Below are 55921 nucleotides of genomic sequence, written 5' to 3'. Positions count from 1 at the left end.
TGACCGCGCATTCGGACCTGGACAGCGCTGTCGCCTCCTACCAGGGCGGGGCCTTCGAGTACCTGCCCAAGCCATTCGATGTGGATGAGGCGGTGTCCCTGGTCAAGCGCGCCAACCAGCATGCCCAGGAGCAGCAGGGCCTGGAAGTGGCCCCGACCCTGGCCCGCACCCCGGAGATCATCGGCGAAGCGCCGGCGATGCAGGAGGTGTTCCGCGCCATCGGGCGCCTGAGTCACTCCAACATCACGGTGTTGATCAACGGCGAGTCCGGCACCGGCAAGGAACTGGTGGCCCACGCCCTGCATCGTCACAGCCCGCGGGCGGCTTCGCCGTTCATCGCCCTGAACATGGCGGCTATCCCTAAGGACCTGATGGAGTCCGAGCTGTTCGGCCATGAAAAAGGCGCCTTCACCGGCGCTGCCAACCTGCGCCGTGGACGTTTCGAGCAAGCCGATGGCGGCACCCTGTTCCTCGACGAAATCGGCGACATGCCGGCCGATACCCAGACTCGTCTGCTGCGGGTTCTGGCCGATGGCGAGTTCTACCGGGTCGGTGGACATACTCCAGTCAAGGTCGATGTACGGATCATCGCCGCCACCCACCAGAACCTGGAAACCCTGGTGCACGCCGGCAAGTTTCGTGAGGACCTGTTCCACCGCCTCAACGTGATCCGCATCCATATCCCGCGCCTGTCGGACCGTCGCGAAGACATCCCGACCCTGGCCAAGCACTTCCTCAGCCGCGCCGCCCAGGAACTGGCGGTGGAACCCAAGCTGCTGAAGAACGAAACCGAGGAATACCTGAAGAACCTGCTCTGGCCGGGCAACGTGCGTCAGCTGGAGAACACCTGCCGCTGGATCACCGTCATGGCGTCGGGGCGCGAGGTGCACATCAGCGACCTGCCGCCGGAGCTGCTGAGCCTGCCCCAGGATTCGGCGCCGGTAACCAACTGGGAACAGGCCCTGCGCCAGTGGGCCGACCAGGCCCTAGCCCGCGGCCAGTCGAGCCTTTTGGACAGCGCGGTGCCGAGTTTCGAGCGGATCATGATCGAAACCGCCCTCAAGCACACCGCCGGCCGCCGCCGCGACGCCGCAGTGCTGTTGGGCTGGGGCCGCAACACCCTGACCCGCAAGATCAAGGAGTTGGGGATGAAGGTGGACGGAGCCGACGAGGACGAAAGCGAAGAAGGCTGAGCCTTCCCCCAACAACGAGGATGTGCGTGCACCAGGATGGGGTGCATGCACTGCCCGAAGGCGCGATGAACCGCAATCGAGCACAGCGCCATCATTCAAGGCCTGGCCTTCAAATCTGAAAATTATCCCTTCGAAAACGCAAAAGCCCCGGATTCCGGGGCTTTCGGCTTTTTGTCCAGGCAATTCATGCAGCACTAGCCAGAGTTGGCACGCCCCCTGCAATAACCCTATCACTACCCAGTTTAGGGGACCTTGGTACAGGCAGGCCGGGGATTCCCCTCTTTAATACCCGGCCCATCACGCTCACAGTGACGGGCCACGTTTTCGGGAACCTCGGTACAGGCAGGCCGGGAATTCCCTCTTTAGCACCGGGCTCATCACGCGCATCGCGACGAGCCCAAGGTTTCGGGAACCTCGGTACAGGCAGGCTGGGGCTTCCCTCTTTAACACCGGGCTCATCACGCTTTGAGCGACGCGCCCACAACCCTTTCGGGGACCCTGGTACAGGCAGGCCGGGAATCCCCTTCTTTACACCGGGACTCATCGCCCCCAAGGCGATCAGCCCCTCCCGCTTTTGGGGGCCTTGGTACAGGCAGGCCGGGGTTTCCCTCTTTTATTCCTCCCGCAGGTGGATCGCCAGGCGCCAGCGCCCCTCCACCTCGCTACCCGCCCAATCGCCCCGCAGCGGCCGGGCGGCCACCAGATTCAGCAGCAAGCCCCGGTCCGCCAGGCGCACCCGCCAGTTCACATTCTTCTGATTGACCTGTAGCTGACCGTTCTGCCCGCGCCCCTGGGCGTCGAACAGCAACGCCACGGCGCCGTCGATATGTTCGCCGTGAACCTTGGGCTCATGGTTGAACCACAGCACCAGGCCATCAGCGGCCACCTCGACCTGCTGCAACTCCACAGGATCGGGTTGGGTCAGGCGGCCAATCATCAGCCCCACCATCACCCCGACAATCGCCAGGGAGCCGAATACCTTCGGCATTAGCTTCGGTCGCGGGTCTTCTTCAGGCGTAGAATGCAGCCTGTCTTTCTCTTCGGAGCCGTGCATGTTTCACGTCATCCTCTTTCAACCAGAAATACCGCCGAATACCGGCAACGTTATCAGGCTATGCGCCAACAGCGGCTGCCACCTGCATTTGATCGAGCCGCTGGGTTTCGAAATGGACGACAAGCGCCTGCGCCGTGCCGGCCTCGACTATCACGAATACGCCACCTTGCAACGCCACGCCGACCTGGCCAGTTGCCTGGAAAGCCTCGGCCATCCGCGCCTGTTCGCCTTCACCACCAAGGGCTCGCGGCCCTTCCATGACGCCAGCTTCAAGGAAGGCGACGCCTTCCTGTTCGGCCCGGAAAGCCGTGGCCTGCCGGCGGACGTACTGGACGCCCTGCCCGGCGAACAACGCCTGCGCTTGCCCATGCGCGAAGGCTGCCGCAGCCTGAACCTGTCCAACACCGTAGCCGTGGCCGTCTATGAAGGCTGGCGGCAACTGGGCTTCAAGTAACCATTCTCTGTAGCCGCTGCCGCAGGCTGCGACAAGGCCCGAAGGGCCTTCTTGCAGGCGCGATCACGGCGCCCACTTCGTGGTCGATCGCAGCCTGCGGCAGCGGTTACAGGGTTTGGACAGCTGACGCCCGAGCATGAAAAAAGCGCCGTTACAGGCGCTTTTTTCGTACCGCAACCCGTACTTACTGAACGGTGTTTTCGCCGGCGGACTGCAGGCGTTGCAGTTCCTGGGCGTACAGCGCGTCGAAGTTCACCGGAGCCAGCATCAGCGCCGGGAACGAACCACGGGTCACCAGGCTGTCCAGCGCTTCGCGAGCGTAAGGGAACAGGATGTTCGGGCAGAAGGCACCCAGGGTGTGGCTCATGGAAGCCTCGTCCAGGTTCTTGATCAGGAAGATGCCGGCTTGTTGCACTTCAGCGATGAAGGCCACTTCGTCGCCGTTCTTCACGGTCACGGACAGGGTCAGCACCACTTCGTGGAAGTCGGCTTCCAGAGCTTTCTGACGGGTGTTCAGGTCCAGGCCGACGCTTGGCTCCCACTGCTGGCGGAAGATGGCCGGGCTTTTCGGCGCTTCGAAGGACAGGTCACGCACATAGATGCGCTGCAGGGAGAATTGCGGTGCGCTTTCGTCTTCGGCAGCAGCCGTGTTCTGTTGGTCAGTCATCTCAGATCCTTCTTGATCTTGGGGTCTATAGGGTTAGGAATTTCAGGCCGCCAGCAGCGCGTCGAGCTTGCCGGCGCGCTCCAGGGCAAACAAATCATCACAACCACCTACATGGGTGGCACCGATCCAGATCTGCGGTACGGACGTGCGTCCGGCCTTCTGAGCCATATCGGCGCGCACCTGCGGCTTGCCATCGACCTTGATCTCTTCGAAGGCTACGCCTTTGCTCCCGAGCAGATGCTTGGCCCGCGAGCAATAAGGGCAGTAATCACTGGAGTAGACGATGACCTGGGGCATTACTTCACCAATGGCAGGTTGTCGGCTTTCCAGCTGGACACACCGCCAGACAGTTTGGCCGCGGTGAAACCGGACTTCAGCAGCTCACGGGCGTGGGTGCCGGCGTGCTGGCCTTGGGCGTCCACCAGGATGATGGTCTTGGCCTTGTGCTTCTCCAGCTCGCCGACGCGGGCGGCCAGCTTGTCCTGAGGAATGTTCAGCGCGCCGACGATGTGGCCAGCGGCGAAGTCCTTGGACGGACGGATATCGATCACTACGCCCTGCTCGCTGTTGACCAGCGCAGTCAGTTCACGGGTGCTGAGGCTGCGGCCACCGCGGCTCAATTCATGAGCGATCAACAGAGCCAGCAGGATGGCGAAGGCGCCGACGAGCAAGTAGTGTTCAGTGGCGAATTGAATCAGGTGAGCAACCATCTAAGGAGGTTCCAGGGCGTTAAAATGTCGGCCAGTATACACAGCCCTCAAGGTCGGCCAAACCCCGCCCGGCGGTGACGCCATTGGAACTTCGCTTTAAACTGCCACTCCGTTTTTCCACACCTCCTTTCTCAACACTTCCCTATCCAGCCACGAGTGGACGCCATGACTACCACGCCTAAACCTTTGGTCCTGATGATTCTGGATGGCTTCGGTCACAGCGAGAGCCACGAATCCAATGCCGTCTATGCGGCCAAGAAGCCAGTCCTGGACCGCTTGTGCGCCAGCATGCCCAACGGCCTGATCTCCGGTTCGGGCATGGACGTCGGCCTGCCGGACGGACAGATGGGCAACTCCGAAGTCGGCCACATGAACCTGGGCGCCGGTCGCGTGGTGTATCAGGACTTCACCCGGGTGACCAAGGCCATCCGTGACGGTGAGTTCTTCGAGAATCCGACCATTTGCGCGGCCGTGGACAAGGCCGTGGCCGCCGACAAGGCCGTACACATCCTCGGCCTGCTGTCGGACGGCGGCGTGCACAGCCATCAGGACCACCTGATCGCCATGGCCGAACTGGCCTTCAAGCGCGGCGCCGAGAAGATCTACCTGCACGCCTTCCTCGACGGTCGCGACACCCCGCCAAAAAGCGCCCAGTCGTCCATCGAACTGCTGGACGAGACCTTCAAGACCCTGGGCAAGGGCCGCATCGCCAGCCTGATCGGCCGTTACTTCGCCATGGACCGCGACAATCGCTGGGACCGCGTGGCCCAGGCCTACAACCTGATCGTCGACGGCCAGGGCCAGTTCAACGCCGCCACCGCCCAGCAAGGCCTGCAAGCGGCCTACGCCCGTGAAGAGAGCGACGAGTTCGTCAAGGCCACCACCATCGGCGAGCCGGTCAAGGTCGAAGACGGCGATGCCGTGGTGTTCATGAACTTCCGCGCCGACCGCGCCCGCGAGCTGACCCGGGTCTTCGTCGAGGACGACTTCAAGGACTTCGAGCGCGCGCGCCAGCCCAAGCTGGCCGGCTTCGTCATGCTCACCCAGTACGCCGCCAGCATCCCCGCGCCGGCGGCCTTCGCTCCGGGCAGCCTGGAAAACGTACTGGGCGACTATCTGGCGAAAAACGGCAAGACCCAACTGCGCATCGCCGAAACCGAAAAATACGCCCATGTGACCTTCTTTTTCTCCGGCGGCCGTGAAGAGCCGTTCCCGGGTGAAGAACGCATCCTGATCCCGTCGCCGAAAGTCGCCACCTACGACCTGCAGCCAGAGATGAGCGCTCCTGAAGTCACCGACAAGATCGTCGATGCCATCGAGCACCAGCGCTACGACGTGATCATCGTCAACTACGCCAACGGCGACATGGTCGGCCACAGCGGTGTGTTCGCCGCTGCGGTGAAAGCCGTGGAATGCCTGGACCTGTGTGTCGGGCGCATCGTCGATGCCCTGGAAAAGGTCGGCGGCGAAGCCTTGATCACCGCCGACCACGGCAACGTCGAGCAAATGTCCGACGAGTCCACCGGCCAGGCCCACACCGCTCACACCACCGAGCCGGTGCCTTTCATCTATGTGGGCAAGCGTGCGCTGAAAGTCCGTGAAGGCGGGGTCCTGGCGGACGTGGCGCCCACCATGCTCAAACTGCTGGGCCTGGCGCAGCCTGAAGAGATGACCGGCAAGTCGATACTGCTGGACGCCTGAAACTGAAGCTGGCTGTTTCCTGCACAAACGCCCGATACGCCGTATCGGGCGTTTGCGTATCAGCAGCAGCCTTTGCCTCGCAGCCTCTCCAGCTGATGAGCGCACCCAGGCAGCACCACCCGCAGCACTGCCGCACAAACAGTAATAATTATCAGTTACGATTGTGCGGCATCTGGAGAAAGCGAATGAACAAGACCACTGTATTTTTTTTAGCCTCCGTTCTTGCAGGTTGCGCCAGCCCCGCTCCTGTTGAACACAAACACACAGCTGAAATGGCTGCGTTCGAAGATCAGCGCCCCTCGGTAGAAATGGACAGCTACACCGCCGAGAAACTGAACGCCCTGCTCAAGGTTCGCCAACAGGCCGGGGCGCAAAGCACGGGCCAGCTGAGCGAGCAGATTTCACGGGCGTTCATGCACACGCCTTACGCAGCGAACATGTTGCAGGGCTCGGCGACCCTGGCAGAGAAGCTGGTCGTCGACTTCAGGGGCCTGGATTGCTTCACCTACCTGGATTACGTCGAGGCCCTGCGAAAATCCACCGATCAGGACAGCTTCATCAAGAACCTCATCCAGACCCGCTATACCGGCGACGGCGTGCACTATGCAGACCGCCGGCACTTCTTCACGGACTGGGCGCATGCCGGGCAACCGCTGACCGAAGACCTGACTGCGCAGTTGAGCGCGGATGCGGTGACCGTGACTAAACACCTCAACCAAAAGGCCAACGGGGACCTGTACCTGCCAGGCCTGCCCCTGGTCGACCGCGACATTACCTACATACCCAGCACGTCGATTGACGAGCAGGTGCTCAGCCGCCTGCAGACTGGCGACTACATTGGCATCTACACCCATCTTGCGGGCCTGGACGTCACCCATACCGGGCTCTTCATCAACACCGCCAACGGCCCCGTGCTGCGCAATGCATCGTCCAAGAAGAGGCAACGCGAGGTCATGGATTCACCCTTCATGGAATACGTGCAGAACATCCCGGGCATCGTGGTGTTGCGAACCCGACAAGACGGCCAGGCTTTCACACCGCAATCGGCGCCGGAAATCGACGCGCAATCAGCACGGCAACCCAGCCAGGCGCTCACCCACGGCTGATTGCCAACGGCGATCAGCCGCCAGCCACGCCAGCGAACGGGCCTTGCTTGATCGGGGTTTGCGGCAATAACCACCTGCACCCTGATAGCAAATGGCCCAATAACCGCCCGGAAACGGCTTTTTATGACGAACGCCGCAAAGCAGTTGGCTTTGAGGCGTTTTTTTTGCAGCGATGGGCGGGCATACTAGACCGTCCCTTTCCCTGGTGTCGCCCGCCTCTATGCTTCGCGCCCTGATTGCCCTTGCTCTGATCTGCCTGCTCCAACCGGCTTTTGCCGATGAGCGCGCGCAAACCCAACAACAGTTGGACGCCACGCGTCAGGACATTGCCGAGCTGAAAAAGCTGCTGGGCAAGCTGCAGGAAGAAAAGTCCGGGGTGCAGAAAGAACTGCGCGGCACCGAGACCGAGATGGGCAAGCTGGAGAAGCAGGTCGAAGCCCTGCAGAAAGAGCTGAAGAAAAGCGAATCCGAGCTGCAGCGACTCGATGAGGAGAAAAAAAAACTCCAGAGCGCGCGCACTGAACAGCAACGACTGATCGCCATCCAGGCCCGCGCGGCCTACCAGAACGGGCGCCAGGAATACCTCAAGCTGCTGCTCAACCAGCAGAATCCGGAAAAATTCGCCCGCACCCTGACCTATTACGACTACCTGAGCCAGGCGCGCCTGGAGCAACTGAAGAATTTCAACGAGACCCTGCGTCAGCTGGCTAATGTGGAAAAGGACATTTCCCTGCAACAGGCCCAGTTGCTGGTGCAGAAGAGCAGCCTCGACAGCCAGCGTGAAGAACTCGACAAAGTGCGCAAGGAGCGCCAGCTGGCCCTGGCCAAGCTGAACAACGACGTGAAGGCCCGGGACGACAAGCTCAAGGCCCGCGAACAGGACCAGGCCGACCTGGCCAAAGTTCTGAAAACCATTGAAGAAACCCTGGCTCGCCAGGCCCGCGAGGCAGAAGAGGCGCGTCAGAAAGCGCTGATCGCCCAGCAGGAAGCCGAAAAAAAGCGTTTACGTGAGGCCCAGGCCGACGCCAGCGATGCCCCGCGCAAGCCCGTCAGATCAAGCCCAGGCGCCTTGGTTTCCAGCGCCGGCCCTTCCTTCGGCGGTGCATTTGCTGCAGCCCGGGGAAAACTTCCATGGCCAGTTGATGGTCGACTGCTGGCACGCTTTGGTGAAACCCGTGGCGACGACTCCCGTTCCAAGTGGGACGGGGTGATGATCAGCGCCGCCGCCGGCAGCCAGGTACACGCCGTACATGGTGGCCGGGTAGTGTTCGCCGACTGGCTGCGCGGCGCCGGGCTGCTGGTGATCCTCGATCATGGCAATGGTTACCTGAGTCTCTACGGACATAACCAGACACTGCTCAAAGAAGCCGGTGATGTGGTCAAGGCCGGAGAGTCCATCTCCACAGTGGGCAATAGTGGCGGACAGGACACTCCTGCGCTGTACTTTGCAATTCGTCAGCAGGGCCGCCCCAGCGACCCGGCACAGTGGTGCCACGCGCAAGGATAAGCGCTGCATCTAAATTAGGAGTTCGTTCGACATGCTGCATTTGTCCCGCCTTACCTCGCTGGCCCTGACGATCGCCCTGGTGATCGGAGCGCCTCTGGCGTTTGCCGCCGAAACCGCTCAATCGGCGACCGCCGCGACCACCAAGGCACCTTTGCCGCTGGAAGAACTGCGCACCTTTGCCGAGGTCATGGACCGGATCAAGGCGGCCTACGTCGAACCCGTGGATGACAAGACCCTGCTGGAGAATGCCATCAAGGGCATGCTCAGCAACCTCGACCCGCACTCGGCCTACCTGGGGCCGGAAGACTTCGCCGAACTGCAGGAAAGCACCAGCGGCGAATTCGGCGGCCTGGGCATCGAAGTCGGCGCCGAAGACGGCTTTATCAAAGTGGTCTCGCCCATCGACGACACTCCAGCGTCCAAGGCCGGGATTCAGGCCGGCGACCTGATCGTCAAGATCAACGGCCAGCCGACCCGTGGCCAGACCATGACCGAAGCCGTGGACAAGATGCGCGGCAAGATCGGCCAGAAAATCACCCTGACCCTGGTGCGCGACGGCGGCACGCCGTTCGACGTGACCCTGGCCCGCGCCACTATCCAGGTGAAGAGCGTGAAGAGCCAGTTGCTGGAGTCGGGCTACGGCTACATCCGCATCACCCAGTTCCAGGTCAAGACCGGCGAGGAAGTCTCCAAGGCCCTGGCCAAGCTGCGCAAGGACAACGGCAAGAAGCTCAACGGCATCATCCTCGACCTGCGCAACAACCCGGGCGGCGTGCTGCAGGCCGCGGTGGAAGTGGTCGACCACTTCATCACCAAGGGCCTGATCGTCTACACCAAGGGCCGCATCGCCAACTCCGAGCTGCGCTTCTCCGCCACCGGCAAGGACGAAAGCGAAGCCGTGCCGATGGTGGTGCTGATCAACGGCGGCAGCGCCTCGGCATCGGAAATCGTCGCCGGCGCCTTGCAGGACCAGAAACGCGCGGTGCTGATGGGCACCACCAGCTTCGGTAAAGGCTCGGTGCAGACCGTGCTGCCGCTGAACAACGATCGCGCGCTGAAGATCACCACCGCCCTGTACTTCACCCCCAACGGCCGCTCGATCCAGGCCCAGGGCATCGTTCCGGACATCGAAGTGCGCCGCGCCAAGATCACCAGCGAGGCCCAGGACAGCGAGTACTTCAAGGAAGCCGACCTGCAGGGCCACCTGGGCAACGGCAACGGTGGTGCCGACAAGCCGAGCGGCTCGTCGAGCAAGGCCAAGCCGATGCCGCAGGATGACGACTACCAGCTGGCCCAGGCCCTGAGCCTGCTCAAAGGGCTGAGCATCACTCGCGGCAAGTGATTGAACCCTTCGCCGGTAAACCGGCTCCTACACAGGCTGTGTGAAAACGTTGCGAGTGAAGGCAAGACAAGGCAAAAACAGGCGAGGAACGGCCGGGGTCGCGTTCGACTTTAGGGGCCTAAATGAGCATTCCGAGCCTGTTTTTAACGCAGTATTGCCAAACGCAGTAGTTTTCACACAGCCTGTACAGGAGCCGGTTTGCGTAGGAGCTGGCTTGCCAGCGAAGCGCCCGCCAGGGCGCCCATCCCCCTGAAGGCCTGATCAATATCCCCATGATTTCCCGCTGCTTACCCCTGTTACGCTCGCTCCGCGCCCCGCTGCTCAGCCTGCTGTGCATCATGCCCCTAACCACCCAAGCCGCCGAACCCACCGCCAGCGCGCCCAAGGCCTACCTGAGCCTGATCATCGACGACCTCGGCCAGAACCTGCCCCGTGACCGCCGCGTACTGGCCCTGCCCGGCCCGGTCACCACGGCGATCATGCCCGACACGCCCCACGCTGCCGAATTCGCCCGTGAGGCCCATCGCGCCGGCAAGATCGTCATCCTGCACATGCCCATGGACCCGGCCACCGGCCCCTTCGCCTGGCACCCCGAGCTGCCCATCGAAGAGCTGCAAAAACGCCTGGACGCCGCCTTCCAAGCCGTGCCCTACACCAGCGGCATCAACAACCACATGGGCAGCCGCATGACCGCCCAGCCCCAGGCTATGGCCTGGCTGATGGCCGACTTGCAGCGCCGCCACAAATTCTTCGTCGACAGCCGCACCAGCGCCCAGACGGTCGCCGCCGCACAAGCGCAGAAGATCGGTCTGGCCAGTGTTTCCCGGGATGTGTTCCTGGATGACGAGCGCACCGAGGCGGCAATTGCCCAGCAGTTGCAGACGGCGATCAAGCTGGCGCGCAAACAGGGTTCGGCGGTGATGATCGGCCACCCTTATCCCCAGACCCTGGCCGTGCTCGAACGCGAACTGCCCAAGCTCAAGGTCCAGGGCATCGAATGGATCGATATCAAGTCGATGATCAGTCTGCGCAGCAACGAAGCCATGGCCGGGCATGGCAAGAACGGCAAGTACAGATAGGGCGGCGGCAAGCCTCAAGCTGCAAGCCAAAGCGCCGCCGACCTGCTGTTACTTGTAGCTTGCCGCTTGCAACTTGCCGCTGATCTAGAGATAGCGCGCCATGATCTCCTCCACCATCCCCTCTTTGCGCATCTGCTCCAGGGCAGCCTGAAGCTTGGCCACCACCTCATCAGGCACATCCTTGTTCAGGGCCAGGTACAGCTCGGCGCTATTGAAGCGCAGCACGGTCTTGAGACCGGTGATACCTGCCTGCTTGGCCAGGTAACGTCCGGCCGGGTCGCCGGTGGCCCAGAGGTCGATCTGACCCGCCAACAGCTTCTTGGCATTGTCCTGGTCGCGCAGCACCACTTGGGGTGCCAGGCCCTGCTTGGTCAGCGTCTCGGCAATGGCATCGCCCTTGTAGGCGCCAATCTTGTATTTGCGCGCCTGCTCCAGGGATTCGAGGGTGATCTTGCTGCCGGCCTTGGCCAGCATGATCCAGTCATCCGGACCGATGGGGCCGACCCACTTGAACAGCCGTTCGCGGTCCGGCAGGCGCGCCATGACGAACACGCCATAGCCGGGTTGCTCCAGGGCCATCTTGTAGATGCGTTCCCAGGGGAAGCGCAGGGTCAGGCTGTAATTGACCCCGGCACGCTTGAACATTTCGCGGACGATATCCACGGCAATACCGTCGATATTCTCGCCTTGAGCGAAGTTCTTGCCGTTCTTGGCCATGTTGTAGGGGGGGAAGTTTTCCGTCAGCAGCACCAGGGAGGTGTCGGCGGTTTCAGCGGCGCGGGCCAAGCTGCCAAGGAGCAGAGAAGCGCTGGCGACAACCACGAGAAGACGTTTGAACATGACGGGATACCAGAATCCATGGCGTGCCCAAGAGTGCCGCGAGCACGCCATGCTGTCCAGTGGCTATCGCACAACAATCCCGCGCTGAGCCATATAGGCCTTGGCCTCGGGAACCGTGTATTCACCGAAGTGGAAGATGCTCGCCGCCAGCACCGCGCTGGCGTGACCTTCGATGATGCCGTCGGCCAGATGCTGGAGGTTGCCAACGCCGCCGGAAGCGATCACCGGAATCCCCAGGGCATCGCTGATGGCCCGGGTCACGCCCAGGTCGAAGCCGTTTTTCATGCCGTCCTGATCCATGCTGGTCAGGAGGATTTCGCCAGCACCCAGGCCTTCCATCTTCTTCGCCCACTCCACCGCATCCAGCCCGGTGGGCTTGCGTCCGCCATGGGTGAAGATTTCCCAGCGCGGGGTTTCGCCCGGACCGGAGACCTTCTTCGCATCGATGGCGACCACGATGCACTGGGAGCCGAAATGCTGCGCCGCTTCGCCGACGAACTCGGGGTTGAACACCGCCGCGGTGTTGATCGAGACCTTGTCCGCGCCGGCATTGAGCAGGTTGCGGATGTCCTGCACAGTGCGCACGCCACCGCCTACGGTCAGCGGGATGAACACCTGGCTGGCCATGCGCTCGACGGTATGCAGGGTGGTATCGCGCCCATCGACGCTGGCGGTGATGTCGAGGAAGGTGATCTCGTCAGCGCCCTGCTCGTCGTAGCGACGAGCGATTTCCACCGGATCACCAGCGTCACGGATGTTCTCGAACTTGACGCCCTTGACCACCCGGCCGTTATCCACGTCCAGGCAAGGGATGATGCGTTTGGCCAGTGCCATGGCGAGTCCTCAGCCTTGGTACGAATCGCAGAAAGCCTGGGCTTCTGCGACATCGAGGGTGCCTTCATAGATCGCGCGACCAGTAATGGCGCCGATGATTCCCGGAGCCTTGGCATCCAGCAGGGCCTTGATGTCGCCCAGGTTGTGGATGCCGCCGGAGGCGATCACCGGAATTTTGGTGGCCGCCGCCAGGGCCGCAGTGAACGGCACGTTGCAGCCCTGCATCATGCCGTCTTTGGCGATGTCGGTGTAAACGATGGCGGACACGCCGTCGGCTTCGAAGCGCTTGGCCAGGTCGATCACCTGCACGCTGCTGACTTCAGCCCAGCCGTCGGTGGCGACGAAACCGTCCTTGGCGTCCAGGCCGACGATGACCTTGCCCGGGAACGCGCGGCAGGCCTCGGCCACGAACTCCGGCTCCTTGACCGCCTTGGTGCCGATGATCACGTAGCTCACGCCAGCCTTCACATAGTGTTCGATGGTTTCCAGGGAGCGGATGCCGCCACCGATCTGGATCGGCAGGTTCGGGTAACGCTTGGCGATCGCGGTAACCACCTCGCCGTTCACCGGCTGACCTTCGAAGGCACCGTTCAGGTCCACCAGATGCAGACGACGGCAACCGCCTTCAACCCACTTGGCAGCCATGCTCACCGGGTCGTCGGAGAACACTGTGGAATCTTCCATGCGGCCCTGGCGCAGACGTACACAGGCACCGTCTTTAAGATCGATAGCGGGAATAATCAGCATCTGGCAAACCTTCAAATTCGATTGTTCAGCTTCACTCGAAAATCAATTTTTCTCGAGCGCCCACAGATCGCTTTCGATGCTCTCGAACCTATCCTTGAGGTGCGTCTGCACATCGAAAATCGCCCTGTTGTAATAGTGCGGAGCAATTTCGCGAGTAAAGAGCTCAAGAATCTCCGCCGCCTCGAACGAGCCCAGGTCGAGCTCGAAGCGCTCCTCCATGAAGCGCTTGATCTTGTGCGTCGCCTCACTTTCCTGTTCGGCAGTGAGGCGCAGTATCGGCGGCTTGGATTTCTTGATCGCCATTTACCAGCGACCGTCCCAGGCAGCGAAGTTCTGCAGCAATTGCAAGCCGTGGGTATGGCTCTTTTCCGGGTGGAACTGCACGGCGAAACGCGAGCCTTCAGCCAGCGCTGCTGCGAAGTCCACGCCATAGTGACCGCTGCCTACCACCTGCCGGGCATTGCCGGCATGGATGTAGTAGCTGTGCACGAAGTAGAAGCGCGCCCGGTCCGCAATGTTGTGCCACAGCGGATGGTCCACCGCCTGCTGCACTTCGTTCCAGCCCATGTGCGGCACCTTCAGGTGCTCGCCGTCCTCGATCAGGCCCTTGCCGAAGAACTTCACCTGGCCGGGAAACAGGCCGATGCAGTCAACGCCCTCGTTCTCTTCGCTGTGGTCGAGCAAGGCTTGCATGCCCACGCAGATTCCGAGGAAAGGACGATCCTGGCTGACTTCGCGCACCAGGGTGTCGAAGCCCAGGCGACGGATCTCGGCCATGCAATCGCGAATGGCGCCCACGCCGGGAAACACCACCCGGTCGGCTTCGCGAATCACGTTGGCATCGCTGGTGATCAGCACCTTGCCGGCGCCCACGTGCTCCAGGGCCTTGGCCACCGAGTGCAGGTTGCCCATGCCGTAGTCGATAACGGCGACGGTCTGCATTACAGCACGCCCTTGGTGGACGGCATCTGGCCGGCCATGCGCTCGTCCAGCTCCACCGCCATGCGCAGCGCACGGCCGAAGGCCTTGAACACGGTCTCGATCTGGTGGTGTGTGTTGGTGCCGCGCAGGGTATCGATGTGCAGGGTCACGTTGGCATGGTTGACGAAGCCCTGGAAGAATTCCTGGAACAGGTCAACGTCGAAACCGCCGACAGTGGCGCGGGTGAAGGGTACGTGCATCTGCAGGCCGGGACGGCCGGAGAAGTCGATCACCACGCGGGACAGGGCTTCATCCAGCGGCACATAGGCGTGACCGTAGCGACGGATGCCCTTCTTGTCGCCGATGGCCTTGCTGAACGCCTGGCCGAGGGTGATACCGACATCCTCCACGGTGTGGTGGTCGTCGATATGCAGGTCGCCCTTGCTTTCGATGTCCAGGTCGATCAGCCCGTGCCGGGCGATCTGGTCCAGCATGTGCTCAAGGAAGGGCACGCCGATATCGAATCGGGCCTTTCCGGTGCCATCCAGGTTGATCGAGGCTTTGATCTGGGTTTCCAGAGTGTCGCGCTCGACAGATGCCTTACGTTCGGCCATCACCAGCTCCGCAAAATCATTGGGCGAAAAAGGCGAATAGTATAGGCCCGACGGCGGCCAAACAGAAACACGCTGGACAATATCCTGACGGGCGCCAGCCAATGGCTACGGGGCTGTACCTGTCATGACAACTGTAGAAACTGACGTGCTGGTGACGGTGCCAGGCCTACAAGACCGAGGCACCTTGTGCACCGGCAAGCCGGCTCCTGAGCAGGAGCGGGCTTGCCGGCGAAGCCATCAATGGAACAGCACCGCCGTCTTCTGCAAGGTCACCCACACCCCCCAGGCCAGGGGAATGCCCACCACCAGCCAGGCAGCGATCACCACCGGCAGACTGGCGGACGAAGCTTTCCACTCCAGCACGACACTGCTGTCAGCGCCCTTGTCATGGCCCAGGGCCTGCTCGGCCGCCAGTTGCTCGTCGGTCATGAAGTACTTGTCGGCCACCGGGCGCACCAGCAGGTTGCACAGGAAACCCAGCACCAGCAGACCGGCCAGGATGTACAGCGTGATGTCATACGCCGCGGCGCGTTCAACGCCGATGCTCAACTGATACTCACGCAGGTAGTTCACCAGCACTGGCCCCAGCACTCCGGCCGCTGCCCAGGCGGTCAGCAGGCGACCGTGGATCGCGCCTACCATCTGGGTGCCGAACAGGTCTGCCAGGTAGGCCGGCACTGTGGCGAAACCGCCGCCGTACATCGACAGGATGATGCAGAACGCTGCCACGAACAGAGCAATATTGCCCAGGTGGCCGAGGTTCGGAATCAGCGCGTACAGGGCAAAGCCCAGGGCGAAGAACACAAAGTAGGTGTTCTTGCGACCCAGGTAGTCGGAGAACGACGCCCAGAAGAACCGCCCGCCGATGTTGAACAAGCTCAACAGACCGGTAAAGCCGGCGGCAATCGCAGCGATCTGCGCCAGTTGCCCGGCGTCCAGCTGGCTGAAGCTCAGATCGTTGCCCAGCAGCTTGCCGGCGAACACTTCCTGCAACAGCGGCGAGGCCATGCCGAGGATGCCGATACCGGCCGATACGTTGAGGCACAGCACCAGCCACACCAGGCGGAACTGCGGGGTCTTCCAGGCCACGTTCACATGCACGTGGCGGTGAGTGATCATCGCATTGGCGGCTTTTTTCGCCGGAGCGGTCCAGCCCTCAGGCTTCCAGCCGGTAGGCGGAACCCGGTAGGCCAGGGCGCCACCGATCATGAACACGAAGTAGATGGCGGCCATCACCAAAAAGCTCTGCCACACGCCGACACTGGTGGGCGTGGCGAAATGGCTCATCAGGGCTGCGGCCAGAGGTGCGCCGACCATGGCACCGCCGCCAAAGCCCATGATCGCCATGCCGGTGGCCATGCCGCGCTTGTCCGGGAACCACTTGATCAGGGTCGACACCGGGGAGATGTAGCCCAGGCCCAAGCCGATACCGCCGATGACCCCGGAGCCGATCCACATCAGCCAGATCTGGTGGGTATAGACCCCCAGCGCCGAGATCAGCAGGCCGCCGCACCAGCACAGCGCCGATACCACACCGGCCTTGCGCGGCCCGGCATGTTCCAGCCAGCCACCCCAGATCGCTGCCGAGCAGCCCAGGAAGATGAAGAACAGGGTGTAGATCCAGCCGAGCATGGAAATCGGCCAGTCACACTGGGACGAAAAGACCTGCTCGATAAAGCCCATGCCCGGCGCGCACGCCACTGGCGCGCTGATGCCCAGCGCCTTGGACAGTGGCAGCCAGAACACCGAGAAGCCGTAGGCCATGCCGATGCACAGGTGAATGGCCAGAGCGGCCGGTGGGACCAGCCAGCGGTTGAAACCGGGCTTGGCAATGATGCGCTCTTTGGACAAGAACGCTGGCTGAGCGGCCGGGCTGGCCACCGCAGTGCTAGAGCTCATGGATGTTTCCCCCAATTATTAGAATTGTTCATCGGCCACTCCCCTGCGACGACCTTGGCACGCAGGCGCGGTCGTTTTATGAGTAAAGCTCCCTTTGGGCAGGCGCGACATTCAGTCGCAGAAGGACGGACGAACCGCGAGAGGTTACCATTTGCGACAAACTAAATACCCAAACTGGCATCACCTTTTTTCCCGCGACTGCTTCGCCCGCAGGCCAGGCCACTGGCAAAAAAATGGCCGTTACAACGAAAAAACCTCTAACAGCAATGGGTGACCAGTCGCCAGGTTCAGAGCGTTATACTCCCTGGCTAAATTTTGAATTCGACACACAAGGACTCGCCCATGAAAGCGTTCGGCAAAATCCTGGGTCTGGTAATTCTCGGGCTGTTGCTGATCATCGTGGCTCTGGGCTTCGCCCTGACCCACCTGTTTGATCCCAACGACTACAAAGAAGAGATTCGCCAGATTGCCCGCGACAAGGCCCACATCGAGCTGACGCTCAATGGCGACATCGGCTGGAGCCTGTTCCCCTGGCTCGGCCTGGAACTGCACGACGCCGGCGTAGCCACCCTGGCCAACCCGACCCAACCTTTCGCCGACCTGCAGATGCTTGGCCTGTCGGTCCGGGTATTGCCGCTGCTGCGCCGTGAAGTGCAGATGAGCGATGTGCGGGTCGAAGGCCTCAACCTGCGCCTGAACCGCGACAAGGATGGCCACGGTAACTGGCAGGACATCGGCAAGGCCGCCCCTACCGACAAGCAGGCCCAAACCCCGGCCACCAGCACCGGCGAAGCGGGCCAGCCCAGCGTCGGCACAGACAAGCCTTCGCAGCCCATCCGCCTGGACATCGACAGCCTGACCGTGAACAACGCCCGGGTTGAGTACAACGATGAACAGACCGACAAGCAGTTCACCGCCGAAAGCATCCAACTGAGCACCGGGCCAATTCACGAAGCCAGCAACACCCCGGTCAAGCTCACCGCATTCCTGGCCAGCAACCAGCCTGCCGTGCGGGTGCGCACCGAGCTCAATGGCGAGCTGCGCTTCGATCGCGCCCTGCAGCGCTACCAGTTCGAAGACATGCGCCTGTCCGGCGAGGCCACCGGCGATCCGCTGCAAGGCAAGACCGTGACCTTCGCCGCCCAGGGCCAGCTGTTGCTGGACAAGGCCGCCAACGTCGGCCAGTGGACCGGTTTGAAAGTCTCCCTCAACCAGTTGCGCGCCCTGGGCGAACTCAAGGTCAATGACCTGGACAAGACCCCGCAGATCAGCGGCGGGCTCTCCATTGCCCAGTTCGACCTGGCGAAATTCGTCGACAGCATCGGCCAGACCCTGCCGGCCATGGCCGAAGGCAGCCTGAGCAAGGTCGAGCTGGTCAGCCGCCTGCAAGGCACGCCCAGCAGCCTGGCCCTGGAAGACCTGAACCTGAAGCTCGACGACAGCACCTTCAGCGGACGCCTGGCGATCGAGGATTTCGCCAAGCAATCCCTGCGCGCCCAGCTCAAGGCCGACACCTTCAACGTCGACCGTTACCTGCCGCCCAAATCGGCCGAAGCCAACAGTGCCGCCACAGCGCGCAAGGCCGAAGTGCAAAGCAGCGAAGCCGACGCCATGGCCGGCGCCGGCACCACACCGCTGCCCAGCTCGCCGACCAAGGGCGCCTGGAGCACCGACAAACTGCTGCCGGTGGAGCGCCTGAACAAGCTCGACGTCGACGCCGACCTGAGCTTCGGCCAACTGATCCTGGACAAGCTGCCGATCCAGAATGCCGCGCTCAAGGCCAGCGGCCAGGGCGGCCTGCTCAAACTGTCCAGCCTGCGCGGCGAGCTGTACAACGGCAGTTTCGAGGCCAGCGGCAATCTCGATGTGCGCCAGAGCGCACCGCAGCTGAGCCTGCAGACCAAGATCAACCGCGTGCCGGTGGAACGCATCCTCGAAAGCCAGGGCCAGAATCCTCCGGTCAAAGGCCTGGTGACCCTGAACAGCAACCTCAGCGGCAGCGGCAACAGCCAGAAGGCGCTGATCGACAGCCTCAACGGTACTGCCAGCTTCGTCATCAACAACGGCGTGCTGCTCAACGCCAACATCGAACAGCAGCTGTGCCAGGGCATCGCGGTGCTCAACCGCAAGAACCTCAGCAGCACACCACGGGGCAAGGACACACCGTTCCAGGAGCTCAAGGGCAACCTGACGTTTCGCAACGGTGTGGCCAGCAACCCGGACCTGAAAGTGCGCATCCCCGGCATGACCGTCAACGGCAATGGTGATATCGACCTGCGGGTGCTGGGCATGGACTACCGGGTCGGCATCGTCGTCGAGGGTGACCTCAGCGATAACCCGGACCCGGCCTGCCAGGTCGGTGAACGCTTCGCCGGCGTTGAACTGCCCCTGCGCTGCCGCGGCCCACTGGAGCTGGGGGCCAAGGCCTGTCGTTTGGACAAGGACGGCCTGGGCCAGGTAGCCGCCAAGCTGGCCGGTGACCGCCTGCAACAGAAGATCGACGAAAAACTGGGTGACAAGGTCAGCCCGGAACTGAAGAACGCACTCAAGGGGCTGTTCAAGCGATGAGAGCCGAGGCCTTTGCACCGGCGGTGCTGGACTGGTACGACCGCCATGGTCGTCATGACCTGCCCTGGCAGCAGGACATCAACCCGTATCGGGTGTGGGTGTCGGAGATCATGCTGCAACAGACCCAGGTCAGCACCGTACTCAACTACTTCGACCGCTTCATGGCCTCGCTGCCCACGGTGCAGGCCCTGGCCGAAGCCCCGGAAGACGAAGTGCTGCACCTGTGGACCGGCCTGGGCTACTACACCCGGGCGCGCAACCTGCAAAAGACCGCGAAGATCGTCATGGCCGAGTACGGCGGCGAGTTTCCCCGGGATGTGGAAAAACTCACCGAGCTGCCGGGCATCGGCCTGTCCACCGCTGGCGCCATCGCCAGTATCAGCATGGGCCTGCGGGCGCCGATCCTCGACGGCAACGTCAAGCGGGTGCTGGCACGCTTCACCGCCCAGGAGGGCTACCCGGGCGAACCCAAGGTGGCCAAGCAGCTGTGGGCCACTGCTGAACGCTTCACGCCCCACAGCCGGGTCAACCACTACACCCAGGCGATGATGGACCTGGGGGCGACCCTCTGCACCCGGAGCAAGCCCAGCTGCCTGCTGTGCCCCCTGGAGCGAGGCTGCGAAGCCCACATGCTCGGCCTGGAAACCCGCTACCCGATTCCCAAGCCGCGCAAGGAGGTGCCGCAGAAGCGCACCCTGATGCCATTACTGGCCAACCGCGAAGGCGCCATCCTGCTTTATCGGCGCCCCTCCAGCGGCCTCTGGGGCGGCTTGTGGAGCCTGCCGGAACTGGATGGCCTGGACGACATCCCGCACCTGGCATCGCAGCACGCCCTGGAGCTGGGCCAGCAACAGCAGATGCCCGGCCTGGTCCACACCTTCAGTCACTTCCAACTGGCCATCGAGCCCTGGCTGATCCGGGTCGAAGAGTCGGCGCTGCACGTCGCCGAAGCCGACTGGCTCTGGTATAACCTCGCCACCCCGCCGCGCCTGGGCCTTGCCGCCCCGGTGAAAACACTGCTCAAACGCGCGGCCGAAGTCTTGAATGCAGGAGAGTCGTCATGACCCGCACCGTAATGTGCCGCAAATACCAGGAAGAATTGCCGGGCCTGGAACGCCCCCCGTACCCGGGCGCCAAAGGCCAGGATATTTTCGAACACGTCTCGGCCAAGGCCTGGGCCGACTGGCAGAAACACCAGACCCTGCTGATCAACGAAAAGCGCCTGAACATGATGAATGCCGAAGACCGCAAATATCTGCAGGGCGAGATGGACAAATTTTTCTCCGGCGAGGAATACGCCAAGGCCGAAGGCTACGTGCCGCCAGCTGAGTAAACCCGCACAAAATCGGGGGCGGAACGTAAGCGGCGGTAATAATTAAACTTTTTTTCAAAACTTGCTTGACGCCCCCCTGAAAAACCCGTTTAATGCGCCCCGTTGCCCAGATAGCTCAGTCGGTAGAGCAGGGGATTGAAAATCCCCGTGTCGGCGGTTCGATTCCGTCTCTGGGCACCACCTTCAGCTTTCAGGTGGTGTTTGCATCACGTGAAAGCAACCAAAAAACCCGCCTAGTGCGGGTTTTTTGTTGCCTGTCATTCAACCCTTCCCTTCCTCCCCGCTCGACACCCCGGCTTTCTTTCCTGCACAACCCAACCGCTGCGCGACCATCACGCCGCCAACACAGCGCATCACGCCTCGGCTTTTCTCAAGTGTTCACTTAAGTGAAGAACCATTTAGAGATAATCATCTTTTGATATTCGAGCAGAACCCATATAGAACAGGGCCTACAGCAAAAAAATCATAGATAATTTTTCCGGCCTTCGAGATGTTTGCACAATGCCTGCATTCCTCCATCAAGACCTTGAGCTGCTAAACCCATCCTTCGACTCCCCTCTGGTGGACGTGCTGAGCGAGCTTGAGCACCTTCGGCGCTTGCGCTTGGAAGGCGATACGCCTCCAGCGGTCTTCTATCAGCTGAAAACAATCTTCCACATCCTGGAAAGCCTGGGTTCGGCGCGCATCGAGGGCAACCACACCACGCTTGCCGACTACATCGAGAGCAAGGTTGAAGGCACAGCCGAGGACACGGACCAGCTACGCGAAGTGGCGAACATCGAAAAAGCCATGGACTACATCGAGCAAACCATTGGCCCGGGAACACCAATCACCGACCTCATCATCAGAGAGCTGCACGCGATGACCGTCCAGGACCTGGGCCGAGAGGGCGACAAGACGCCTGGAGCGTATCGCCAGGGCGCCGTACAGATTGCTCAGGCCGCTCACCTACCCCCTGATGCCCTGATGGTGCCCTGCTACATGCAAGAGCTGGTGGAGTTCGTCAATCGGGAGGACCAGCCCAAATACGACCTGATGAAAGTGGCCTTGACCCATCACCGGTTTGCCTGGATTCACCCATTTGGCAACGGCAATGGCCGCGTGGTGCGCCTCCTGACTTATGCACAGCTGATGAAATATGGCTTCAACGTCGATACGGGTGGCCGCGTACTCAACCCCACTGCCGTTTTCTTCAATGATCGGGAACGCTACTACGCCATGCTCGCCACCGCGGACCAAGGAACCAAGGCCGGGCTGGAGACCTGGTGCACTTATGTTCTGGAGGGCATCAGGGACGACCTGGAAAAGGTCAATCGCCTCACCGACTACCGCTACCTGAGCCGGCACATCCTCGCTCCCGCCATTACCTTTGCTCGGGATCGACAATGGATCACTGCTGCGGAAGAAACGGTACTGACCACAGCGATCAAGTCAGGCGTTGTTAAGTCGAGCGACATCGCCCAGGCACTGCCCAAACTGACTGCCGGACAAAGGACCTATCAAATAAAGAAACTGGTGGACCAGGGCATGCTATTGCCCATCAGCACCAACGCCCGGCAATACACCATCGGCTTCTCCAACAGCTACCTCATCAGAGGAATGATCAAGGCACTTCGAGAGCAAGGGTTCATACCGGCACCGCTTGAGGCGCCATGACACGCCCTCGGGCTCTCCAAGGGCGACCAGAGTCAAACTAACCCTGGCCGCACTGGCGCACCGCCTGCGCCGATCAGAAGGCCTTATTCGCCCGCTCCAGCGCCTGCCCCTGAGCCACATCGAGCAGGGCCACGCCATCACCGAGCAGCAGCGAGGCGATGTCGGCGATCTGGAACAGGTCGCTGGCGTCAGCCGTTTGCGCGGTCATGCCGGACAGGCTGTTCATCAGTTTGTTAAGGGCGCGGATGCGCTGATCGGCGCAGGCCAGAAGATCGACCAGCGGCGCATGGGAATTGATCAGCAGGACGGGGTTGTCCGCTGGCGTGTGTTGAAGAGGGATGTATCCGTTCATTGGTGACACTCCTTGTGTATGAGGAGCTACCACCCAACTTCCTACCGGCCAGGTGGCAGCTGCACGCGGGGGTAGGAACCGGTCACAAGATCCGGCCACGCCGAAGCGTGCCCGCGTACAGCCGCCATAACGCATAGGCAGCAAACAGCACCCAAAGCGCTGGGTGCTGGTACGCATCTTATGATCGGGTTCCTACGCCCGGCCGCTGATTTGGCAGCGACCGGCGCAGAGTAAAGAGCAGGTCCGATCAGCGCAAGTCCTCACCTGGTGACTGAAAGTAACCGGCCCGCCCGCGCTCAAACCAACCCCAAAGAGGGCGCCGCAGCACTTCAGCCGCCCAACCACTTCACTTCGAACCGGCATCCATCAACACCTTGAGCGCCGCATCGGCCTCGGCACGCTGGGCCTTGGTGGGTTTGCCGGCAAATTGGCTGCGCTGCTTGTTGAAGGTCAGGTAGGCGTTGTCGCCATCGCCCCAAATGTAGGAGTAAATCAGCAGGAAACTGTCGGAGCCGGACTGGCAGTAAGGGGCGACGCTGCGCAGCGGCGCCAGCAGTTGGATCATCTCGCCATAGTTGTCGGTGAACTCCAGCAGGGCGAACTGCCAACGACCGGTCTGCGGATCGTATTGGGAGGAGCCGCCAGTGCCCGCCCACATTTGCACCACTTCCTGCAGGCTGCGCGCACTGGAATCCTGCAACCACTCGGCATCGACCCGGGCCGAGCCGTACATGTCCTTGCTGTCGAACCACTTCTGCCAATCGCTGTAGGAAATCGCCGGACGTGGCGGCGCAGCCATGGCTTGGGCGTACTGCTCGGGGGTCATGTTGCAACGCAGATACACCGAGGAAGGCTCGCTCGCCTGTGCCTGCCCGGTCGCAGCCAAAAGCGCTGCCAGCGCCAGCCCTGTCCATGAGCGAAGTTGCATGGTTGTCGTTCCTGATCGTTCGAGAAAAGGCCGCCAGTCTACCGGCGCCAATCGACGCAGAGGGCCTGCCCTCTGCCGCAGAATCCGATCAGCGCCGAACGCCAGCATACAAGCTCAAGCAAGCGCCTGCGCCGCCTGCCAATGCTTCATCTCCTCAGCGATAAAGTGCTGCACCAGATCGCTGTACAGCTTCTCGATGGCATCCGCGCTCAGGCCTTCAGCCTCGGCCCATTCGCGGCGGGTGGCGAGCATCGCCTTGAAGCGCTCCTCGGCCCGCACCGTGGCCGCCGAGGTCTTGAACTTCGACGCCGCCAGCACGTACTTGAAACGCGCACCCAGCAGTGCGATTACCGCCCGATCCAGGGTGTCGATTTCCCGGCGGATATCTTCCATGCCCTGACATTGTTCCGGGCTCATCTGTTGCTTTACTTCCATGCTCAAGGCTCCATCGACGTCCAGGGATACCCGGCTTCGGCCGGGCCCGGATTATTCCCATGGCGGCGCATCGGAGTAAAGTTGCGGGCTCGCGCCCATTCGACTGCCAAGGAACTGCTCGCGTGAACCAGAAGAGAACCCGAGTCCGCCTGCCCCACCCCAAGCCCGGCAAAACCGGCAGGGGGGCCTGGGTATTCCTGCTGATCGGTGGCGTGCTGCTGGCACTCACCGCACTGCTGGGCTGGACCCTGGTAAGCGCGCTGCAGGACGGTCTGATCGCCACCCGCAACCGCGCCGGCCCCAAGCTCGTCTACAGCCAGGCACAACAACCGACCCAGTTCTATATCGAGCTGCTCTGGCAATGCACCAGCACCCTGTTGCTGGGCGCACTGGCCGTTGCCACGCTGTGGATCGGCCGGGTATTAATGGGCGCACAAAAAAAACATCGCTGATGCCGGATGCCGCTCCGGCATAGTGCAGCCGCCCAGGAACAACCGCCCATGTCCCTGCTGTCCTCCCCCGAACTGCCTGCCACCCGCCCCGCCGCTGCCGGTCCAGATTCAGGTGCAGGTGCAGATCCAGGCCCCAGCGCAACCTTCAGCGAACCGGCGGCGGATGGCGTTCTCCTCGGCGGCTTCACTTGGCGCCACCCATCAGCCGATCCAGCACGGCCGGTGGTGATCATCAACGCCGCGACCTCGGTGCGCTGCCGCTACTACTTCCGCTTCGCCGACTACCTGTTCGCCAACGGCTTCGACGTGATGACCTATGACTATCGCGGCATCGGCGAGTCGCGTCGGGGCTCGCTCAAGGGGTTCAAGGCGTCCTGGTCGGATTGGGGCGCACTGGATTTCGAAGCCATGCTGCAACGGGCCCAGCGCGAGTTTCCCGGACAGCCGATCGATGTGGTGGGTCATAGCTTCGGCGGCTGCGCCGTGGGCCTGGCCGCCTCCGCCGGGGTGATCCGTCGCGTGGCCACCATGGGCGCGCAATTCGCCTACTGGCGTGACTACGAGCCCCGGCTGCGCTGGCGCATGCTGGGCAAATGGCATGTGTTGATGCCCCTGCTGACGGGCCTCTACGGCTACTTCCCCGGCAAGCGCCTGGGCTGGATGGAGGACACACCTGCCGGGGTGGTCCGCGACTGGGCCACCCCGCACCCACGCTACGAAGGCCGCCCCAGCGGCCGCAGGCTGGCCGCAAAGCGTAGTGGGCAGCCCTTCGCCCATGTCAGCGCAGCGATCCTCGCCATCAGTGTCAGCGACGACCCCTTTGGCACCGTGACGGCCATCGAGCGGCTACTGGGCTACTTCAGCAACAGCCCACGTACACATCTGCGCCTTCACCCCGAGGACATCGGCGAGGCCGAGATCGGCCATTTCGCCTTCTTCCACAGCCGCTTCGAAAGCCGGCTCTGGCCGCTGCTGCTGCACTGGCTGCAGCACGCCAGCCTGGCCCCGAGCAGCCCCGGGCAACAGCTGATGCTGGAGCGCTGATCAGGCAAAGGCGTTGATGAACCAGGTGATCAGCGGGATCGCCACGATGTCGATCAATACCGCACCGCACAGCGGCACGATGATGAAGGCCTTGTAGGAAAAGACCTTGTAGTGATCACAGATCGCGCCCATGTTGGCCACCGCATTGGGCGTCGCCCCCAGGCCGTGCCCCATGAAGCCGGCACACAGCACCGCCGCGTCATAGTTGCCGCCAAACAGGCGGAACAGCAGGAACACACACAGCAGCACCATCACCAGCACCTGCACCACCAGGATCACCAGCAGCGGCAGGCCGAGCTGTTCCAGCTCCCAGAACTTCAGGCTCATCATGGCCATGGTCAGGAACACCCCCAGGCATACGTCGCCCAGGGTGCTCACTGCGCTGTCGGGGATGTCGATGATTCGCGCCCGGTCATTGAGGTTGCGCAGGATGATCGCCACGAACATCGCCCCCACGTAGCTCGGCAGCACAATGCCCAGGTGTTCGTTCAATGCGCTGCCGATCCAGAAGCCCAGCACCATGATCAGCAGGACGCAGGTCAGCAGGCGCAGCAAGGTCGGCGCATCCAGAGGCGCCACCGAGCCCTGGGCGGCGCTTTCCAGGTGCTGCAAAGTGCTGACCTGATCGGCCTGGATCTGCAAGCGGTTGCGCTCGATCAGCCAGCGCGCCAGCGGGCTGCCCAGCAGGCCACCGGCAACCATGCCGAAGGTGGCCGAAGCCAGGGCCGCCGTGGTGGCGCCCACCGCCCCGAGGTTTTCCGCGATGGGACCAAAGGCCGCCGCGGCGCCAAAGCCGCCCTCCAGGGACACCGCACCGGCCATGATGCCCAACAGCGGATCGATGCCCAGCGCCTTGGCCGCACCGACACCCACCAGGTTCTGCAGCAACGCCAGGGACCAGCAAGCCCCCAGGTAGACGAACAGGATCTTGCCGCCACGACGCAGCAGGCCGAGGCTGCCCCCCAGGCCCACGGTGGTGAAGAACGCCACCATCAGGGGCGTCTGGATCGCGGTGTCGAGCTTGATCGCCAGCAGTTGCTGGTCGCGCAGCAGCCAGACGATCAGGGCAAAGCCGAAACCGCCGATCACCGGCGCCGGGACACAGAGCTGGGTCAGCCAGCGGCTGCGTTTCTTCAGCTGGGCTCCCACCCCCAGCAGGATCAGGGCCAGCGCCAGGGTGGTCAGCGCGTCCAATTCAAAAGTCGGCATGGCAAACATCTCTTCTTGTCATTGTGGTGTTGCGCGGCGAGGGGCGTGCCCCTCAGTGAATCAGGCTGGCCAATAGGCGCGCGGCCACGCGGGCGGTGCGCTGGTCCTGGTCGAGCCCGGGATTGAGTTCGGCAATGTCGGCTACGCGCAATTTGCCGCTGGCCCGAGCGCGGCGTACCAGGTGCTCGACCACTTGCACGTCCACTCCGTGGGCCGAGGGTGCACTGACGCCGGGAGCCTGGCTGGCTGGCAGCACATCCAGGCAAATGGTCATGTACAGCACGTCGATACCGTCGAGAAAAGCGTCGAGGCAGGCCTCGATGGCCGGCAGGTTCCAGCCCTGCATCTGCCGGTCCAGCAGGTAGCGCACATTGAGCTCCCGGGCCTGCTCGAACAGCGCCTGGGTATTGCTCAACTCGCTGACCCCCAGGCAGCAATACTCGAAGGGCATGCCGGCCTGTCGGCAATACTCGGCGATCTGTCGGAACGGCGTGCCGGAACTGCTTTGCGATGCCTGACGCAGGTCGAAGTGAGCGTCGAAATTGAGAATGCCAATCCGCGGACAGGGCTGTTGGCGGCGCAGGTAATCGGCCAGGCCACTGAAGCTGGCAAAGGCGATTTCATGACCACCACCCAGGCCCAGGGCCAAGTGCCCCTGTTCGAGCAACTGGCCGAGGCGATTGGCGTAGAGCTGCTGGGCGCTTTCCAGAGCGTGGCCGTTACAGGCCACGTCCCCGGCGTCATACAGCGGGCCTCGGCCGTGCCAGGCCAGGTTGGCCAGGGCCGCGCGCAAGGCCGCCGGCCCCTGGCTGGCACCGGTACGCCCCTGGTTGCGCTTGACCCCTTCGTCACAGGCCAGCCCGAGCAAGGCAACACCCGCCGGCTGCTGTTCACTCCAGGGTTGTACCCACTGGTGCCAGCGCCGGGCGGCCAGGCCTTCGGCCAGGTCGATACGACCCTGCCAGAGGTGCATGGGGGCGGTAGTGATCATGGTCTTGCTCCAGTCAATTCAATCCAGTCGGGCACTCAGGCGCTGAGCGGCTTCGCGGGTCCAGCGGATCAGCCGCTCAATGCGCTGTTCGGCGCGGAACGCCGGGGCCATGAGGCTGATGGCGCCTTGCAGGCGGTCACGGCTATCGAGCAAGGGCGCGCTGACACCCCAGATGCCGTGGTCGATCTCGCTCAGGCTCACGGCATGCCCGGCTGCGCGAATCGCCGCGTAGCTTTCCAGGTACGCGGCGACATCCGCTTCCTCGACGCCCCGCTGGCGCAGGATCGACAAGCACAGCTCAGGCTCCATGTAGGCCAGCAACACCTTGGCCGAGGCGCCCAGCAGCAGCGGCTGCGCCAGGCCCTTCTGGTAGCAGCAGCGCAGGGGCTGCGGGCTGTCCACCAGTTCAATACAGATCGCCTGCCCGTTGCTGGGTACCATCAGCGCGACGCTTTCCTGGCTGAGCTCGGCCAGGCGGTTGAGCTCCGGTTTGGCCAGGGTCACCAGCAGGCCTTCGCGGTCGAACTTCTTCGCCAGTTGCAGGCAAGTGGGCCCGGGCAGGTAGCGGCCCTGGCCATTGTCCTGGGCCAGCCCCCAGCGCAACAGGGTCTTGAGATGGCGATAGGTACTGCTCAAGGGCTGCTGCAAGTTCAGCGAAAGCTCCTTGGCGGACATGGCCTCCGGGGATTGCCCCAGGGCCACGAGTATTTGCAGCAGACGGTCAGTGGGCGTGTGGTAGTGCATAGCGGCCTCTTGCAGCCATGGTGCATGGACTTTCCCGGCAAATGAAATCAGATTCCCAAGCAGTGGGAAAAGACTGCAAAAAACCTTCGGCAAAAGCACACCGCTGCAATAGCCCGCGGCTCATACAGGATCGACGGTGCCCGCCAAGAGACCATGGCGGGTGCCAGCGCGGTGATTTGCTGGCATCCTCTCCCGCCTGACTGGCCGCTCGCCTGGTATCTGCGAGCGCCACCCCTTTGTGCAACAAGGTAAGACGCCCATGGCATCGATCGACAAACAACACAAACGTGCCGCCCGGGCAAAGGCCAAGGCCAAGCAAAACCGCGCCAAGCGCACAGCCCCCACCTCGGAGCTGGAACTGGACCCCAACGACAGTCGCATCGACTTCGAATCGGTAGACCTGACCGAGCTGTTCGTGAAAATGCGTGACGCTGAGAAAACCAGCCAGCAAGCGCTGTGCACGGTGTTCCTCGCGGACCCGCTGCTGGAGCTGGTCTACGAGCAGGAGGGCGAACAGGGCGCCACGGATTTCATCCTGGCGGCACTGATCGAATACCGTAACTGGTCCACCGAGGCCGACGAGGCCACGGCCCTGGCCTGGATCGAGTCCGAGGCCTTCCAGGCCGACTACCTGGCCGCATCCCAGGCACTGTTCAGCGCCGAGGGCTGAGTTTCTTCCGGGCATGAAAAAGGGCGCATTCAGCAATGAATGCGCCCTTTTCCGTTTCAGCTAAACAGCCTGGCGTGATGCTCAGGCCGCTTCCAGCCGAGGGATTTCCATGCCGATGCGCGAGCTGGCGAAGTTCAGGTCGCCGCTGGCGATGGACTGGGCCTTGAAGCCCGAGCCGATCAGGTCGCGAACATACAGCTTGTTGTACATGAACATGAACACCAGGTTGCTCAGGCCGAAAGTGAACATGGCCAGCAGGAACATGATGGCGGCCCATTTCCAGTCGGCGCGGAACAGTGCCGGGATGAAGCCGAAGAAGAACACGGTCCAGGAGAAACCAACTGGCGCTTCCTTGATGGCTCCGGTGTTCGGGTTTTTGAAGATGATTTTAGTGAACGCCATGCGCGTCTCCTTGCCGCCCTTGTTTGAGAGACCAATGGCCGGGCGATCACCATTGAACCCTGAATGCTCGTTCTTCGAACCGGGACTGTCGGGCATGCCACAGGCAGGCGCTGACAATCAGGAACCAGGGCTAGTGCGCACGGATCAAGGGAAAGAGGCGGTAGGAGGATTCAGTACCCCGACAAGCATTCAGTCCCTTGCAATACAGCGCTATTCCCTAGCTCCTCTCACGCTGGCACGCAAGAGCTCTTATCGAAGAGCGCGCAGGCTACTATTTCGCCTGCATGCTGTCCATGAAACGCCATGTAACAAGTGAAAAATCCAATAAAAAAGGCCGCGGTCAATGCTGACAGCAGCCTTTTTGTCACTCAGAACGCCAACTTTTCAGCAGCCTCTGCCGAATCCTTCGTCATCGCCTGGTGGAACTGCTCGGCACTGATTTCGCTGAGCGTGGTGTAACCGTCGTAATGGTAAAAACGCTGTTTGTCCCGTGCATAGCGGTCCGCGAGAAACTCCAGGCTGGCCAGGTCGATGCGCTTGGCACTCACCGGGCGCCGGCCACAGAACAGCTTGCGCGTGCCCAGCTGCAAGAAGTCCGGATGGGGAACCCTCACTTCTTCCGGGCTGAACTCCACCTCCAGCGCCTTGCCGGCAGAAAACATCTGCGTCGCGCTGAAGGCGTAGCTGCCCATGAAGCGCGTGTGGGCCGGGTCGAGGTTCCTTTTTCTTTCGCTGTAGTAGTACACCGCGCCCTTATCCCTGGCCCAGCCATGCCCACAAGACTCGAAGCTGGCCAGATCCGCCTTACCCAGCGGCTCAGGCGCCTGATAAAAGACCCTGTGGCAAAAAACCGTCTGGCCATCGGTCAGATAGGGCCCACCCAGGGCACGGTACTGATCGACGGAGGCTGAAGAAAATCGCTCCGGCACCTGGGTCTCGGCACGATGAAAGGGGATCAGGTACAAGCCGTTGGCATCACCGCACAGGTGCGTGTCCAGCAGCTTGAAACTGCCGGCATCCAGACCATTGATAGCGCGACCATGAAAGTGCACCTGGTGCCCCAGCTCAAACCCCAAGCCGATGGAGCGCAGGGCGGGCGTTGTCGACGCTGGCTCACAGGGCTTTTGCAAACGGTGCCACCAGTAGCCCTGCAGCTGCGGGTGGGCCTCGAAGAACGCGGCCCACTCCTGCAGCATCCCGTCATCAATCACCCCAGCCGAACCGAGAGGGCCGTGCTTGTCGCCCACCAGCACCGGTGAATGGTTGTACTCACCGCGCTCCAGCCGGGCCACCACAAAACTCTGCACATCCACGTCCAGCGGCTTGTTGAACAGATAGGCGCGCTGCTCGTCGGCGTAGTAATGAAACCCCAGGTGGCGAAAACTCGGAGCATGGGCCCCGCGCAAGCGGGTGCCATTGCAGTAGACAAACTGGTCGTCCACAGCCACGTACGGGTCCGGCGTTTCACTGCGACTCAAGACTCGTCCCGCAGCATCGAACACCGACTCAACGCGGTTCAGCAAGCGAAAGTCGCCGACATAACGCAGGGTCTTCCCGGTCAGGAAGTAGGCCCGTTGGGCGTCCTTGGCGTAGCGCTCATTGAGCACACAGAACGTCGCCAGATCGGCCTTGTCGATGCGGTAGAAATACTCGTAGGCAATACTGGAGCCCTGCTGCGCCTGGACGATCACCGAATGCCCATCGGTGCCCCAGCGCCGGGCCAGCATGTGAAAACCGTCCGGATTGGCAATCGGCAACGGCGAACCGTCCTTCTGGTGCAGCGGCACGCCGCCCCGGCAGACCTGATCATTGATCACCTGATAAGCCGGATGGTTGGTGCCACGCACCCGGTCCTCGGCGCTGGCGATCGCCCGTGCGCCCAGGAAGACCTTGGCGCCGTCACTGAACAGCACCGCAGATGAAGGCCAGTCCTCCGGCACCGGGTCCAGCAGCGCCAGACGCTCTGGGTGTGCGTCCTCGATCAGCGCCAGCCCATAGTCGTGACAGAAGTAGGCCCGCTGGTGATCGCTCCAATGGTCATGGCCCAGGCTTCGCAACCCGCGACACACGCGCATCGGCAACGCCTGCAACGGGTGGTAGCCGTAACGTTCGAAGTAACGGGGCAAGGCATAGTAATCGGCCCGGGCATCACGCAGCAGGTGCCGATGAACACGATGGCGCCAGAGCGGCTCGCCCTCTACCAGGGGGGAAACCGGGTATTGCTCGGCCGCGGCCTGAGAAGCCTGCTCAGCCGGCGTCCGCCCCTCACGCTGCAGCATGAGGTACACGTCCCGGGCCCGCTCCTCCACCAACAGCGCCCCCTCCATAAAGGCAAACCCCTGATGCCATTCAAGGTCGAGCTTTTCCCACTCGGCAAAATCCATGTCCAAGCCCTTCATCGCCGCATCCCAAGCTGACCGAGCGGTGGATTATCAGCAGGCGACCTGCGAGCGTAAAGCGCCCCGACGCCAGACCGCGACTGAGCATCAGCCCGCCACAAACAGACATGCCACCTCGCATTCGGACATGAAAAAGGCCGCGGTCATCTCTGAGCGCAGCCATTTTCCACAAGCAGTGAATCAAACCGTCAGTTCAGCGCCAGAGCCCCGCTGCGCTCGGCCTTGCGCCGACGGGCCACCAACAGGCCCGCAGCGATGACGATGACACTGAGCAGGCCAGTGGCGAGGATCTCCACCCGATGCTCTTCCTGGAACAGCATGATGCCCAGGATCGCGACGATGAACACGATCACCGCGTAGGTCAGCCCTGGGAACAGCCACATGCGGAAGGCGATCTTCTCGCCGACGGCCATGCGTTTCTGGCGCATGCGCAGTTGCGATACGGCAATCACCAGGTAGACCAGCAAGGCGATGGCGCCGGAACTGGCCAGGAGGAACTCGAACACCGCAGCCGGCGCTACATAGTTGGCGAACACCGCAAGGAAGGCCGCAGCGGTGGACAGGATCACCGCCCAATATGGCGTGCCGCTGGCATTGGTGCGCTTGGCCACAGCCGGAGCATCGCCCCGCTTGCCCAGGGAGAAGAGCATGCGCGAGGCGGTGTAGAGCGCCGAGTTCAGGCAACTGGTCACGGCCACCAGCACCACCAGATCGACGATCAGCTTGGCGTTGGGAATGCCCATGCGATCGAGCACGGTCTGGTAGGAACCGACCTGGGCCAGGCTTGGGTCGTTCCACGGCACCAGGGCCACGACGATGAAGATCGACACCAGGTAGAACAGACCGATCCGCCAGATCACCGAATTGGTGGCCTTGGAAATCTGTTTGCCCGGGTTGTGGGATTCCGCCGCAGCGATGGTGACGATCTCGGTCCCCATGAAGGAGAACATGGTGGTCAGCATGGCGGCCAACACCGCGCCCATGCCGTTGGGCATGAAGCCTTGGGTGTCCACCAGGTGCGAGACGCCGCTGACCTGGCTGTTGGGCAGCAAGCCACAGATGGCGGCCAGGCCGAGGATCACGAAGCCGATGATGGCCACCACCTTGATCAAGGCGAACCAGAACTCGAACTCGCCGTAGTTCTTCACGCTGAACAGGTTGGTAGCGGTCAGCAGCAGGGTGATCACCAGGGTGAAGACCCAGATCGCCACGTTGGGGAACCAGGCATGCAGGATGGTTGCAGCGGCGTTGGCTTCCAGCGGGATCACCAGCACCCAGAACCACCAGTACAGCCAACCGATGGTGAAACCGGCCCAGTGGCCAATGGCCCGATCGGCGTAGGTCGAGAACGACCCGGTGTCCGGCGAGGCGACGGCCATTTCCGCCAGCATGCGCATCACCAGCACCACCAGGGTGCCGGCAGCGGCGTAAGCCAGCAGCACGGCCGGACCGGCCTCGGCGATGGCGTGGCCGGAGCCGACGAAGAGACCCGCGCCGATAACGCCGGCGATCGACAGCATGGTCACATGCCGTGGTTTGAGCCCCTGTTCGAGGTCATTGGAGAGTTGCGTACCGCTCATGAAAAGCACCTTTGCAACGAAAAAAGAGTCACTCCACCCGGTCTGCATTCGTTCTCGTAAAAAGAATTCAACAGGGCGTTCTTTATTTCGTACGCAAGAATTGCGCCAAAATGTTACAGAGTCCCGGACAACAGGGGTTGGCGAGCCGACCGATGGAAATCCCAAGTCATTGAGAACAATGGTATTTCGCCACTTCGTTACCGGGCGACTCACTTTGTAGGACGAAACAGCGCACCAGAAACACACCCCCAAAGTGCGTGATGCACAATTAGGAAGCAGATCCACGACCTTTGGCCCGTTAACCCTTCCAACACCCGGCCAAAGCTGGCACCATCGCGCCTTTTTTTACGCGACACCTACCGGATTTCAGGCGAATTCAGGGTTCAAACGGGCGTTCGGTTGTTGATGGGGCGACAGTCTTCTGTGCTGATGCGACAACCTGCCACACACCCTCTGTTTACCTCCGGTAGCGCTGTTGGCTGCGCTTGGAACCCTATGCTAGCTTGGCGCCTCGCCAGGAAGGCCGCCAACAGCAGGAGCACAATGAACTCTATGAGGACCGCACATGGCTGAGGCCACGCCCGCGCTTGAAATCCGCAACTTGCACAAACGCTACGGCACTCAGGAGGTACTCAAAGGTATCTCGCTGACCGCACGCGACGGTGACGTGATATCGATCCTGGGTTCCTCCGGCTCCGGCAAGTCCACTTTCCTGCGTTGCATCAACCTGCTGGAAAACCCGCACCAGGGCCAGATCCTGGTGGCCGGCGAAGAGCTCAAACTCAAGGCCGCGAAAAACGGCGAGCTGGTGGCCGCCGACGGCAAGCAGATCAACCGCCTGCGCAGCGAAATCGGGTTCGTCTTCCAGAATTTCAATCTCTGGCCACACATGAGCGTGCTCGACAACATCATCGAGGCACCGCGCCGGGTGCTGGGCCAGAGCAAGGCCGAGGCCATCGAAGTGGCCGAAGCGCTGCTGGCCAAGGTCGGTATCGCCGACAAGCGCCACGCCTACCCGGCCCAGCTGTCCGGCGGCCAGCAGCAACGCGCCGCCATCGCCCGCACTCTGGCGATGCAACCCAAAGTCATCCTGTTCGACGAGCCGACCTCGGCCCTGGACCCGGAAATGGTCCAGGAAGTCCTCAACGTGATCCGCGCCCTGGCCGACGAAGGCCGTACCATGCTGCTGGTCACCCATGAAATGAGCTTTGCCCGCCAGGTCTCCAGTGAAGTGGTATTCCTTCACCAGGGCCTGATCGAAGAGCAGGGATCGCCACAGCAGGTCTTCGAGAACCCGCTTTCGGCACGCTGCAAACAATTCATGTCCAGCAACCGCTAACGGAGCTACACGCATGCAGAGCTATAAGAAGATCCTCCTGGCCGCTGCCGTCACTCTGGCTTTCAGCGCCAGCGCTGCCGCCGAGACCCTGAAAATGGGCATCGAGGCCGCCTACCCACCGTTCAACAACAAGGATGCCAGCGGCCAGGTGGTCGGCTTCGACAAGGACATCGGCGACGCCCTGTGCGCCAAGATGAAGGTCGAATGCACCGTGGTCACTTCCGACTGGGACGGCATCATTCCGGCCCTGAACGCGAAGAAGTTCGACTTCCTGATCTCCTCGCTGTCGATCACCGACGAGCGCAAGCAGGCGGTGGACTTCACCGACCCGTACTACTCCAACAAGCTGCAGTTCATCGCCCCTAAAGACAAAACCGACTTCAAGACCGACAAGGCCTCGCTCAAGGGCAAGATCATCGGCGCGCAACGGGCGACCCTGGCCGGCACCTGGCTGGAAGACAACCTGGGTGACGACATCACCATCAAGCTCTACGACACCCAGGAAAACGCCTACCTGGACCTGACCTCTGGCCGCCTGGACGCGATCCTGGCCGACAAGTACGTCAACTACGAGTGGCTGAAAAGCGAAGCCGGCAAGCCTTACGAGTTCAAGGGCGACCCGGTTGAAGAAAGCGACAAGATCGGGATTGCCGTGCGCAAGAAAGATCCACTGCGCGAGAGACTCAACGCCGCCCTGAAGGAAATCGTGGCCGACGGCACTTACAAGAAGATCAACGACAAGTACTTCCCGTTCAGCATCTATTGATACTGACTTGCCTGACCGGCGCCTGCCCCCTGGGCGCCGGTCCTTAGCAAAGCCATCCAGACCCCATGAATATCGATCTCTACGGATTCGGCCCGGCGCTCGCCGCCGGCGCGCTGATGACCGTCAAGCTGGCCCTCTCGGCATTGTGCCTGGGGCTGGTGCTCGGTCTGCTCGGCGCCTTGGCCAAGACTTCTCCGTACAAGCCGCTGCAATGGCTTGGCGGCGCTTATTCGACCCTGGTGCGCGGCGTTCCCGAGCTGCTCTGGGTCCTGCTCATCTACTTCGGTACGGTCAACCTGATGCGTGCCCTGGGCGAGTTCTTCGGCAACCCCGATCTTGAACTCAATGCCTTCGCCGCCGGGGTGATCGCCCTTGGCCTGTGCTTCGGCGCCTACGCCACCGAAGTGTTCCGCGGCGCGATCCTGGCCATTCCCAAGGGCCACCGTGAAGCCGGCATGGCCCTGGGCCTGTCGAAATGGCGGATCTTCACCCGGCTGATCATGCCGCAGATGTGGCGCATCGCCCTGCCGGGCCTGGGCAACCTGTTCATGATCCTGATGAAGGACACCGCCCTGGTGTCGGTGATCGGCCTGGAAGAAATCATGCGTCACTCGCAGATTGCCGTGACCGTTTCCAAGCAGCCGTTCACCTTCTATATGGTCGCCGCCTTCATGTACCTGGGCCTGACCGTACTGGCCATGACCGGCATGCACTTCCTGGAAAAACGCGCCGCTCGCGGCTTCGCAAGGAGCGCCCAATGAACTGGGAAGTGATCATCAAATGGCTGCCAAAGCTGGCTCAGGGTGCAACCCTGACCCTGGAGCTGGTGGCCATCGCGGTCATCGCCGGCCTGCTGCTGGCGATCCCCCTGGGCATCGCCCGCTCATCACGGCTGTGGTACGTGCGCGCCCTGCCCTACGCCTACATTTTCTTCTTCCGCGGCACACCGCTGCTGGTACAGCTGTTCCTGGTGTACTACGGGCTGGCGCAGTTCGATGCGGTGCGTGAAAGCGCACTGTGGCCCTATCTGCGCGATCCGTTCTGGTGCGCCACCGTGACCATGACCCTGCACACTGCGGCCTACATCGCCGAGATCCTGCGCGGTGCGATCCAGGCCATCCCGCCGGGTGAAATCGAGGCCGCGCGGGCCCTGGGCATGTCCCGACCCAAGACGCTGTTCTACATCATCCTGCCGCGCGCTGCGCGCATCGGCCTGCCGGCCTACAGCAACGAAGTGATCCTGATGCTCAAGGCCAGTGCCCTGGCCAGCACCGTAACCCTGCTGGAACTGACCGGCATGGCACGCACCATCATTGCCCGCACCTACCTGCCGGTGGAGATTTTCTTCGCCGCCGGGCTGTTCTACCTGGTGATGGCCTACGTCCTGGTACGCGGCTTCAAGCTGCTGGAACGCTGGCTGCGAGTCGACGCCTGCCAGGGACGCTGACCTTCCCCCGCTCCCGCCCGGGAGCGGGCCTGCCCGGACCCACCGCCCATGCCCTCGATCCTCCAAGGCCCCGCGCTGCTCGATCGCTTCCAGGCCCTGGACGGCTTCCTGCTTGAACACCAGGCGCTCTGGCGCCCGCGCCCGTTCCACCATCTGCAACTGCCGTGGGAATCCACTCATCCCGAACTGGCCCAGTGGCTAAGCCAACGCTCCCTGGAAGACGCCGAAGCCGCCCACAACCATCCGCAGCAGCTCCAGGCGCCGGCGCCCTTTGCCCAACTGGCGGAGCAGGCCCAAGCACTCGGCGCGCTGGGCGAACTTCCCATAAAGGCACTGCCCGCGCCTCACCCGCGCCTCAAGGTCGACGTGCCCGGGCGTAAATGGCAGCAGATCGAAGCCTTCGCCGCCTGCCTGCAATTCGACCGCGCTCCGACTCACTGGCTTGACTGGTGCTCCGGCAAGGGCCACCTCGGCAGGCGTCTGTTGCAACCCGGGCAGCAACTGACCTGCCTGGAATACGACCCGGCGCTGATCGACAGTGGCGAGCAACTGAGCCGGCACCACGGTTTGCCCGCGCGTCATGTGCAACAGGACGTGCTGGCCGATGACACGCCCCAGCAGCTCTGCGCCGAGCACAGTCCGGTGGCCCTGCATGCGTGCGGCGATCTGCATGTGCGCTTGATCCAGCTGGCCAGCCAGCAGGGTTGTCCACAGCTGGCGATTGCCCCGTGCTGCTACAACCGCACCCACGCCAGCCACTACCGGGGCTTATCCACAGCGGCCCAGGCCTCGCGCCTGGAACTGTCCCTGGAGGACCTGGCACTGCCCATGAGCGAAACCGTCACCGCCGGCGCTCGGGTCCGGCGCCAGCGCGACTGCTCCATGGCCCGGCGCCTGGCCTTCGACCTGCTGCAACGGCAAGTACGTGGGCTCGACCAATACCTGCCGACACCCTCGCTGCCCAGCCACTGGCTGGACAAACCCTTCGCCGACTACTGCCGCGACCTGGCCGCCCTCAAGGAGTTATCCACAGTCGATTGCCAGGATTGGGCCGCGCTCGAAGCCGCCGGCTGGCAGCGCCTGGCCCAGGTGCGCAACCTGGAGCTGCTGCGGGGCCTGTTCCGCCGCCCGCTGGAATTGTGGCTGGTGCTGGACCGTGCGCTGTTCCTGCAAGAACAGGGCTACGCCGTGCGCCTCGGAACCTTCTGCCAGGCTCCCTTGACCCCGCGCAATCTGCTCCTGCTGGCAGAGCGCCCTTAACCGCCTGCTACGACAACTCCGACCCATGCTCGTTGTGCATAACCACCGCGGCCAGTGACCTCACCAACGGACGTCGGATACCCCATGGGTCACCCGCAAGCCATTGAAAGTCGCCGAGCCAGCCGGGGAAGTGACTCAACTTCACAAAAGAAAAAAACCAAGCTCATGACGCCTACTAGTCTCTAAGGCGTGCAGGGCATATGCCGCACTCAAGCCACAGCTCTGGCGCAACTCAAGCGGTCATGTTTCGACAGGAAGTCGCCAAGCTCACCATCACTGACAGGGAGTCAGCCATGAACATCATCGACCCTCAGGCACCCACCTACGAAACCCTGCAAAAGGGTTTCAACTTGCGTTGGCCACCCAGTATCGAACAGGGCGCGAACCGAATTTATGTGTGTACGACACCTGATGAAGTTCTGACGGCAGCCAATACAGCACTGCATGATGGCTATCGCATTACGGTGCGCAGTGGCGGCCACTGCTACGAGGGCTTTGTTTCCAACAAGTTGAGCGGCGAGACACAAAACCTGGCGATTATCGACCTCGGTGAAATGAAAGGCCTGAAGTACGACGAGAGCCAAACCATCACTTCGCCCTGGGATAGCCAGAACAAGACGTATCGTTTCATGGCATTGACCGGCAATCAGAACTGGGACGGCTACCTGTCGCTGTACAAGCAGGCCGGGCGCACCCTTCCTGGCGGCTCATGTTATTCGGTCGGTTTGGGCGGGCACATCAGCGGCGGCGGTTACGGTTTGTTATCGCGCCTTCAGGGCTTGACCGTGGACTGGGTCACCGGCGTCGACCTTCTTGTGCCTGTGGAAAACTCGCGGCAACTGGAGTTCCGGCATGTTCGCGCGGACAGCCCGTCGAACAACGACAAGGCATTGTTCACCGCCTGTTGCGGGGCCGGCGGCGGAAACTTCGGCATCATCATCGGCTACTACTTCGACCAACTCCCACAAGCCCCGCAACAAGCCTACTGGATTCCCCTGGCCTACCCGTGGAAGGAGCTGATTCCCAACTTCTCGAACTTCCTGCGGGCCTATTGGCAATGGTTCTCGGATAACGACGCCAACGCGACCAGCCCGGTGGAAGGCGTTGGCAACGGTGGCTTGTTCACCCTGCTGAAACTCAACCATGTGGACACCTCCGACCATGTGGTGCTGGCGATCCAGTACACCGGCCCCAATGGCCGGGTCGGCGGCGCCAACGATATCCCGCTCAACGACTTCATCAGCAAGATGAACGCCGCGGCAGGCATCACGCCGACCCTGCATGACGGCTTTATCGCGCCCAACATTGCCCCGCTCAGGCACCCGCTCGCCGGCAGGAAGTTCAGAGGCGCGGTGCCTGAGCACACGGCGATGGACTGGCTGTACGTCACGCAAATGATCAACGGCTCGGGCAACAATCAGCGGGGCAAATACAAGTCTGACTATCAGGTCGAACAGTTCTCCGAACAGGCCTGCAACGCCCTGCTGACGCACTTGACCGAAGCCACGCCAGACAAACGCTTCAGCCAGTCGCTGGTACAGATCGACTCCTACGGCGGGGCGATCAATAAAAAGGGCATGGGCACCACCGCGGTTCCGCAAAGAAGCTCCCTGCTCAAAGCCCAATACCAGACGTACTGGACCCACGCTGCCGACGACGCGGTGCAAATCGCCTGGATCCGCAACATCTTCACCGCCGTGCACGGCGGCAAGCCAAAGCGCCCTGCCTACGATGGCTGCTACATCAACTACCCCGATGTGGACATGAAGTACACCGCCACCGGCGCGGTGGACCCCGACTGGCTGAACTTGTACTACGGCTGGAACAGCGAACTCATCAACAGACTGTCCAACCTGAAAGCCACCATCGACCCCAACAACCTGTTTCGTCATGAACTGTCCATTCCGGCCACAAAGGCCGAGTAGGTCGCAGCCTGGCCCCCCGGCGGCATGACCACAGCCTGCTCGGCTGAGCCTGCGTCGCAGGTTCGATGAGCAGGCTGTGGAGCCGTGCGACAGGCTGTCGCGACCTGTGGATAAGTCTGTTGATGGAATTCTGGCAAAGCCTTTGATTGCATGGCGCTGAAGGACTTCTGCAGACTGGTCATTTTTTGTTCATAAAATAAAAGCCCGAAAAAACAGCCAGTTGCATAAAGATGAGAACGGCTCCACAAATCCGACAGTTCCCGGCCCTGGCGACCCATCCGTTGTGCATAAACACCTGAGCGAACGGGCATAACGCCCTGCGCCCAGGTGCCAGGGAGCGACCTCAGGCAAGGGCCTGATAGTGCCCCTTACTCATCGGCCCGCGCCGGGATCCACCACTCTTCGCCCCGGGCGGTGCTGATGTACTCCGGCCAGCGGAAATCATGGGGCACCTTGAAGTCCTCGGGCAGCAGCGGCGCCTGCCAGCGGCTGCCGCCGATACCGCCGCCGGTACGTTCGACGAACTCGGCCTTGGCCGCGCTGAGCAACGCCTCGTCGGTCAGCAGGTCCACCAGGGTCGCGGCGATGGTCTTGGCCGCCACCTCGATCATCGGGTCGATGGTCTGGCGAATGCCGCCCAGGGCGTTGGACACCCAGTCCGGGTAGACCGTGCCCGGCGGCGCGCTGAGCATCGGCCGGGCCACCAGCAGGCGCACGGTCGGGCAGTGCCAGGTGTATTCCGGGTAGTCGTCGGAGGTCAGGTACTGCTGCCAGGCGGGCATTTGCAGGCGCATCTGGCGCTCGCATTCCTGGGGCTCGATCAAGGCTTCGGTGGCCGGCAGGAAGGGCTTGTCCATGGCTTCAAGGCCGAGGTTGCGCTGGATCTCGCGGGCGATTTCCCGGGCTTCCTCATCCCACTGCGGGGCGCCTACCGCCGCCAGGTTGTCGTAGGTGGCCTGGGCCATGACGTGGTTGGGCAGACCGCCCCGGGACTTGCAGACCCAGGTCTTTTTCCAGCGACAACCGGTGGCCATGGCCGCCGCGGCGGCATTGTTGTCCATGACCTGGGAGATGGTTTCGGCCTGCTCGATGGAGTCGCAACGCAGCAGGTACTGGATCTGCGACAGGTGCGGCGGCAGGTTGTCGGCGGTGGCCTGGCCGGCGGTGAGAATCGCCTCGTTGTAGCTCCACAGGCTGGTGAACGGCAGGGTCGAGCGACGCAGACTTTCGTTGAGGGTGTAGAAATGCACCAGGGCGTCGTTGGCCCCCGGCGCTCGGGCCGCCAGGTGGTTCTGCGGAATCGGGCTGTAACGATCGGCGGCGATCCAGTTCTGCGGGTCCTCGCAGGTGAAGCTGTAGATGTAGGCGTAGGCGATGCCGCAGTGGGTGTCCCAGGTGGTGGTGTTGTTCAGCGGCAGCATGTAGGTGGGGTGAAAGCTGATGGCCGCGTCGAGGTCGTCGTAGTAGCCCTTGGCGGCGTGGACCGGCTTGGAGGCGCGGAGTTTTTCCGCCGGCTCGCCGAAGAACCTGATGCTGCCCTGCAGGCCGAATTCCACCATGGTCGCCTTGGCCGCCAGGGCCCCGCCAAGGGCGCTGATGCCCAGGGCCGAATGCGGGTCGGTGTGCCCCGGCGCAAAGCGCGACAGGCCATCGCGCGGCTGCTTGCGGGTGGTCGCCGCCTGACAGTTGCCGGGCACCGCATCGTACTCGCCGTAGGTGGCCAGCAGCGGGCCCTGGCCCTGGGTGAAGGTGGCGCAGAAGGCCGTGGGCATGCCGCCGCTGCCGCGCTCGACGGTGAAGCCCTCGGCCTCCAGCAGTTCGACATACCAGGCACAGGACTTGTACTCGCGGAACGCCGGCTCGGCGTAATGCCAGATGATCTGGTGCCAGTCCGACAGTTGCTGGCGGTGGCGCTCAACCCAATCGAGAGCGAATGCTTTGTAGCGGGACATGCGCGGCACTCCTGGTTATCCAGGTTCCGGCCGGCCGCTGCCCGGACGCCTCGGCACCCGTGCAAGACCTGCAGGACCTCTTGTTGTTATAGGGATGCTCCGGTCGGTTGCGGCCCGGATCGAGGTCCAGTATTGGTGAAGCGGCTGCGACATCAATCGAATTTTTTCGCCAGCAATGTCAACGAAAATTGACCAGTTCGGCGCCATCGCGGCCCATACTGCGACGCGGCCGGCCCCTCCTCGGGGCCCTGCCTGGGCAGCACCCAGGTACCGGCCGGTCCCCTTCGAAGACAGGTTTCCTTGACCCGGAGTTTGCATGCGCTATCCCTCGATCACTGCCCTGCGCGCCCTCGACGCCGTGGCCCGGCTCGGTAGCGTGACCGCCGCCGCCCAGCAACTGAGCCTGACCCGCAGCGCCATCAGCCACCAGATCATCAGCCTGGAACAGAGCCTGGGTTTTGCCCTCACCGAACGGGTCGGGCGCGGCATCGGCCTGACCTACCAGGGCGAGTGCTACGCCCGGGAAGTACGGCGCATCCTCGCGGACATCCAGGACGCCGGGCGGCGTTTCGACGGCCAGGCGGTGTCGGGCAAATTGCGCATCAGCTGCAATCCGGGCTTTGCCAGTTTCTGGCTGTGCAACCACATCAACGGCTTCCTGCGCCAATACCCCCAGGTGCAGCTGCAGGTGGTCAGCCCTCGGGCCCAGGACGACACCAGCGACGCCGAGGCCGACCTGTTCATCGCCTATGGCATCGGCGACTGGCCGGGGCTGCTGGTGGAGCAGATCGTCACCCTGCGCTTTTCACCAGTGTGCAGTCCGCGCCTGATCAACGCCATCGGCGGTTTGAAGAGCCCGCTGGACCTCAAGGACTTTCCGTTGATCCACATGAGCGACAGCAGCGACTGGCGGGTCTGGCTGGCGGCCGCCGGTGCCAGTCAGGTCAACCCCGACCGTGGCATTACCTTCTCCGACGCCCATTGCGCGCAATCCGCCTGTATCGCCGCCCAGGGCGTGGCCATCGGCGACAACCTGCTCAGCGGCGATGCCCTGGCCCGGGGGCTGCTGGTGCGCCCGTTCGATATCAGCATCAGCGCCCTGCGCGGTTATTTCCTGGTGATCGATCCGGCCAAGGCCGAGCGGCCAGCGGTCCAGGCCTTCAGCGACTGGCTGAAAAACCAGCTGCAGGCCAGTGCCCAAAGCATCAGTGACAGCCCGCTGATCGAGCCTTGAAAGCCGGATCGAATGGGAAATTTCACTCACCAATGAGGCAAAAATTATTCCATTGATGTGGCGTTGCTTTTCACAATAATGAATCCACCACCTGCTGCACTCACAATAAAAATTCAATCGTGCAGGTGGGTTTCCGGGAGATCTCTGTAGTGTCCAGCAGCCCCTCGACTCAACTCAGCGCCCAAGGAATCAGCCAGTATTACGGCAACTTCACCGCCCTGGACGGCATCGATCTGGACGTTCGCCAAGGCGAATTCCTCACCCTGCTGGGCCCCTCCGGCTCAGGCAAGACCACCCTGTTGATGATCCTCGCGGGCTTCCTCAGCCCCAGCGCCGGCAAGCTGCTGGAACGTGGCGTCGACATCAGCCGGCGCCCGGCGGAAAAACGCAACTACGGCATGGTGTTCCAGGGCTACGCCCTGTTCCCGCACATGAGCGTGGCCGACAACGTCGCCTATCCCTTGCGCATTCGTGGAGTGAAGGCCGAGGAGCGCCAGCGCCGGGTCAAGCACATCCTCGACGTGGTGGGCCTGGGGGCTCACCTGCACAAGAAACCCTCCGAGCTGTCCGGCGGCCAGCAGCAACGGGTGGCCATCGCCCGGGCCCTGGTGTTCGAGCCGGACATGTTGCTGCTGGACGAGCCGCTGTCGGCCCTGGACAAGAACCTGCGCGAGCAACTGCAGACCGAGCTGCAACGCATCCACCGCCAGGTCGGCACCAGCTTCGTCTTCGTCACCCACGACCAGGGCGAAGCCCTGGCCCTGTCGACCCGCATCGCCATCTTCAACCAGGGACGACTGGCGCAGATCGATACCCCGGAAACCATCTACGACCGGCCGAAAAACCGCTTCGTCGCCGAGTTCCTCGGCAAGATGAACCTGTTCCCGCTGCAGGGCCTTTCCCGCAATGGCAGCCAGGCCAGCGGGCGCTTTGGCGACAGCCCGCTGCACGCCACCACGACCGGTGACATCAGCAACCAGCCGCAGTTGCTGGCGGTGCGCCCGGAACACATGACCCTGCACACCGAGCGCCCACAAGCCGGCGAACACAACGTGCTGCCCGCCTGCCTTGGCGAGCGGGTCTACCAGGGGTCCAGCACTCATCTGGCGCTGAACATCAGCCCGGAACTGGCGCCGGTCAACCTCTCGGTGTCCGGCGATCATCCCGGTGCCCGCTTGCCCAGTGGCACCCCGGTGTGGCTGAGCTGGCCGGTGCGCCACAGCTTCCTGCTGGAAGCCTGAGCCGGCCACGCTCGCTGTCGAGCGTTTGCGTAGAAAGCCAATCACACTATCGGCCGGCGCCTGGCGCATCGGCCTCGCGAGGACTTGCCCCATGAGCCAGCACCACCAACGCGACTGCATCGAAATCCTCATCGAAAAAGCCCGTGGCGGGCAGGTCAGCCGCCGCACCTTCCTCCAGGCCATGGGCCTGCTGTCGGCGGTGCCCCTGGCATTGCGCAGCGGTATCAGCTGGGCGGCGGACAAGCCGCTGGTGGTGGTCAACTGGGGCGGCGATGCGCTCAACGCCTTTCGCAGCGCCTGGACCGACAGCTTCACCCAGAGCACCGGCATCCCGGTGCGCATCGACGGCGCCGGCCCCACCGAAGGCGCCATCCGCTCGCAGCTGGCCAGCGGCCGGCCAAGCTGGGACGTGGTGGATGTGGACAGCTACAGCGCCATGACCCTGGGCCGCGACAAGGTCCTCCAGCCCCTGGACTACAGCGTGGTGCAACGGGACCTGGTGGCCCCGGAGCTGTCCCACGAACACGGCGTCGCCGGCTACCTGTTCAGCTACGTGATCGCCTGGGACAGCCAGAAATACGGCAACCACAGCCCCAAAAACTGGGCGGATTTCTGGAACGTGGAGCAATTCCCCGGCAAGCGCACCCTCTACAAATGGATGAACGGCATGCTCGAAGCCGCGCTGCTGGCCGATGGCGTGGCCGCCGACCAGCTGTACCCGCTGGACGTGCCCCGGGCCTTGCGCAAGATCGATGAGCTCAAGCCCCACGTCCTGTCGTTCTGGGGCTCGGGCGCGGAAAGCCAGCAGCTGATGATCGAAGGCGAAGCCTCCATGGGCGCCATCTGGCACACCCGCGCCACCCTGCTCCACGAGGACAGCGGCGGCCGCATCCAGTGGGGCTTCGACCATGCCTTCCTCAACGCCAGCAGTTGGGGCGTGCTCAAGGACAACCCGGCAGGCGCCGCACCGGCCATGCAGTTCATCCAGCACGCCTTGCAGCCCGCCGGCCAGTTGAAGCTGTTCGAAGCCCTGGGCAACGGCCCGTCCAACGCCGCCACCCAGCAACTGATGAGCGCCGAACAGCGAGAGATCAACTGCGCCTCCGAAGCCAACATGAAGAAGCAGATCTTCCTCGACACCCAGTGGTACGCCGACCACTACTCCAGCACCCTGGAGCAGTACCTGACCCACCTGTCCAAGTGAGCCGTCGACCATGAGTGCAACCCGAACCGCGCGCCTGGAACGCAGCCTGCTGCTGTTTCCCCTGCCGTTGCTGCTGGTGGTGTTCTACCTGTTGCCGTTCTTCGGCGTGGTGAGCTGGAGCTTCACCCTGCCCGAGCCCGGGATCGAGCAGTACCAGCGCATCGCCACGGACCCGGCGATCCACGACATGCTCCTGCGCACCCTGCGCCTGTGCCTGACCGTGAGCCTGCTGGCCCTGGTGATCGGCTACCTGCTGGCCTACTGCTGGGTGTTCAGCCCGCCGTTCTGGCAGCGCATGGTGGAGATCTGCGTGTTCATCCCGTTCTGGATCTCGGTGCTGGTGCGGGCCTTCGGCTGGCTGATCGCCCTGCGCAGCAATGGTGTGGTCAACGACAGCCTGCTGTCCCTGGGCTGGATCGATCATCCGTTGCAACTGACCCGCAACGAGCTGGGAGTGGTGATCGGCATGCTGCACTTCATGATTCCGTATGCGCTGTTCCCGCTGCTGTCGAGCATGCGCCAGCTGGATCAACGGGTGCTGCTGGCCTCCCGCGGCCTGGGCGCCGGCGCGCTGCGGACCTTCTGGCAAGTGCTGCTGCCCCAGACCCTGCCGGGGCTCTTGGGGGCCTTCATCATGGTCTTCGTGTTCTGCCTGGGCTTCTTCATCACCCCGGTGCTGCTGGGCGGCGGGCAGACGGTGATGATCGCCGAGTACGTGTTCCTGCAGATGTTCCAGACCAGCAACTGGGGCCTGGGCGCGGCCCTGAGCCTGGTGCTGCTGACCCTGGTCAGCGCGCTGATCTGGCTGCTGCTGCGCGTCACCCGTGTCAATCGACTGGTGGGTTGAGGTCACTATGAATACACATCGCACTGCATTGAGTACCCGACTGATCGCCGTGGTCGCCATGGCCTTCATGCTGTTCCCGCTGCTGACGGTGATCCCGGTGTCGTTCACCGCCAAGCGCTACCTGTCGATGCCGGACGGCAACTGGTCGCTGCGCCACTACGAGGCGCTGCTGAGCAATCCCGACTGGCTGTCGAGCATCGGCCAGAGCCTGGCGATTGCCAGCGCCACCAGCCTGATCGCCACCGTGCTGGCGGTGAGCTTCAGCCTCGGCATCTGGTACCTGCGCTCGCGCCTGGCGACCCTGCTGATCGGTCTGGTGCTGCTGCCCATGGCCATTCCGCCGGTGATCTCGGCGCTGGTGCTGTACTTCATGGAAACCAACCTGGGGCGCATCGCACCGGGCTGGGGCTACGACACCCTGCCCGGGGTGGTGATCGCCCACGTGGTGATGGTGGTGCCCTACGGCGTGGTGACCATGCTGGTGGCCCTGAGCCAGGTGGACCGGCGCATCGAACTGGCCTCGCGCAACCTGGGAGCGAGCCTGATGCAGACCACCTTCCTGGTGATGCTGCCGAACCTCAAGCTGGGGATTTTCTCCACCGCGCTACTGAGCTTTGCCCTGTCCTGGGAGGAGGTGGCGGTGACCCTGTTCATCACCAGTGTCGACGTCAACACCCTGCCCCGGCGGATCTGGAGCGGCCTGCGGGACAACGTCGACCCCAGCGTGGCGGCGATCTCGGTGCTGCTGATCGGCCTGACCCTGCTGGTGCTCATGGGCCGCCTGGCCTTGCAGTACGCCGCCCAGCGCCGCGCCCGCACCTGACAGCCCCCTGTGGCGAGGGAGCTTGCTCGCTCGCCACCCCTTCTTTCGCGCTCATGACTAATCACCTTCTAGCTGACCGACGTCATGCCCCGCCCCCCGCGTTTTATCCGATAGTGCGCAGCTCGCTCCAACGGCTTGCCCGGGCTCTTCTAGACTCGATGGGTGGTCGTATTCGGAACCGAACGGGTCGCTTTCGTGCGGTTCAATCAGAGGCAGCGTGTCAAGCTGCCCTTTATGCCCTGAACAGGTGCGGCAACGACCGTACCGGGTACAACAAGATACCCATTCAGGGTGCATGGCCAACGGCCTGAAACGCCGCGCTACCGTGACGTGGCAACCAGTGCCGCAGCCGACACTTTCGGACAGCCGACAACCACCAGGTTCGTCCGTGACCGTGAGGAATTGCTGTATGCCTGATGAAACACTGCATCTGCCGTTGATCCACACCCTGCTGGAGCGTCACAAAGGCTCCCCGGGTGCGCTGTTGCCGATTCTCCATCAGATTCAGGAAGAGCTCGGCTACATCCCCGATCTGGCCGTCCCCGACATTGCCCATGCGCTCAATCAGAGCCAGGCGGAAGTGCGCGGGGTGATCAGCTTCTACCATGATTTTCGTACCGCGCCACCGGCGCGGCACATCCTGCGCCTGTGCCGTGCCGAGTCCTGCCAGAGCCGCGGCGCCGAGCAACTGGCGGCGCAACTGCGCGCACGCCTGCAACTGGATGACCACGGCAGCAGCGCTGACGGTTCCATCAGCCTGCGGCCGGTGTACTGCCTGGGTGCCTGTGCCTGCTCGCCGGCCCTGGAGCTGGATGGACAACTGCATGCCCGAGTCAGCGCCGAATGCCTGGACGCGCTGCTGGACAGTTGCCGGGAGGACGCGTGATGCCGAGCCTCTATCTGCCCTGTGATTCCCTGGCCCGGGCCGTGGGCGCCGACGCGGTGGCCGACGCCATCGCCGCCCAGGCCGAGCACCACAACCTGCCGCTGCAATTGCAACGCACCAGCTCCCGTGGCCTGTACTGGCTGGAACCGCTGCTGGAAGTCGATACCCCGGACGGACGCCTGGGCTTCGGCCCGGTGAGCGTCGCCGACGTGCCCTCGCTGCTGAAAGCCCTGCAAGACGCCCCTACCAGCCATCCCCTGGCCCTGGGCCGAGTCGAAGACCTGCCCTACCTGAAAAGCCAGCAACGCCTGCTGTTCGCCCGCGCCGGCATTACCCGGCCGCTGTCCCTGGCGGACTATCGGGCCCACGGCGGCTTCGAGGGCCTGGGCCGCGCCGTCGCCCTGGGCGGTGAGCAGACCGTGACCACGGTGCTCGACTCCGGCCTGCGCGGCCGCGGCGGCGCGGCGTTCCCCGCCGGGATCAAATGGCGCACCGTGCGCGACACCCCGCAGCAGCAAAAGTACGTGGTGTGCAACGCCGACGAAGGCGACTCTGGCACCTTCGCCGACCGCATGCTGATGGAAGGCGACCCGTTCCTGCTGATCGAAGGCATGGCCATTGCCGGCATCGCGGTCGGCGCCAGCTACGGCTACATCTACGTGCGCTCGGAATATCCCCAGGCGGTGGCGACCTTGCGCGAGGCCCTGGACATCGCCCGGGATGCCGGTTACCTCGGGGCCAATGCCGGCGGTAGCGGCCAGGCGTTCGACATGGAGGTACGGGTCGGCGCCGGGGCCTATATCTGCGGCGAGGAAACCGCGCTGCTGGACTCCCTGGAAGGCAAGCGCGGCATCGTTCGCGCCAAGCCACCGATCCCGGCGCTGCAAGGCCTGTTCGGCCAGCCGACCCTGGTGCACAACGTGCTGACCCTGGCCTCGGTGCCGCTGATCCTGGAAAAGGGTGCAGCCTTCTATCGCGACTACGGCATGGGCCGCTCCCTGGGCACCATGCCCTTCCAGCTGGCGGGCAACGTGCGTCATGGCGGCCTGGTGGAACGGGCCTTCGGCCTGACCCTGCGCGAACTGGTGGAAGGCTACGGCGGCGGCACCGCCAGTGGCCGGCCACTGAAGGCCGCGCAAGTGGGCGGCCCGCTCGGCGCCTGGGTGCCACCGGCGCAGTTCGATACACCGCTGGATTACGAAGCTTTCGCCGCCATGGGCGCGATGCTCGGCCACGGCGGCGTGGTGGTGGCCGATGACAGCCTGGACATGGCCCACATGGCGCGCTTCGCCCTGCAATTCTGCGCCGAGGAATCCTGCGGCAAATGCACCCCGTGCCGCATTGGCTCGACCCGCGGCGTGGAGGTCATCGACCGCCTGCTGGCGGCCCCCGATCAAGGCCGCCGCGACGAGCAGGCGCTGATCCTCAAAGACCTGTGCGACACCCTGCAATACGGTTCGCTGTGCGCCCTGGGCGGGATGACCTCCTACCCGGTGGCCAGCGCCCTGAAGCACTTTCCCGCCGACTTCGGTCTGCAGCCCTCGGAGGCCGACCAATGATCAGTATTTTCGACCCTGCCACAGACATCGACCTCAATGCCGTGGACTTCGGCACCCCGGCCCGCGACAGCCAGGTGCAAGTCAGCCTGAACATCGACGGCCGCAGCATCAGCGTGCCCCAGGGCACCTCGGTGATGCGCGCCGCGGCACTGATGGGCACCACCATTCCCAAACTCTGCGCCACCGACAGCCTGGAAGCCTTCGGCTCGTGCCGCATGTGCCTGGTGGAGATCGACGGCATGCGCGGCTACCCGGCCTCCTGCACCACCCCGGTCAGCGAAGGCATGGTGGTGCATACGCAAACGCCGAAACTGGCGACCCTGCGGCGCAACGTGATGGAGCTGTACATCTCCGACCACCCGCTGGACTGCCTGACCTGCTCGGCCAATGGCAACTGCGAACTGCAGACCGTGGCCGGCCAGGTGGGCCTGCGGGAAGTGCGCTACGGCTATGACGGCGCCAACCACCTGGACGATCAGAAAGACAGCTCCAACCCCTACTTCGACTACGACCCGAGCAAGTGCATCGTCTGCAACCGCTGCGTGCGCGCCTGCGAGGAGACCCAGGGCACCTTCGCCCTGACCATCAGCGGCCGCGGCTTCGAATCCCGGGTCGCGGCGGCCGGTGGCGACAACTTCCTGGACTCCGAATGCGTATCCTGCGGTGCCTGCGTGCAGGCCTGCCCCACCGCGACCCTGATGGAAAAAAGCGTGGTGGAAATGGGCCAGCCGGAGCGGGCAGTGATCACCACCTGCGCCTACTGCGGGGTTGGCTGCTCGTTCCGCGCCGAGATGAAGGGCGAGCAACTGGTGCGCATGGTTCCGGACAAGAACGGCCAGGCCAACCACGGCCATTCCTGCGTCAAGGGCCGCTTCGCCTGGGGCTACGCCACCCACCCGGATCGCATCACCAAGCCGATGATCCGCAAGCACATCAGCGACCCGTGGCAGGAAGTCAGCTGGGACGAAGCGGTGACCTACGCCGCCAGCGAGCTGCGGCGCATCCAGTTCAAGTACGGCCGCGACTCCATCGGCGGCATCACCTCCAGCCGCTGCACCAACGAAGAAACCTACCTGGTACAGAAGCTGGTGCGGGCGGCCTTCGGCAACAACAACGTCGACACCTGTGCGCGGGTCTGCCACTCGCCCACCGGCTACGGCCTCAAGCAGACCCTGGGGGAATCCGCTGGCACCCAGAGCTTCGACTCGGTGATGCAGGCCGACGTGATCCTGGTCATGGGCGCCAACCCCAGCGACGCGCACCCGGTGTTCGGTTCCCAGCTCAAACGGCGCCTGCGTGAAGGGGCCAAGCTGATCGTCATCGACCCACGGCGCATCGATCTGGTGGACGCGGTGCACGCCCGCGCCGAGTTGCACCTGGCCCTGCGCCCAGGCACCAACGTGGCCATGCTCAATGCCCTGGCCCATGTGATCGTCACCGAGGGCCTGGTCAATCAAGAGTTCGTCGACGCCCGCTGCGAGCCGCAAGCCTTCGCCCAATGGAGCGCCTTCGTCAGCCGCGCCGACAACTCGCCGGAAGTGCTCGGCGCGATCTGTGGCGTACCCGCCGCCGATATCCGCGCCGCTGCGCGCCTGTACGCCACCGGCGGCAACGCGGCGATCTACTACGGCCTGGGCGTCACCGAACACAGCCAGGGCAGCACCGCGGTGATGGGCATCGCCAACCTGGCGATGGCCACCGGCAACATCGGCCGCGAAGGGGTCGGGGTGAACCCGCTGCGGGGGCAGAACAACGTCCAGGGTTCCTGCGACATGGGCTCCTTCCCCCACGAGCTGCCGGGCTACCGGCACATCTCCAACCAGGCGGTGCGCCAGGAGTTCGAGCAGGCCTGGAACGTCACCCTGCAAGCCGACCCCGGGCTGCGCATTCCCAACATGTTCGAAGCGGCCCTGGGCGGCAGCTTCAAGGGCCTGTACTGCCAGGGCGAGGACATCGCCCAGAGCGACCCCAACACCCAGCACGTGACCGCGGCCCTGTCGGCCATGGAATGCGTGGTGGTGCAGGACATTTTCCTCAACGAGACCGCCAAGTTCGCCCACGTGTTCCTGCCGGGCAGCTCGTTCCTGGAAAAGGACGGCACCTTCACCAACGCCGAACGGCGCATCTCCCGGGTGCGCAAGGTCATGGAGCCGCTGGGCGGCAAGGCCGACTGGGAAGGCACCCTGGCCCTGGCGGCGGCCCTGGGCTACCCGATGCACTACAACCATCCCTCGGAAATCATGGATGAAATCGCCCGCCTGACCCCGACCTTCACCGGCGTCAGCTACGCCAGCCTGGATCGCCACGGCAGCCTGCAATGGCCGTGCAACGACGCCGCGCCGGACGGTACGCCGACCATGCACATCGACGAGTTCGTGCGCGGCAAGGGCCGTTTCATGCTCACCGGCTACGTGCCCACCGACGAGAAGGTCAATGGCCGCTACCCGCTGCTGCTGACCACCGGCCGCATCCTCAGCCAGTACAACGTCGGCGCCCAGACCCGACGCACCGACAACGTTGCCTGGCACGCCGAGGACCGCCTGGAAATCCACCCCACCGACGCCGAGAGCCGGGGCATCAACGAAGGCGACTGGGTGGGCATCGGCAGCCGCGCCGGGCAGACCGTGCTGCGCGCCCGGGTTACCGAGCGGGTAGCGCCGGGCGTGGTCTACACCACCTTCCACTTCCCCGAATCGGGGGCCAACGTGATCACCACCGACAACTCCGACTGGGCCACCAACTGTCCGGAGTACAAGGTCACGGCGGTGGAAGTCAGCCGCGTCTACCACCCTTCCGAATGGCAGAAGCGCTACCAGGCATTCAGCGACGAACAGCATCGCCTGCTGGATGAACGCCGGCGCTCCCGGGGCGGCAAGGCGGAGGTGCGCCGATGAGCACCGCCAACCTGATCAAGATGGCCAACCAGATCGCCGCGTACTTTGCCAACGAGCCGGATCAGGCGCAGGCGGTGCTGAGCGTGCGCAACCACATGCAGATGTTCTGGACCCCGGCCATGCGCAAGGAACTGCTGGCCTGGCAGACCGAGCAGCAAGGTGCCGAACTGCATCCGTTGGTCCAGCAAGCAGTACGTGACGCGGGCTGGGAGGCCTAGGCAAAAGCTCCCTGGCCGGCTAACCCCCGGCCGGGGACACTCACTGACCGGGGCAACGCCGGTCCGCTGGAGGCCTGGACTGGACCGCCAGCGGCAGGGTTGCCCCCGGTTTGCTCAGCGGCAGCAACTGGTACACCGCAAACGCACACATCGCTTGCACCTCGCCCCCGGCCACCGGGATGTAATTCAAGCCGACAAAGGCTTCGTAACTCTTGCCCGGCTCCAACAGCACCACCTTCTTCACCGGCGGACAGGTGCGATAGGTACTGCCATAACTGCCTGCGGCAACACCTCCCCCTTCCAGCAGAAAAGGCCTGCCAGCGGGCACCCGATACTCGGTGACGACCTCGTTGTAAGAACCCTCGCCCATACGGATCGCCCCCACGTAGGACGGCAGCTTCGGCGCGAAACGCGGCAGCATGTCGATCTGCCTTGGCTGCATGGGAAACTGCGGATAGTTGATGTTCGCCTGTTGATCGCTGCCGAAGCGCCCGGCCTTGGCCAAGCGCTTGCTGTCACCCTGGCAACCGGCATAGACCTCACCGCGCACCTCGCCATTGGTGATCACCCGCAACTGCGCCGTCGGCACACCCAGGGGCGGCTCCGAATAAGGCTCCACCGGCTTGACGCTACAGGCGCCGAGCAACGACAGCAGCGCCAGCAAGGGAATATTTCCAGGTTTCATGACTGATCTTTCCTTTGTCTGAAGCGGTATGAGCGGCTGAGCAGGCTATCGGCCGAGTGGGGGCCGTCTGCACTGAATCATCGGCTATCCGCCGATGATTCAAAGCCTCCTCGCGCTTGAGCCCCAGAGTGCCTGGGAACGCTACGTATAGAGTCCGCATGGGCCCACGCAAAAATAGTCAGATTTCAGGGGTTTACAGAACCCCGCCAATCGCTATAATCGTCGCCCTAACACGCCGGTATAGCTCAGTTGGTAGAGCAACTGACTTGTAATCAGTAGGTCCCGGGTTCGACTCCTGGTGCCGGCACCATACAAAACGAAGCCCCTGCAGAAATGCAGGGGCTTTGTTGTTTCCGTACCTCAGAAAAGCCTCACGTCATGTCGTGAGAGCGCCCACAAATTGTCCGCACCTACGCTTTCGCTTCCTGGCATGCCCATCATTTTCATCGAGACTTGGGATTTGCTCGTCGTCAACGCACGACCTATGCCTCTAGCCATTTCGAGCAGGTCATTTGCATCGAATTTGATCGACGCGCAACCAGAAGGATAAGGAGCGCCCACGTGGCAGGCACCCAGCAGAGCTCCCTCGAAGGGCCAAGGTGATGGAAGGTTGGATAAAAAAACCCGCCGAAGCGGGGCTCAAGGGTCAGACTCGCCTATTGGCGGCCTCATAGACTTCATCGTCGCGTCTGGCCCCAATGCACAGGACCAGCACGATCTCAGAACCTTGGATCCTATAGACGATGCGAACATCACCTGTCCGAATCCGGCGGTGACCGGCGAGAGCGCCGCGAAGGAGCTTGCCGATCTTGTCTGGCTCGCCTTCAACGATCCGCTCCCGGATCACCTTAAGGACTCTTTTTGCCTCAGCCCTACCTAACTGAGCGAGATCTCGCTCAACATCAGGGTGAAACCGAACGCTCCAGGTCATTGACTATTGCCTACTTGAAGCGAGCCTCCATGTCCTCAAGGCTCACTGTGTTCTGTTCGTCCAAAGTGGACAGGCGCTCAATGGCCAAACGCTCAGCGCGAAGATCTTCGAGTTCGTCCTGCAAAGCTTGGTAGGCGTCTACACCCACCAGCACAGCTGCTGGCTCGTTATCCTTGAAAATCACCAAATGAGTGACTTCACCGCTCGTAACTTCCTTCAGTTTCGCGCTAAAGCCTCGAACCATCGCTGTAGCGGACACTGCCTGCTCAGCTCGGTCTAGGAGTGCACTCATGCTCTATTGCCTCGATTCATCACTCAGTTCGTTCGTCTTTGTCAGTTCATTATCAGTCGGTATTGCGGCACGCGCACCCTCAATATACGCAATATTATGCATACAACAATACACATCAAAAAAATAACGATGAACGGAACCACGTGTGAACCTAACTGTTTTGGCTATCCATCTGCACCGCACTTCATGCTCCAATACCCGCCGATCCCCGTTGTACACAGGCCGCCCATGAAGTCCATTTCCCTATCGATCCTGACCCTGTTGCTCCACTCCCTGCTGTTCAGCGCTCCGGCCCTGGCCGGCGACGCCGAGGCCGGTGGCAAGCTGTTCAAGCGCTTGTGCAGCGGCTGCCACAATATAGGGCCTTCGGTGCGCAGTTCGTTCGGGCCGCAGCTCAACGGCATCATCGATCGCCCGGCAGGCAGTGCCACGGACTATCAATACTCAACGGCCATGAAGTCGTCGGGCATCGTCTGGACCCGGGACAAGCTCATCCAGTACCTGGAAGATCCAAAAGCCGTGGTGCCCGGTACGCGGATGATTTTCTGGGGGCTGAGCGATGAAGAGAAAATCGATAATCTGCTGGCCTATCTGCAGACCTTCCCTTCCCCCTGATCCGAGCTCGTTTGCCTACAAGGATGTTTTGATGAAGTTTCCTCTGCTGTCGCTTGCCGCTACGGGCCTGGCCCTGGCTGCATTCATGCCCCAGTTGCAGGCCGCCGGTTTCGACTGCGCCAAGGCCTCTACCCGGGTGGAGAAAACCGTCTGCGACACGCCGACCCTGTCCGCCAAGGACGATGAGTTGAACCGCCGCTACCAGGCCCTCAAGCACCTGCAGGTGTTTCGCCTGTTGCAAACCCAGTGGCTGCGGGAAGTGCGCGACACCTGCACCGACAGCGACTGCCTGGAGTCGGCCTATCGGTCCCAGGTGAAAATGCTCACGCTGTTGCCGATCCCTCCGGCACCCGACAAGGACGAGCTGCTGCC

55 protein-coding genes and 2 tRNA genes (2 of these 57 running past the window's edge) are annotated in these 55921 nt (G+C 62.9%); 33 read left to right on the top strand and 24 right to left on the bottom strand.

Annotation, left to right across the window (positions count from 1 at the left end; all coding sequences use genetic code 11):
* A protein-coding gene (ntrC, locus tag DWF74_RS17900) for a nitrogen regulation protein NR(I) (protein ID WP_115581421.1) crosses the window boundary here: on the top strand, positions 1–1193 show its 3' portion. 244 nt of this gene lie to the left of the window's left edge; only the last 1193 of its 1437 coding nucleotides appear in the window; its start codon lies beyond the left edge, outside the window; it ends in the stop codon at positions 1191–1193.
* A gap of 613 nt (positions 1194–1806) precedes the next feature.
* Here ntrC and DWF74_RS17895 read toward each other — a convergent pair.
* Positions 1807–2247: a hypothetical protein gene (locus tag DWF74_RS17895; RefSeq protein WP_102862742.1), complete on the bottom strand. Its 441-nt coding sequence runs from the start codon at positions 2245–2247 to the stop codon at positions 1807–1809.
* On the opposite strand from DWF74_RS17895, the gene trmL reads away from it, so the two are divergent.
* The gene (trmL, locus tag DWF74_RS17890) at positions 2246–2701 is read left to right on the top strand and encodes a tRNA (uridine(34)/cytosine(34)/5-carboxymethylaminomethyluridine(34)-2'-O)-methyltransferase TrmL (protein WP_016963309.1); all 456 of its coding nucleotides are present in this window, start codon (positions 2246–2248) and stop codon (positions 2699–2701) included. The genes DWF74_RS17895 and trmL overlap by 2 nt on opposite strands.
* Positions 2702–2885: 184 nt before the next feature.
* Here the strand turns inward: trmL and secB are convergent, their stop codons facing one another.
* Genes secB through DWF74_RS17875 form a run of 3 tightly spaced genes read right to left on the bottom strand, consistent with a single transcriptional unit; the run spans position 2886 to position 4078 of the window.
* Positions 2886–3368, bottom strand: a complete 483-nt coding sequence (gene secB, locus DWF74_RS17885; protein WP_016963308.1) for a protein-export chaperone SecB — start codon at positions 3366–3368, stop codon at positions 2886–2888.
* Between the two features lie 42 nt (positions 3369–3410).
* A complete protein-coding gene (gene grxC, locus DWF74_RS17880) occupies positions 3411–3665 on the bottom strand; it encodes a glutaredoxin 3 (RefSeq protein WP_115581420.1) in 255 nt (84 codons plus the stop codon).
* Positions 3665–4078: a rhodanese-like domain-containing protein gene (locus DWF74_RS17875; RefSeq protein ID WP_102862740.1), complete on the bottom strand. Its 414-nt coding sequence runs from the start codon at positions 4076–4078 to the stop codon at positions 3665–3667. Before DWF74_RS17875 ends, grxC begins: the two co-directional genes overlap by 1 nt.
* 165 nt (positions 4079–4243) lie before the next feature.
* On the opposite strand from DWF74_RS17875, the gene gpmI reads away from it, so the two are divergent.
* The 5 genes from gpmI (at position 4244) to DWF74_RS17845 (ending at position 10813) form a co-directional block, all read left to right on the top strand.
* Positions 4244–5779: a 2,3-bisphosphoglycerate-independent phosphoglycerate mutase gene (gene gpmI, locus DWF74_RS17870; RefSeq protein WP_115581419.1), complete on the top strand. Its 1536-nt coding sequence runs from the start codon at positions 4244–4246 to the stop codon at positions 5777–5779.
* Positions 5780–5964: 185 nt separating this feature from the next.
* The gene (locus DWF74_RS17865) at positions 5965–6885 is read left to right on the top strand and encodes a DUF1460 domain-containing protein (protein ID WP_102862738.1); all 921 of its coding nucleotides are present in this window, start codon (positions 5965–5967) and stop codon (positions 6883–6885) included.
* A 220-nt stretch (positions 6886–7105) separates the two neighbouring features.
* Positions 7106–8392 (top strand): murein hydrolase activator EnvC family protein, encoded by a 1287-nt coding sequence (locus DWF74_RS17860; protein WP_102862737.1) that lies wholly within the window; start codon positions 7106–7108, stop codon positions 8390–8392.
* Between the two features lie 31 nt (positions 8393–8423).
* On the top strand, positions 8424–9734 hold the full coding sequence (locus tag DWF74_RS17855) for a S41 family peptidase (protein ID WP_102862736.1): 1311 nt from the start codon (positions 8424–8426) through the stop codon (positions 9732–9734).
* Between the two features lie 272 nt (positions 9735–10006).
* Positions 10007–10813 (top strand): divergent polysaccharide deacetylase family protein, encoded by an 807-nt coding sequence (locus DWF74_RS17845; RefSeq protein ID WP_115581417.1) that lies wholly within the window; start codon positions 10007–10009, stop codon positions 10811–10813.
* Between the two features lie 84 nt (positions 10814–10897).
* Here the strand turns inward: DWF74_RS17845 and DWF74_RS17840 are convergent, their stop codons facing one another.
* The 7 genes from DWF74_RS17840 to DWF74_RS17810 form a co-directional block, all read right to left on the bottom strand.
* Entirely contained in the window at positions 10898–11653 is a 756-nt protein-coding gene (locus DWF74_RS17840) for a substrate-binding periplasmic protein (RefSeq protein WP_102862734.1), read from the bottom strand.
* Positions 11654–11716: 63 nt separating this feature from the next.
* Positions 11717–12487 carry an imidazole glycerol phosphate synthase subunit HisF gene (gene hisF, locus DWF74_RS17835; RefSeq protein WP_015633827.1) on the bottom strand — a complete coding sequence of 257 codons (771 nt, stop codon included), beginning with the start codon at positions 12485–12487 and terminating at the stop codon, positions 11717–11719.
* A 9-nt stretch (positions 12488–12496) separates the two neighbouring features.
* Positions 12497–13234, bottom strand: coding sequence for a 1-(5-phosphoribosyl)-5-[(5-phosphoribosylamino)methylideneamino]imidazole-4-carboxamide isomerase (gene hisA, locus DWF74_RS17830; protein WP_007921811.1), 738 nt, complete (start codon positions 13232–13234; stop codon positions 12497–12499).
* Positions 13235–13276: 42 nt separating this feature from the next.
* Positions 13277–13537: a DUF2164 domain-containing protein gene (locus DWF74_RS17825; protein ID WP_115581416.1), complete on the bottom strand. Its 261-nt coding sequence runs from the start codon at positions 13535–13537 to the stop codon at positions 13277–13279.
* A complete protein-coding gene (hisH, locus tag DWF74_RS17820) occupies positions 13538–14176 on the bottom strand; it encodes an imidazole glycerol phosphate synthase subunit HisH (RefSeq protein ID WP_110595364.1) in 639 nt (212 codons plus the stop codon).
* On the bottom strand, positions 14176–14769 hold the full coding sequence (gene hisB, locus DWF74_RS17815) for an imidazoleglycerol-phosphate dehydratase HisB (RefSeq protein WP_011058736.1): 594 nt from the start codon (positions 14767–14769) through the stop codon (positions 14176–14178). Before hisB ends, hisH begins: the two co-directional genes overlap by 1 nt.
* A 237-nt stretch (positions 14770–15006) precedes the next feature.
* A complete protein-coding gene (locus DWF74_RS17810; protein WP_102882134.1) occupies positions 15007–16668 on the bottom strand; it encodes an OFA family MFS transporter in 1662 nt (553 codons plus the stop codon).
* Positions 16669–17010: 342 nt separating this feature from the next.
* Here DWF74_RS17810 and DWF74_RS17805 point away from each other — a divergent pair, with 342 nt between their 5' ends.
* The 5 genes from DWF74_RS17805 (at position 17011) to DWF74_RS17785 (ending at position 22225) form a co-directional block, all read left to right on the top strand.
* Entirely contained in the window at positions 17011–19236 is a 2226-nt protein-coding gene (locus DWF74_RS17805) for an AsmA family protein (RefSeq protein WP_115581415.1), read from the top strand.
* Complete coding sequence (gene mutY, locus DWF74_RS17800; RefSeq protein WP_115581414.1) at positions 19233–20300, top strand: A/G-specific adenine glycosylase; 1068 nt, start codon at positions 19233–19235, stop codon at positions 20298–20300. Before DWF74_RS17805 ends, mutY begins: the two co-directional genes overlap by 4 nt.
* Positions 20297–20569, top strand: coding sequence for an oxidative damage protection protein (locus DWF74_RS17795; RefSeq protein WP_047301095.1), 273 nt, complete (start codon positions 20297–20299; stop codon positions 20567–20569). Before mutY ends, DWF74_RS17795 begins: the two co-directional genes overlap by 4 nt.
* Before the next feature lie 104 nt (positions 20570–20673).
* Positions 20674–20749 (top strand) — tRNA-Phe (locus tag DWF74_RS17790).
* A 321-nt stretch (positions 20750–21070) separates the two neighbouring features.
* Positions 21071–22225, top strand: coding sequence for a Fic family protein (locus DWF74_RS17785; protein WP_115581413.1), 1155 nt, complete (start codon positions 21071–21073; stop codon positions 22223–22225).
* 73 nt (positions 22226–22298) lie between these two features.
* On the opposite strand, the gene DWF74_RS17780 is transcribed toward DWF74_RS17785, so the two are convergent.
* From DWF74_RS17780 to DWF74_RS17770, 3 genes are all read right to left on the bottom strand, one after another.
* On the bottom strand, positions 22299–22577 hold the full coding sequence (locus DWF74_RS17780; RefSeq protein ID WP_115582460.1) for a hypothetical protein: 279 nt from the start codon (positions 22575–22577) through the stop codon (positions 22299–22301).
* 346 nt (positions 22578–22923) lie between these two features.
* Positions 22924–23505 carry a hypothetical protein gene (locus tag DWF74_RS17775; RefSeq protein ID WP_115581412.1) on the bottom strand — a complete coding sequence of 194 codons (582 nt, stop codon included), beginning with the start codon at positions 23503–23505 and terminating at the stop codon, positions 22924–22926.
* A gap of 114 nt (positions 23506–23619) precedes the next feature.
* Positions 23620–23940, bottom strand: coding sequence for an isochorismate lyase (locus DWF74_RS17770; protein WP_102862725.1), 321 nt, complete (start codon positions 23938–23940; stop codon positions 23620–23622).
* A gap of 122 nt (positions 23941–24062) precedes the next feature.
* On the opposite strand from DWF74_RS17770, the gene DWF74_RS17765 reads away from it, so the two are divergent.
* Together DWF74_RS17765 and DWF74_RS17760 are read left to right on the top strand one after the other, a co-directional pair.
* Positions 24063–24392: a hypothetical protein gene (locus DWF74_RS17765; protein ID WP_102862724.1), complete on the top strand. Its 330-nt coding sequence runs from the start codon at positions 24063–24065 to the stop codon at positions 24390–24392.
* A gap of 48 nt (positions 24393–24440) precedes the next feature.
* Positions 24441–25436 carry an alpha/beta hydrolase family protein gene (locus DWF74_RS17760; RefSeq protein ID WP_115581411.1) on the top strand — a complete coding sequence of 332 codons (996 nt, stop codon included), beginning with the start codon at positions 24441–24443 and terminating at the stop codon, positions 25434–25436.
* Here the strand turns inward: DWF74_RS17760 and gltS are convergent, their stop codons facing one another.
* Genes gltS through DWF74_RS17745 form a run of 3 tightly spaced genes read right to left on the bottom strand, consistent with a single transcriptional unit; the run spans position 25437 to position 28380 of the window.
* Positions 25437–26645: a sodium/glutamate symporter gene (gene gltS / locus DWF74_RS17755; RefSeq protein WP_102863055.1), complete on the bottom strand. Its 1209-nt coding sequence runs from the start codon at positions 26643–26645 to the stop codon at positions 25437–25439. It lies immediately after the preceding gene.
* A gap of 52 nt (positions 26646–26697) precedes the next feature.
* Positions 26698–27636 (bottom strand): formimidoylglutamase, encoded by a 939-nt coding sequence (gene hutG / locus DWF74_RS17750; protein ID WP_115581410.1) that lies wholly within the window; start codon positions 27634–27636, stop codon positions 26698–26700.
* Between the two features lie 18 nt (positions 27637–27654).
* Positions 27655–28380 carry an IclR family transcriptional regulator gene (locus DWF74_RS17745; protein WP_115581409.1) on the bottom strand — a complete coding sequence of 242 codons (726 nt, stop codon included), beginning with the start codon at positions 28378–28380 and terminating at the stop codon, positions 27655–27657.
* 259 nt (positions 28381–28639) lie between these two features.
* Between DWF74_RS17745 and DWF74_RS17740 the strand changes: the two genes are divergently transcribed.
* Positions 28640–29050 (top strand): hypothetical protein, encoded by a 411-nt coding sequence (locus DWF74_RS17740; RefSeq protein WP_102862720.1) that lies wholly within the window; start codon positions 28640–28642, stop codon positions 29048–29050.
* Positions 29051–29131: 81 nt separating this feature from the next.
* Here DWF74_RS17740 and DWF74_RS17735 read toward each other — a convergent pair whose 3' ends face one another.
* The 3 genes from DWF74_RS17735 to gabP all read right to left on the bottom strand — a co-directional run bounded on the left by DWF74_RS17735 (position 29132) and on the right by gabP (position 33431).
* Positions 29132–29452 carry a hypothetical protein gene (locus DWF74_RS17735; RefSeq protein WP_102862719.1) on the bottom strand — a complete coding sequence of 107 codons (321 nt, stop codon included), beginning with the start codon at positions 29450–29452 and terminating at the stop codon, positions 29132–29134.
* Positions 29453–29820: 368 nt separating this feature from the next.
* A complete protein-coding gene (locus DWF74_RS17730; RefSeq protein WP_115581408.1) occupies positions 29821–31851 on the bottom strand; it encodes a DKNYY domain-containing protein in 2031 nt (676 codons plus the stop codon).
* Between the two features lie 188 nt (positions 31852–32039).
* Positions 32040–33431, bottom strand: coding sequence for a GABA permease (gabP, locus tag DWF74_RS17725; RefSeq protein ID WP_115581407.1), 1392 nt, complete (start codon positions 33429–33431; stop codon positions 32040–32042).
* A 565-nt stretch (positions 33432–33996) separates the two neighbouring features.
* On the opposite strand from gabP, the gene DWF74_RS17720 reads away from it, so the two are divergent.
* The 6 genes from DWF74_RS17720 (at position 33997) to DWF74_RS17695 (ending at position 40168) form a co-directional block, all read left to right on the top strand.
* The gene (locus DWF74_RS17720; RefSeq protein WP_102862716.1) at positions 33997–34770 is read left to right on the top strand and encodes an ABC transporter ATP-binding protein; all 774 of its coding nucleotides are present in this window, start codon (positions 33997–33999) and stop codon (positions 34768–34770) included.
* Positions 34771–34783: 13 nt separating this feature from the next.
* Entirely contained in the window at positions 34784–35536 is a 753-nt protein-coding gene (locus DWF74_RS17715) for an ABC transporter substrate-binding protein (RefSeq protein WP_102862715.1), read from the top strand.
* A 65-nt stretch (positions 35537–35601) separates the two neighbouring features.
* Entirely contained in the window at positions 35602–36297 is a 696-nt protein-coding gene (locus DWF74_RS17710; protein ID WP_016963587.1) for an ABC transporter permease, read from the top strand.
* Entirely contained in the window at positions 36294–36983 is a 690-nt protein-coding gene (locus DWF74_RS17705; RefSeq protein WP_016963588.1) for an ABC transporter permease, read from the top strand. Before DWF74_RS17710 ends, DWF74_RS17705 begins: the two co-directional genes overlap by 4 nt.
* Positions 36984–37031: 48 nt before the next feature.
* Positions 37032–38243, top strand: a complete 1212-nt coding sequence (locus tag DWF74_RS17700; protein WP_115581406.1) for a methyltransferase — start codon at positions 37032–37034, stop codon at positions 38241–38243.
* Positions 38244–38536: 293 nt separating this feature from the next.
* Positions 38537–40168 carry a BBE domain-containing protein gene (locus tag DWF74_RS17695; protein ID WP_115581405.1) on the top strand — a complete coding sequence of 544 codons (1632 nt, stop codon included), beginning with the start codon at positions 38537–38539 and terminating at the stop codon, positions 40166–40168.
* A 368-nt stretch (positions 40169–40536) separates the two neighbouring features.
* Here DWF74_RS17695 and DWF74_RS17690 read toward each other — a convergent pair whose 3' ends face one another.
* Complete coding sequence (locus DWF74_RS17690; RefSeq protein ID WP_115581404.1) at positions 40537–42120, bottom strand: amidohydrolase; 1584 nt, start codon at positions 42118–42120, stop codon at positions 40537–40539.
* Positions 42121–42436: 316 nt separating this feature from the next.
* On the opposite strand from DWF74_RS17690, the gene DWF74_RS17685 reads away from it, so the two are divergent.
* The 9 genes from DWF74_RS17685 to DWF74_RS17645 all read left to right on the top strand — a co-directional run bounded on the left by DWF74_RS17685 (position 42437) and on the right by DWF74_RS17645 (position 53026).
* Positions 42437–43354, top strand: coding sequence for a LysR substrate-binding domain-containing protein (locus DWF74_RS17685; protein WP_115581403.1), 918 nt, complete (start codon positions 42437–42439; stop codon positions 43352–43354).
* A 149-nt stretch (positions 43355–43503) separates the two neighbouring features.
* Complete coding sequence (locus DWF74_RS17680; protein WP_115581402.1) at positions 43504–44595, top strand: ABC transporter ATP-binding protein; 1092 nt, start codon at positions 43504–43506, stop codon at positions 44593–44595.
* Positions 44596–44686: 91 nt separating this feature from the next.
* On the top strand, positions 44687–45799 hold the full coding sequence (locus DWF74_RS17675) for an ABC transporter substrate-binding protein (protein ID WP_102862709.1): 1113 nt from the start codon (positions 44687–44689) through the stop codon (positions 45797–45799).
* Positions 45800–45809: 10 nt separating this feature from the next.
* Entirely contained in the window at positions 45810–46646 is an 837-nt protein-coding gene (locus tag DWF74_RS17670) for an ABC transporter permease (protein WP_060842203.1), read from the top strand.
* A 7-nt stretch (positions 46647–46653) separates the two neighbouring features.
* Complete coding sequence (locus tag DWF74_RS17665; protein ID WP_115581401.1) at positions 46654–47469, top strand: ABC transporter permease; 816 nt, start codon at positions 46654–46656, stop codon at positions 47467–47469.
* Positions 47470–47878: 409 nt separating this feature from the next.
* On the top strand, positions 47879–48355 hold the full coding sequence (locus DWF74_RS17660) for a formate dehydrogenase subunit gamma (protein ID WP_115581400.1): 477 nt from the start codon (positions 47879–47881) through the stop codon (positions 48353–48355).
* Entirely contained in the window at positions 48355–49914 is a 1560-nt protein-coding gene (locus DWF74_RS17655) for an NADH-ubiquinone oxidoreductase-F iron-sulfur binding region domain-containing protein (RefSeq protein WP_115581399.1), read from the top strand. Before DWF74_RS17660 ends, DWF74_RS17655 begins: the two co-directional genes overlap by 1 nt.
* A complete protein-coding gene (gene fdhF / locus DWF74_RS17650; protein ID WP_115581398.1) occupies positions 49911–52808 on the top strand; it encodes a formate dehydrogenase subunit alpha in 2898 nt (965 codons plus the stop codon). The genes DWF74_RS17655 and fdhF overlap by 4 nt, the downstream gene beginning before the upstream one ends.
* Complete coding sequence (locus DWF74_RS17645; RefSeq protein ID WP_102862704.1) at positions 52805–53026, top strand: formate dehydrogenase subunit delta; 222 nt, start codon at positions 52805–52807, stop codon at positions 53024–53026. The genes fdhF and DWF74_RS17645 overlap by 4 nt, the downstream gene beginning before the upstream one ends.
* A 40-nt stretch (positions 53027–53066) precedes the next feature.
* On the opposite strand, the gene DWF74_RS17640 is transcribed toward DWF74_RS17645, so the two are convergent.
* Positions 53067–53711, bottom strand: coding sequence for an amidase (locus DWF74_RS17640; protein WP_115581397.1), 645 nt, complete (start codon positions 53709–53711; stop codon positions 53067–53069).
* A 234-nt stretch (positions 53712–53945) separates the two neighbouring features.
* On the opposite strand from DWF74_RS17640, the gene DWF74_RS17635 reads away from it, so the two are divergent.
* Positions 53946–54021: transfer RNA gene (locus tag DWF74_RS17635), tRNA-Thr, on the top strand.
* 336 nt (positions 54022–54357) lie between these two features.
* Here DWF74_RS17635 and DWF74_RS17630 read toward each other — a convergent pair.
* Positions 54358–54642 (bottom strand): type II toxin-antitoxin system RelE family toxin, encoded by a 285-nt coding sequence (locus tag DWF74_RS17630; RefSeq protein ID WP_115581396.1) that lies wholly within the window; start codon positions 54640–54642, stop codon positions 54358–54360.
* A 10-nt stretch (positions 54643–54652) separates the two neighbouring features.
* Positions 54653–54886 carry a type II toxin-antitoxin system Phd/YefM family antitoxin gene (locus DWF74_RS17625; protein ID WP_221178206.1) on the bottom strand — a complete coding sequence of 78 codons (234 nt, stop codon included), beginning with the start codon at positions 54884–54886 and terminating at the stop codon, positions 54653–54655.
* Between the two features lie 276 nt (positions 54887–55162).
* On the opposite strand from DWF74_RS17625, the gene DWF74_RS17620 reads away from it, so the two are divergent.
* Together DWF74_RS17620 and DWF74_RS17615 are read left to right on the top strand one after the other, a co-directional pair.
* Complete coding sequence (locus DWF74_RS17620; protein ID WP_115581395.1) at positions 55163–55549, top strand: c-type cytochrome; 387 nt, start codon at positions 55163–55165, stop codon at positions 55547–55549.
* Positions 55550–55580: 31 nt separating this feature from the next.
* A protein-coding gene (locus DWF74_RS17615) for a lysozyme inhibitor LprI family protein (protein ID WP_115581394.1) crosses the window boundary here: on the top strand, positions 55581–55921 show its start. The gene runs 790 nt beyond the window's last position; only the first 341 of its 1131 coding nucleotides appear in the window; its start codon is at positions 55581–55583; its stop codon lies beyond the right edge, outside the window.

This window comes from Pseudomonas protegens (genome assembly GCF_003363755.1).
Classification (GTDB): domain Bacteria; phylum Pseudomonadota; class Gammaproteobacteria; order Pseudomonadales; family Pseudomonadaceae; genus Aquipseudomonas; species Aquipseudomonas danubii.
Note: the sequence above shows the minus strand (reverse complement) of the source record. Positions and strands in the feature narration are given on the sequence as shown.

Coding starts and splice junctions, on each gene's coding strand:
- trmL (WP_016963309.1), top strand. CDS start 2,246: ATGTTTCACGTCATCCTCTTTCAACCAGAAATACCGCCGAATACCGGC.
- DWF74_RS17895 (WP_102862742.1), bottom strand. CDS start 2,247: ATGCACGGCTCCGAAGAGAAAGACAGGCTGCATTCTACGCCTGAAGAA.
- secB (WP_016963308.1), bottom strand. CDS start 3,368: ATGACTGACCAACAGAACACGGCTGCTGCCGAAGACGAAAGCGCACCG.
- grxC (WP_115581420.1), bottom strand. CDS start 3,665: ATGCCCCAGGTCATCGTCTACTCCAGTGATTACTGCCCTTATTGCTCG.
- DWF74_RS17875 (WP_102862740.1), bottom strand. CDS start 4,078: ATGGTTGCTCACCTGATTCAATTCGCCACTGAACACTACTTGCTCGTC.
- gpmI (WP_115581419.1), top strand. CDS start 4,244: ATGACTACCACGCCTAAACCTTTGGTCCTGATGATTCTGGATGGCTTC.
- DWF74_RS17865 (WP_102862738.1), top strand. CDS start 5,965: ATGAACAAGACCACTGTATTTTTTTTAGCCTCCGTTCTTGCAGGTTGC.
- DWF74_RS17860 (WP_102862737.1), top strand. CDS start 7,106: ATGCTTCGCGCCCTGATTGCCCTTGCTCTGATCTGCCTGCTCCAACCG.
- DWF74_RS17855 (WP_102862736.1), top strand. CDS start 8,424: ATGCTGCATTTGTCCCGCCTTACCTCGCTGGCCCTGACGATCGCCCTG.
- DWF74_RS17845 (WP_115581417.1), top strand. CDS start 10,007: ATGATTTCCCGCTGCTTACCCCTGTTACGCTCGCTCCGCGCCCCGCTG.
- DWF74_RS17840 (WP_102862734.1), bottom strand. CDS start 11,653: ATGTTCAAACGTCTTCTCGTGGTTGTCGCCAGCGCTTCTCTGCTCCTT.
- hisF (WP_015633827.1), bottom strand. CDS start 12,487: ATGGCACTGGCCAAACGCATCATCCCTTGCCTGGACGTGGATAACGGC.
- hisA (WP_007921811.1), bottom strand. CDS start 13,234: ATGCTGATTATTCCCGCTATCGATCTTAAAGACGGTGCCTGTGTACGT.
- DWF74_RS17825 (WP_115581416.1), bottom strand. CDS start 13,537: ATGGCGATCAAGAAATCCAAGCCGCCGATACTGCGCCTCACTGCCGAA.
- hisH (WP_110595364.1), bottom strand. CDS start 14,176: ATGCAGACCGTCGCCGTTATCGACTACGGCATGGGCAACCTGCACTCG.
- hisB (WP_011058736.1), bottom strand. CDS start 14,769: ATGGCCGAACGTAAGGCATCTGTCGAGCGCGACACTCTGGAAACCCAG.
- DWF74_RS17810 (WP_102882134.1), bottom strand. CDS start 16,668: ATGAGCTCTAGCACTGCGGTGGCCAGCCCGGCCGCTCAGCCAGCGTTC.
- DWF74_RS17805 (WP_115581415.1), top strand. CDS start 17,011: ATGAAAGCGTTCGGCAAAATCCTGGGTCTGGTAATTCTCGGGCTGTTG.
- mutY (WP_115581414.1), top strand. CDS start 19,233: ATGAGAGCCGAGGCCTTTGCACCGGCGGTGCTGGACTGGTACGACCGC.
- DWF74_RS17795 (WP_047301095.1), top strand. CDS start 20,297: ATGACCCGCACCGTAATGTGCCGCAAATACCAGGAAGAATTGCCGGGC.
- DWF74_RS17785 (WP_115581413.1), top strand. CDS start 21,071: ATGCCTGCATTCCTCCATCAAGACCTTGAGCTGCTAAACCCATCCTTC.
- DWF74_RS17780 (WP_115582460.1), bottom strand. CDS start 22,577: ATGAACGGATACATCCCTCTTCAACACACGCCAGCGGACAACCCCGTC.
- DWF74_RS17775 (WP_115581412.1), bottom strand. CDS start 23,505: ATGCAACTTCGCTCATGGACAGGGCTGGCGCTGGCAGCGCTTTTGGCT.
- DWF74_RS17770 (WP_102862725.1), bottom strand. CDS start 23,940: ATGGAAGTAAAGCAACAGATGAGCCCGGAACAATGTCAGGGCATGGAA.
- DWF74_RS17760 (WP_115581411.1), top strand. CDS start 24,441: ATGTCCCTGCTGTCCTCCCCCGAACTGCCTGCCACCCGCCCCGCCGCT.
- gltS (WP_102863055.1), bottom strand. CDS start 26,645: ATGCCGACTTTTGAATTGGACGCGCTGACCACCCTGGCGCTGGCCCTG.
- hutG (WP_115581410.1), bottom strand. CDS start 27,636: ATGATCACTACCGCCCCCATGCACCTCTGGCAGGGTCGTATCGACCTG.
- DWF74_RS17745 (WP_115581409.1), bottom strand. CDS start 28,380: ATGCACTACCACACGCCCACTGACCGTCTGCTGCAAATACTCGTGGCC.
- DWF74_RS17740 (WP_102862720.1), top strand. CDS start 28,640: ATGGCATCGATCGACAAACAACACAAACGTGCCGCCCGGGCAAAGGCC.
- DWF74_RS17735 (WP_102862719.1), bottom strand. CDS start 29,452: ATGGCGTTCACTAAAATCATCTTCAAAAACCCGAACACCGGAGCCATC.
- DWF74_RS17730 (WP_115581408.1), bottom strand. CDS start 31,851: ATGAAGGGCTTGGACATGGATTTTGCCGAGTGGGAAAAGCTCGACCTT.
- gabP (WP_115581407.1), bottom strand. CDS start 33,431: ATGAGCGGTACGCAACTCTCCAATGACCTCGAACAGGGGCTCAAACCA.
- DWF74_RS17720 (WP_102862716.1), top strand. CDS start 33,997: ATGGCTGAGGCCACGCCCGCGCTTGAAATCCGCAACTTGCACAAACGC.
- DWF74_RS17715 (WP_102862715.1), top strand. CDS start 34,784: ATGCAGAGCTATAAGAAGATCCTCCTGGCCGCTGCCGTCACTCTGGCT.
- DWF74_RS17710 (WP_016963587.1), top strand. CDS start 35,602: ATGAATATCGATCTCTACGGATTCGGCCCGGCGCTCGCCGCCGGCGCG.
- DWF74_RS17705 (WP_016963588.1), top strand. CDS start 36,294: ATGAACTGGGAAGTGATCATCAAATGGCTGCCAAAGCTGGCTCAGGGT.
- DWF74_RS17700 (WP_115581406.1), top strand. CDS start 37,032: ATGCCCTCGATCCTCCAAGGCCCCGCGCTGCTCGATCGCTTCCAGGCC.
- DWF74_RS17695 (WP_115581405.1), top strand. CDS start 38,537: ATGAACATCATCGACCCTCAGGCACCCACCTACGAAACCCTGCAAAAG.
- DWF74_RS17690 (WP_115581404.1), bottom strand. CDS start 42,120: ATGTCCCGCTACAAAGCATTCGCTCTCGATTGGGTTGAGCGCCACCGC.
- DWF74_RS17685 (WP_115581403.1), top strand. CDS start 42,437: ATGCGCTATCCCTCGATCACTGCCCTGCGCGCCCTCGACGCCGTGGCC.
- DWF74_RS17675 (WP_102862709.1), top strand. CDS start 44,687: ATGAGCCAGCACCACCAACGCGACTGCATCGAAATCCTCATCGAAAAA.
- DWF74_RS17670 (WP_060842203.1), top strand. CDS start 45,810: ATGAGTGCAACCCGAACCGCGCGCCTGGAACGCAGCCTGCTGCTGTTT.
- DWF74_RS17665 (WP_115581401.1), top strand. CDS start 46,654: ATGAATACACATCGCACTGCATTGAGTACCCGACTGATCGCCGTGGTC.
- DWF74_RS17660 (WP_115581400.1), top strand. CDS start 47,879: ATGCCTGATGAAACACTGCATCTGCCGTTGATCCACACCCTGCTGGAG.
- DWF74_RS17655 (WP_115581399.1), top strand. CDS start 48,355: ATGCCGAGCCTCTATCTGCCCTGTGATTCCCTGGCCCGGGCCGTGGGC.
- fdhF (WP_115581398.1), top strand. CDS start 49,911: ATGATCAGTATTTTCGACCCTGCCACAGACATCGACCTCAATGCCGTG.
- DWF74_RS17645 (WP_102862704.1), top strand. CDS start 52,805: ATGAGCACCGCCAACCTGATCAAGATGGCCAACCAGATCGCCGCGTAC.
- DWF74_RS17640 (WP_115581397.1), bottom strand. CDS start 53,711: ATGAAACCTGGAAATATTCCCTTGCTGGCGCTGCTGTCGTTGCTCGGC.
- DWF74_RS17630 (WP_115581396.1), bottom strand. CDS start 54,642: ATGACCTGGAGCGTTCGGTTTCACCCTGATGTTGAGCGAGATCTCGCT.
- DWF74_RS17625 (WP_221178206.1), bottom strand. CDS start 54,886: ATGGTTCGAGGCTTTAGCGCGAAACTGAAGGAAGTTACGAGCGGTGAA.
- DWF74_RS17620 (WP_115581395.1), top strand. CDS start 55,163: ATGAAGTCCATTTCCCTATCGATCCTGACCCTGTTGCTCCACTCCCTG.